The organism is Veillonella sp. 3310, from assembly GCF_003999875.1.
GTDB lineage: Bacteria > Bacillota > Negativicutes > Veillonellales > Veillonellaceae > F0422.
Genome location: NZ_RQVJ01000007.1, coordinates 57672 through 103589, shown reverse-complemented (window position 1 = coordinate 103589; position 45918 = coordinate 57672). Strand labels below are relative to the sequence as shown.

Sequence of the window (45918 nt, the reverse complement as noted above, 5' to 3'; positions counted from 1 at the left end):
ATACTGTAAGTGCAGATGGATCTGTAACATTAACAAAAGTTGATGGAGAAGAGACTGAAAAAGCTAATGAAGCAGTTATTATTAATGGTCTTGCAACAAAAGCATCCGTAGATAACTTGACTACAGAAGTAGGAAAAAAAGCAAATGTAGCTGATGTAACAGCAGAGTTAGCTAAAAAAGCAAATGCAGCAGATGTAACAGCAGATTTAGCTAAGAAAGCCAATACAACAGATGTAGAAGCGTTAACAACAGAAGTAGGGAAAAAAGCAAATGCAGCAGACGTAACAGCAGAAGTAGCTAAAAAAGCAAATGCAGCTGATTTACAAAATCTAACATCTAATAAAGTAGATAAAACAGCAGAACGTCATGTAAAACAAGGTACATATACTGTAAGTGCAGATGGATCTGTAACATTAACAAAAGTTGATGGAGAAGAGACTGAAAAAGCTAATGAAGCAGTTGTTATTAATGGTCTTGCAACAAAAGCATCTGTAGATAACTTGACTACAGAAGTAGGCAAAAAAGCAAACGCAGCTGACGTAACAGCAGAGTTAGCTAAAAAAGCCAATGCAACAGATGTAGAGGCATTAACTACTGAAGTAGGCAAAAAAGCAAATGCAGCAGATGTAACAGCAGAAATAGCTAAAAAAGCAAATGCAACTGATGTAGAGGCATTAACTACAGAAGTAGGCAAAAAAGCAAACGCAGCAGATGTAACAGCAGAATTAGCTAAAAAAGCCAATGCAGCTGATGTAACAGCAGAGCTAGCTAAAAAGGCAAATGCAACGGATGTAGAAGCGTTAACAACAGAAGTAGGAAAAAAAGCAAACGCAGCAGATGTAACAGCAGAATTAGCTAAAAAAGCAAATGCAACTGATGTAGAGGCATTAACTACTGAAGTAGGTAAAAAAGCAAATGCAGCAGACGTAACAGCAGAACTAGCTAAAAAAGCAAATGCAGCTGATGTAACAGCAGAGATAGCTAAAAATGCAAATGCAACTGATGTAGAAGCGTTAACAACAGAAGTAGGTAAAAAAGCAAACGCAGCAGATGTAACAGCAGAATTAGCTAAAAAAGCGAATGCGGCTGACGTAACAGCAGAACTAGCTAAAAAAGCAAATGCAGCTGATGTAACAGCAGAATTAGCTAAAAAAGCAAATGCAACAGATGTAGAGGCATTAACTACTGAAGTAGGAAAAAAAGCAAACGCAGCAGACGTAACAGCAGAACTAGCTAAAAAAGCGAATGCGGCTGACGTGACAGCAGAGTTAGCTAAAAAAGCCAATGCAACAGATGTAGAGGCATTAACTACGGAAGTAGGAAAAAAAGCAAATGCAGCAGATGTAACAGCAGAATTAGCTAAAAAAGCAAATGCAACGGATGTAGAAGCATTAACAACAGAAGTAGGTAAAAAAGCAAATGCAGCTGATGTAACAGCAGAGTTAGCTAAAAAAGCAAATGCAGCTGACGTAACAGCAGAGATAGCTAAAAAAGCAAACGCAGCAGATGTAACAGCAGAATTAGCTAAAAAAGCAAATGCAGCTGATGTAACTGCAGAGTTAGCTAAAAAAGCCAATGCAACAGATGTAGAGGCATTAACTACAGAAGTAGGTAAAAAAGCAAATGCAGCAGACGTAACAGCAGAATTAGCTAAAAAAGCGAATGCAACAGATGTAGAGGCATTAACTACAGAAGTAGGAAAAAAAGCAAATGCAGCAGAAGTAACAGCAGAATTAGCTAAGAAAGCGAATGCAACAGATGTAGAGGCATTAACTACAGAAGTAGGAAAAAAAGCAAATGCAGCAGACGTAACAGCAGAATTAGCTGAGAAAGCAAATGCATCTGATGTAGAGGCGTTGACTACAGAAGTGGGTAAAGCAAAAGAAACAGCAACAGAAGCTAAGAACACGGCTGAAGCAGCAAAAACAGCTGCAGGAGAAGCAAAATCAGTAGCAGATCAAGCTAACACAACAGCGGGCGAAGCAAAAACTTTAGCAGGTGAAGCTAAAACAGCTGCAGAAGAAGCTAATACATCAGCAGGAGAAGCTAAAACAGCTGCAGATCAAGCTAACACAACAGCGGGCGAAGCTAAAACAGCCGCAGAAGAAGCTAAGACTAAAGCTGGAGAGGCCAAAACAAAAGCAGAAGGAGCAGATGCAAAAGCAACAGAAGCTAAGACAACAGCAGGTGAAGCCAAAACAATAGCTGAAGCAGCAAAAACGGCAGCAGGTGAAGCTAAAACAGCAGCAGAAGAAGCTAAGACTACAGCTGGAGAGGCCAAAGCAAAAGCCGAAGGAGCAGAAGCAACAGCAACAGAAGCTAAGACAACCGCAGGCGAAGCAAAAACAGCAGCTGGAGAAGCTAAGACAACGGCAGAACAAGCTAACAAAACCGCAGGTGAAGCTAAAAACACAGCGGATACCGCAAAACAAACTGCCGATGCAGCAAAACAATCTGCTGATAAAGCCACTGAGCAGTTAAATGATATTTCCACTAAAGTAAACGCAGGTATCGATAAAGACCTAAAAGACCTATCCGATGCAGGTAAAAAAGTTATCACAGATCTAGTGAATGTAACAGGTGATAACAACATTTCAGTCACACCAAGTGTTGATGAAAAAACAAAAGTTAAAACTTTCACAGCGAAGTTGAATGACACCATCACACTAGGTACTGGTGATAATGCAATCACTGTTAATGGTACTAACGGTACAATCACAGCAGGTACAGGTGACAATGCAGTGACTATTAACGGTACGAACGGTACTATAACTGCTAACAACGTGAAAGCAAATGATGGAGTATTTGGTGTTCCAGCGGATGCAAAAGGTGTTCCAACTGCAGAAGGCAACACAACGACAATCAATAATAACGGTCTATCTGTTGTAAGCAAAGATGCAGCTGGTAATGTATCTACAATACAAATTAAAGATGGTAAAATTTCTGGCTTAACACCAGGTAAAGGAGACAATGATGCAGCCACAGTAGGTCAAGTGAATGACGCTATCGCACAAAGTGCTGGCAACATTGGTCGTGCCTTGGAAAAAACAGCTCAACGTGTTGATCAAGTGGGTGCTCATGCAGCGGCACTAGCAGCGATGAACCCATTGAGCTATGATCCATTACGCAAATCTCAAATCATGGCAGGTATCGGTACTTACTCTGGTAACCAGGCTTTAGCATTAGGTGTGGCACACTATGCGAACGAAAACTTCATGTTCAATGTAGGGGTTACAATGGGCGAAGGTAAAAGTATGGCAAATGTAGGTGCTACATACCGTTTCGGTACTGGCGATAACGACACAATTCCAGAACGTTACAAAGGTGGCCCAATCTCTTCTGTATACGTAATGCAAGATGAAATCTCCGCATTGAAAGCAGAAAATGCGCGTAAAGATGTAGAGTACGGTAACAAAATTGATATGTTGATGGAACGTATTGCTATGTTAGAAGCAAAATTAAAATAATATTGCATAGATGTTGATGCTCTAGTGAGACACCTAGAACAGAGACATACTATAGATGAAACAAATGGACACTGCACCGAAAGGCTCGGTGTCCATTTTGTCTTTTTATAAATTTATATTTTTGTGTTATTTTCATGAAGATAGTGAACAATAATTATATCTAACACAAATAAATATAAATGCATAAAATTAACAAAACGTGCTTTTTAAGAAAAAAATAATGGATTATAACTAACTTGCATAAACTTTTGAAAAAAAGGGTATGGAAAAATATTTATATTATGAGTATAATTTAAATGTATAAAACACATAGGGTATTATAAATTTGATTATTAAAGGTTTAAATGCGACTTTGATAGTATCATCAAAACGTGTAAGTTGTGGTAAAAACAGGGGGGGGGTAAATACTTTTCTCCCATATTTATCATAAAAAATGTATAAAATAATCGGATTTATCATTGATATTTTTCAATTTATTGGATATACTCTACTTAATATACTAAGATTGTGTATAATAAGAGGTAAACAATGATTTGCTTCATAATAAAACTTAATTTGAAATATGTAAATGTGATATGTATTGACTATGTAGTGATGTATAAGTTACATCGATAAATAGGGTAGTTTATATTTAATTAAATATAAATAATATATAGTTCAAGGTTTGATGACCAGAAAAAAGGGAGGATTATCACAATGAACAAATTATTCAAGGTTATTTGGAGCAAGTCTAAGCAATGCTACATTGTTGTATCTGAAGTAGCGAAAAATACCACAGGTAAAAAGAAAATTGCCGTAGCTAGTGTATTAGCAGCCTTGGCAGTGAGTGCACAAGTGGCAACTGTACAAGCGGCCATTCCTGAGGGGGAGGCGACTAATGGAGCGGCCCTAGCTATCGGTAATAATGTAAAGGTCAGCAATGATAGTTCCACCGGTCTTGGTAAAGATATTGAAGTGACGAGACGGTTCGCCGTAGCTGTTGGATTTGGCGTTAAGGCCAGTGCAGATAATGCTGTGGCAATTGGATCAGGTGCTCGATTTGGGACAATACAAGCCACTGGTAATGATAGTATTGCCGTAGGGACCCGTGCAGAAGCAGGCATGCAAAGTTCTATCGCCATTGGTCGTTTGAGTCGTGCTGTTACAGGTGAAAAAGGCGTGGCCATCGGTAATGAAGCGGTGACGACAGCGTTGTCTGCCATTGCGATTGGTAACAAAGTGAATGCTACGAAAGACACGGCCATTAGTATTGGTAACGAATCCAACGCCACTGGAACAGCAGCAGTGGCCTATGGTAACAAAGCACAAGCCACAGCAGATAGTACTGTAGCAGTAGGGGATCAATCGAAAGCTACAGCCACTAATGCTACAGCAGTTGGTACATCTAGTGAAGCCTCACAAGATAGTGCATTGGCAGCAGGTAATTCAGCATCTGCAACAGGAAATGCAGCCTTAGCTTTGGGTAAAAAAGCAAATGCTAGTGGCGCTCGTTCTGTTGCTATCGGTAATGCAGATGATGATGAAACAGCAACAATTGCCACAGCTACTCAGGCGATAGCAGTGGGTAATAAAGCACAGGCTAAATCTGAAAACTCCATAGCCGTAGGGACTAATACTGCAAGTAGTGCAGCGAATGCTATCTCTATCGGTACGAATGTAAGTAATAAAGGTGCAGCAGCTGTTGGTATTGGTGTAGGTATCACCGTAGAAGGTTATAAATCTACTGCTGTAGGGCATGATCTACAGATACGTAACACAGGAAGTACCAATATTGGTTATAAATCTGCTGTAGATGCCAATCAAGCTGTTAGCGTTGGTGCACGAAATAGTGTGGATGCAAACGCTCAATATGGTACAGCAGTAGGTTATTTCACACGTGTTACGGCTAAAAATGCTGTCGCTATTGGTTCCAGTAACGATAATAACGGTAACAGCGATGAAGGCAAAGTATTAGCGTCTGCTGAAAGTGCAGTAGCTATTGGTACATCTGCTCATGCAGAAGCAGCTAGCGCAGTAGCAATTGGTACAAAAGCTAAAGCACAATTGGCTCATTCCGTAGCATTAGGTGAAGGTTCCACAACAACAGCAGCTGATGGCAATGCTACAACTGGTTACTTAACAAATGATGCAGTGAATAACACTGGTAATGGTATCATCTCCGTAGGTAATGGCGGCACGATTCTTCGTCGTATCACAAGTGTTGCTAGTGGTACCAATGATAATGATGCGGTTAATGTAAAACAATTAAAAGCATTGCGCAATGATACAGTAAGTACAGTAAGTGTGGTGGATGGATCCACTACTACAGATTTAGTGCCTAAAACAACAGAAGGCGATGCAGAGGCTCATAAAGTAAAATTAGTAGCAGGTAATAATATTACCTTAACAGCGAATGGCAATGCTGTAACGATTGCATCTAAGAGCGAAGTGAATACTATTGAAAGTGGAAACAAGGATGCTATTTCTGTTACGAATACAAATGGTAAGGTTAGTGTAACACCTAATTTGGCATCCGATGTAAATGCAACTGACGATGCTAACAAATTGGTAACAGCTGGTAAAGTAAAAGAAGCCTTAGCTGACAAAGTAAGCACTGCAAAATTAAATGAAGAATTAGAGAAAAAAGCAAATGCTGCTGATGTAACTAATTTGACAAACAATAAACTAGATAAAACAGCTGAATTGCATGTTAACAAAGGATCTTATGCGGTAAATAGTGACGGTAGTGTTACATTAGATAAAGCAGATGGAACTGGTACTGTCAAAACAGAGGAAGCTGTAACAATCACTGGTATTGCAAGTAAAACTGCTTTAGAACATTTAAAAACAGAAGTAGATAAAAAAGCAAGTAAAGATGATTTAGATACGAAAATTGGTGAAGTCAATGCTGAATTAGCTACAAAAGTAAGTAATGATACTTTCAGAGATGAAATGGCTAAAAAGGCTGACTTAAAAGCCATTAACGACTTGAAAGATGTATTATCTGGCAAAGTAGATGGTGCAGCACTTGATAAAATGGTAGCTGCCTTAGGGAATAAAGTTGATGAATCTGAATTAAATGAACGTTTAAAAACAGAAAAAGCTGAAAATGCAGCAGCTCTTAAAAAGGCGGTAGATGAAGCAAAAGCAGCTGCTAATACTGGGGTCAATGATTTAAAAGAAGGCAAACTTGATAAATCTGCTGAATTACACGTTGTAAAAGGCGAATATGAAGTAGATAGTGATGGTACTGTGACATTGAAAAAAGCAAATGGTGAAAATACTGAAATTGCTGATGAAAATGTTACGATCAAAGGCGTTGCCTCTAAAGTAAAATTAGATGAAGTAGCTGGTAAAGTCACTGCAGCTGAAGGTGATATTACTAAACTAAAAGCTGGTGTGGAAGAGAATAAAAATGGCTTGGGAGATCTTAAAAATAAAGTAGATACAGTAGAAGGAACTGCTAATAAAGCAAAAGAGGATCTCGCGGGATTAACCACTAAAGTGGATGGTATCGATGGAAAAGTGACGGCACAAGGTGAAAAAATCGCTGCTGCTGATGAAAAAATTGCGGCTATTGAAAAAAATATTACTGATAACATAGTAACAAATGATTCTATGGCAGGTAAATTGGAGGCCTTAAAAACTGATTTAGGTGCTAATACAACATTGTCCTTCGCTGGCGATGCAACAATTGATGATAAAGGTACAGATGCAGCTGACGATGATGACAATAGTGCTACTAAATTATCCTTGAACTTAAAAGAGAAAACCTTAAAAGTAAAAGGTGCCACTGATGAAATCAAAACGGAAGCTAAAGGTGATACCATTACTGTCGGTTTATCTGATAAAGTAAAAAAAGAGTTAGCCAACATTTCTAAATTAGGAGACACAGCAGCTGATGGACGTGATGGTAAAGGTGCTACAGGTAAATCTGCAGATGATCCAGATGCTACGGCAGCTGATAAAGGATTAACTGGTCAAGATGGTTTGAATGGTAAATCCTTGACAGATAAAGTCAATGCATTACGTAATGGTGAAGCTGGGTCAGTTGTATACACTGATGCTGATGGTAAACGTTTAGTAAAAGCTAATGATGGTAAATACTACTTAGCTAAAGACGTAGGTGAAGATGGTAATAAAGTAGGTGCAGCTAAAGCTGTAGAAGGAGATAACCTAAAAGCTAGCGTTGTGAATCCAGATGGTAAAGGTGGCCCGACTACATTATCTAATTTGAAAGATGGTAAGATTGCTGAAAACTCTAAAGATGCGGTGACTGGAAATCAGTTGCATGCAGCAAAAGCTGAAGTTGCTAAATATCTTGGCGGTGGTGCGACTGTAGATGAAAATGGTAATGTAACAGAACCAACCTTTACAGTAAAAGATAAAGACGGTAAGAATGTTGATGCGCATAATGTAGGAGACGCATTGTCTACTATGAATGAACGCTTAAATAATTCTAACGCTGCAGCCGCGGCTGATATTAAGCAATTAAAAGATATGGAAGGCCTAAGCGATAAAGGTAAAAACGCTATTAAAGATCTAGCAAAAGATGCGATTGATATTAAAGGTGATAATCATATTACATTCACCTCTACTATTGAGGATGGCAAAAAGGTATTCCATGCGAAATTAGATGAGAAGATCACTCTTGGAGGCACAGGTGATGGCGATCATGGAGACGATCCAGGAGTAAAACTAGATGGCCATGAAGGTTATGTGTCAGCTGGTAAAGGGCCGAATGAAGTTAAAATGAATGGTGCTAACGGTACGATCACAGCTGGTACCGGTGCTAATGCAGTTTCTGTGAATGGTACAAAAGCACTTATCACAGCAGGTACAGGTGAAAACCAAGTTGGTATCAATGGTAAAGATGGTAGTGTAACAGCTAAAACGGTAAAAGCAAAAGATGGTGTTTTTGGTGCTCCAGCAGATGACAGTGGCGTTCCTACAGCAAATAAAGTGGCTACTACAACTATCAATGATAAAGGCTTATCTACAGTATACAAAGATGAAAATGGTAAAGAATCTAGAGTAGACATCAAAGATGGCCGTCTAACAGCGGGTGCTCCGGTAAATGAAAAAGGAGAGCCTAAGGAGGCAGGTACTGCAATGTCTATGGACAGAGATAACGGTTTCTCTGTAACATCTACAGATAAAGATGGCAATGTATCTAAAGTAACAATCAAAGATGGTAAGATTTCTGGCTTGAATGGTGCTGAATACAATAACTATGAAAAAGATAAAGACGGTAAAATTGTAACAGACAAAGACGGAAACCCTAAGGTAGCTAGCTCTGTAAAAATGGACGGTGCAGGTCTTACAATTGCTCCAAGCGCAGGGGACCCTACGAAATCTGTAAGCTTAACAAAAGACGGCTTAAACAATGGTGGTAACAAAATTACAAATGTCAAGGATGGTGCTATCGCAAAAGATTCTCATGACGTTGTGAATGGTAACCAAATCTTTAATGCGAATACATCTATAGCGAATGCTATTGGTGGTGGTGCTACAGTGAAAGAAGATGGTACGATTTCTGCGCCATCTTTCAATATCACTAAAGATAGTACAAACCCAGCTGAAAAAGAAGCAGTTCATTCTGTAGGGGCTGCTATTGAAGCATTAGATACACGCATCAACAATGCTAGAAACTTGGGAGATTTAACTCCCGCAGGTAAAAAAGTTATTACAGACCTAATTCATGTACAAGGTGAAGGTAATATTGATGTATCTGAAGCTAGAAGTAATGACAAGGGTGTAAAAACTTTCACAGTAAAATTAAAAGACACAGTAACACTTGGCGATGGTAACAATGGCAACCAAGTTAAACTTAACGGTCCAGAAGGTAGTGTAACAGCTAATATTGGTACATTCGGTGCTCCAGCAGATGATAAGGGTGTTCCGACAAAAGAAGGCGTTAATACTACCACTATCACTGATAAAGGATTGTCCGTAGTAAGCAAAAATGCGGATGGCACAGTATCTAAAGTAGAAATCAAAGACGGTAAAATCACTGGCTTAAATGGTTCTGAATACAACAATTACAAAAAAGATGAAAAGGGTAATGTTGTAAAAGGCAAAGATGGAAAACCTGTAGTAGATAGTTCTGTGAAAATGGACGGTGCAGGCCTTAGCATTGCTCCAAGTACAGGAGATCCTACGAAATCTGTAAGCTTAACAAAAGACGGCTTAAACAATGGTGGTAATCGTATTACCAACGTTGCTCCAGGTGTTGAAGATACAGATGCAGTGACTGTAGGTCAAATGAAAGAGGTTACTGGTAAAATTGGTAATGCTTTGGAAAAAACGGCTCAACGCGTTGATGAAGTAGGTGCACACTCCGCAGCTTTAGCAGCGTTGAACCCATTGAGCTATGACCCATTGAGAAAATCTCAAATCATGGCAGGTGTAGGTTCTTACTCTGGCAACCAAGCATTAGCATTAGGTCTTGCACATTATGCAAATGAAAACTTCATGGTAACTGCTGGATTTACAATGGGATCAGGTAAGACTATGGCAAATGTTGGAGCCACTTACCGCTTTGGTACTAGTGATGATAGCATCCCAGAACGTTATAAAGGTGGTCCAATCTCCTCTGTATATGTAATGCAAGATGAAATTGCTGCTTTAAAAGCAGAAAATGCTAAAAAAGATGCAGAAAATGCAGAAATGAAAGCACAAATTAAGATGCTTATGGAACGCATGGGTATGGCATAAAACTAAATAATAATAGTTAATACTGAATAACAATAGTTAAAAGGTAACTATGCATACCAAAAAGTGGGTACCAACGTCGAAAGACGTGGTACCCACTTTGCTTTGATACTTTGTATAACTTAACTTGAATAACTACTTAATATCCCATTTCTTAATAGCATCTTCAAATAGTAAAAGCTCCATAGAATCTTTTTCTTCTAAATATTCATTGATGATAGATACATCGTATTCATCTTCTATTTCTTCTAATAGCATTGCTTTTATATATTGAGAGTTCGTCAGCCCTTTATTTTCAATGTGCTGACGAACTAGATTGTATTCACTTTCAGTAAGATGTATAGATATATCAGTCATAAATATCACTCCTTTTCTTATAGTTATTGTAAAATAGAGCGGTGCATTGTCAAGACTATAAAATTCAACAGGATTGAATTTATGTGGCTGAATGTCTATAATGGATTGTAGATGGAACGTATACGTTGATACTTTCATAGAGAGATAGGGAACAAAACTATGGTAGATGAAATTTCAGAAATATTTAAAAAGTTTACTGATGAGGATAATGAGATTGTTCGTAGATTTATAGAGATGGATCCTGATAGTGATGATAGGGAAGTTCATTGTCAATTACTTGCAAAAATTAAAGAGCGCTATGATGAACCTGTTTGTCGAGATTATGTAGAGAATAGTGATACCATTAGGTTGATTTCTTTAGAGAAAGCAATGAAATATTGGGGATTTACTGAATCTTTAAGCGAGCTATTTCCTAATGGTGATAGGGGCTATTCTCGTCGAAAAATTTTAATTACTGATGTATTACTTGAAAAAGTGAAAGAAATGGGAAAGAGTATACAGAAATTTTTTGCTTTTGTAGCCTATGAAAAGTTAAGAAAAATTGGCTCCCCTATGATAATTAATTGGATTTACCAAACTAGTTATGATTTTTATGTTTATCGATATGGTGGTCGATTTATTTTTGATGATGTAGATATGGGATTTTATAGGCGAGAAAGTAATGAAATGAGCTATTATATTATCATTGATTTTGATGAAAATGCAGTACAAAATATCCATACGTGTTTATCTCTGAGAGCGAAATATCAACAAGAAAAAATAGAAAATATCCCTCAAAAGTGCTAGAATGTAAGCAAATGATATTCTGTGGTAAGCATAGATTGGAAAGGAGTTTTTATGGCAATCGAGATTGGACAAGTTGGTATGGCTACGGTGGTAGTGGAAGCTAATAATACAGCGGAGTATATAGGGAGTGGTACGTTACCTGTGTTTGCTACACCTGCGATGGTGGCATTGATGGAAAAAGCAGCCTATACTGGGATTCAAGGTGATTTAGGAGATGGCGAAGGATCCGTTGGCATTCGCATGGAAACTAGCCATGAAGCAGCGAGCCCTTTGGGTGCAACAATTACTGCGATGGCAACGGTAGTCGCCGTTGACGGAAGAAAAGTAACCTTTGAAGTAGTAGCAAAAGAAGATGAAAAAATTATTGGCCGTGGCACACATGAACGTTTTATTATCAATAATGAAAAGTTCATGAGTAAAATTGTCGCTAATTAAGTTATGTAGCCTGTAGCTTTTGTAATTGAATCATATAAAGGGAAGAGCAGTGCATATTCCTTCACAAACGGTATTTCATAATGTTTGCTCAGGAACACGCACTGCTCTTCTTGTAGTAGTATGATTTAGGTAGTAAGAAATGCCACAAGGCTGCTACACATAACGGCACTCCTCAGTGTTTTGATTGTGTGTATTGAATATATAAAAAAGCCTAACGAATGAGGTCTTGCACACCTCAACACGTTAGGCTATTTCAATTCTCTAGTATCTTGAGATGAGCCTAACGCCTTCGATACGTTGTTGGCTCTCTTTTATTATGTCTAGTATACCATACTTTCAACGGTATGCCAAATTATTTGCGAGGGATGCGACGCAAGATCGGGATTAATAGCAAGGCTACTAAGATGCCGATGCCGCTGGTTAGGAAGGAGGCTGGTAGTCTTGTTACGGCAGCCATGTAGCTGTCTAGTACGACCCACCATGCCACGAAGTACCCTGCCGCTGTCCAGATAGCACCTACGATCATGGCAAAGAGTAAACGCAAGGTAGATACGGAACGAACTGGCACAGTTGGTCTCCAACCTACTGTTAACAAGCCTACGATTACGCCGGCTAAGCCTTTGATAACAATGGAGAATACCGTGTATTGGGAATGCCCCATGATGAGGTCAAAGATACCAGAACCGATGGCTCCAGCAAGGCCTGCATAGAACCCGCCGAACACGGATGCCATTGAGAATAGGGCGGCAGAACCAAGGTGCACCATAGCGCCTGTTGGCAACGGCACTTTTATGATCGTAAATACAATGCATAAAGCGGATAATAATCCAATATAGATAATGTCTTTAATGCTTAAGTTCATAGGACCTCCTTATTGTAGATTAGGTATGGAAATTAAACGATCTAATAATAGTTCAAGGGCTAAGCCGTCACGCAAGGAGCCGATTTCTTCGTGTGTGAACTTCACTGCCTCTGTGGTAAATTCACCGGCAATGCGAGATGCTTCTTCTGGAGTGTACCCACGTAATACGAGGGATGTTAGAATTGCTGTGAAAGTATCCCCTGTTCCGTGTGCTTTCACTTGCACTAATGGATTGGATATCCAGGTGATGGTGTCAGTGCTGCCACGATAGACGGCAATGAGAGCGGAGTCCTCCGATGGCAAGCTAGATAAGACCACATACTCGGGTCCTTGGGCATGCAAACGGCGGCACATGTCGTAGATGACCTCTTCTGATTGTGGTGTAGGATCATAAGGCATGTCCAATAGGAAACAAGCCTCTGTGTAGTTCGGCTTGATAATGAAAGCTTTCGTAATGAGCTTACGCATTTCTTTTACCATTTCATCGTTGTAGATGGAATATAGTTTGCCATCATCAGCCATAGCGGGGTCTACCACAACTAATTTATCTTTGCCGAATCGTTCGATGGCATCTTCTACGAGACGAATTTGCTCTGGCGATGCTAAGAAACCACTTTGAATAGCATCGAAGGTGATGTCATTTTTGTTCCAACAGTTGTAGAAGCTTTCAAGGTGATCAGTAATGTCCACCAATTCAAAGTTAGGATATTCTAAATGATTGCAAAGCACCGCTGTTGGTAATGGGATGGGTTGGCATCGTAAGGCACTCACTAAAGGGATGAATACGGTTAACGAGCAACGGCCGACCGAGCTCATATCTTGTATGGATAATATAGTAGGTACATGATTCATAGGACACTCTCCTTTTGTTTGTAATAGATACCTTCACATAACAACGCCACTATAATGCTTGTAATATATGCGTTCCTATTCTTATAGTTATGGATAACATCTTGGGTCTTGTTATCTGGTAAACAAAACCTGTATAGGCGCACTATATGTGAAGAAGGATATTCTAAGAATGCTATTAGTATACACTTTCATAGTGTCATACGTAAATACACAGAAAATATAAAAATAACAGGACAGATATGTAAAAACTAGAAATTATTGTCATGTTAACGTATAATAAAGAGATACATAACAATAGTTTGGAGAATGAGTATGAGTGTTTTAACTGTAACCAATGTAACCCATGGATTTGGGGCAAGACAAATATTAGATGATGCATCCTTCCGTTTGCTAAAAGGCGAACACGTGGGTCTCATCGGCGCCAATGGAGAAGGAAAGTCAACCTTTTTAAATATCATTACGGGCCACTTGATGCCTGATGAAGGTAAAGTGGAATGGTCTAATCAAGTGACGGTAGGCTATTTGGATCAGCATAGTGTCCTAGAAAAAGGAATGACCATTCGTGACGTGTTACGAGGGGCCTTTGATTCTCTCTATGGCATTGAACAACAATTGCAAGATGCTTATTTAGAAATGGGCGATTGTTCTGAGGATAGAATGAATGCGCTCATGGAGCTTACCGGCGAATGGCAAGAAATGTTAGAGCAACGTGGTTTCTATGAAATCGACGCTACCATTGAACGGACAGCGCAAGGCTTAGGCTTAATGGATATTGGTCTTGATCGTGATGTGATGGATTTGAGTGGTGGTCAACGGACGAAGGTATTGCTTACAAAATTGTTGTTAGAGCAACCTACAATTTTGCTATTGGACGAACCGACGAACTATTTGGACGTGGACCATATTAAATGGTTGCAAAACTATTTGCAAAATTATGAAAATGCCTTTATCTTGATTTCTCATGATGTGGAGTTCTTAAATTCCGTGGTGAATGTCATTTACCACATTGAGCAAGCGCAGCTCACAAGATATACTGGCGATTATTACCAATTCTTAGCGGCCTACGAAGTGAAAAAGCAACAAGCTTTGCGTGCTTACGAGCGGCAACAGCAAGAAGTGGCAGATATGAAAGATTTTATTCAGCGCAACAAGGCCCGTGTAGCCACCCGTGGTATGGCGAACTCTAGAGCGAAGCGTTTAGAAAAAATGGAAATCTTAGAGAAACCACAAGAAAAGATAAAACCATCCTTTGGATTTAAAGAGGGACGTACGCCGAGTCGTTTTATCGTGGATGCGAAGGACCTCGTTTTAGGCTATGATGAACCGTTGACACGACCTGTGGAAGTGGTTATCGAACGAGGTAAGAAAATCGCTATACAAGGCGTGAATGGCTTAGGGAAAACGACCTTATTAAAAACATTATTAGGCATGATTCCTGCTCTATCTGGACAGATAGAAAAAGGGGAGTTTTTACAAATTGGCTACTTTGCTCAAGAAGATAGCCGAGATAATTCTAAAACGGCATTGGATTACATTTGGGATGCGTACCCGTCATTGACGAATTCCGAGGTACGTGCAGCCCTCGCTCGTTGTGGTTTGACGAATGAGCATATTACGAGTCAAATGCGCGTCTTGTCTGGTGGAGAAAATGCCAAAGTTCGTCTCTGTAAATTGATGCAAGAATCCTATAATGTACTTGTATTAGATGAACCGACGAACCATTTAGATGTGGATGCGAAGGCAGAATTGGCACGGGCGTTGCAGGCTTTCAAAGGGACTATCGTCCTCGTCTGCCATGAACCGGAATTTTACGAATCTTGGGTGACTGATATTTGGACTATCGAAGATTGGACGACAAAGATTATTTAGGAGATGATTATGAAAGAACAAGCTCTAGACGGTGTGCGCCAATTATTAGAAGGCCTTGGTATCGATCTTGAAGCGCAGGGAATGACAGATACGCCGAAGCGTGTGGCCGCGTTATTTGAAAGCTTGTTTTCTGGACGTGATAGCACGGGTAAAGAGGCGCTCGGCGATGTATACCCGACAGAACATACGGGTCTAGTATCGGTGAATCATATTCCGTTCTATTCCATATGCGAACATCATTTGATGCCCTTCTATGGAAAGGTGCACATTGTGTATCAACCACGGGACGGTAAAGTATTTGGTTTAGGTCGTTTGAAAGCATTGGTAGATGTCTTTGCGAAACGACCGCAATTACAAGAGCGATTCACCCATGATATTGCTACATCTTTAGTGGAAGATGGCGATGTGTTGGGCGCTATGGTGATGGTAGAAGCCACTCATTTATGTATGCTCATGAAAGGCGAAGTATCACAAAAAACGGTGGCGAAAACCATAGTAGCTACAGGTGTGTTAGAGCCTATGGGGGTATTACGAGAGGAAGCGTTGGTGTTATTAGGAGGTAACGATCATGTTTAAGTACCGTAAGTATAATTGGCAAGATGGTAAACAATTAGAACTAAAAGATCGCACATTAATTATGGGGATTTTAAATGGCACTCCTGATTCCTTTTCAGATGGAGGGCGCTACAATACATCTGATACAGCCGTAGCTCATGCAAAACAAATGATTGAGCATGGCGCAGATATTATCGATGTAGGTGTAGAATCCACCCGTCCAGGGCATACACAAATTTCTGTGGCTGACGAAATCGGACGGATGAAAGAAATTTTGCTGCCTGTATTAGAGGTCTCTACGGTGCCTGTATCTGTAGATACATATAGGGCAGAAACGGCTGAGTTTGCCTTATCCCATGGAGCTCATATTTTGAATGATATTTGGGGCTTAAAATATGATAAAGATATGGCGGCAGTAGCGGCGAAATACGATGTGCCTGTGATTATTATGCATAATCAGAATCATACAAATTATGATGATATCATCGACGATATGAAAGCATTCTTTTTCTCCTCCGTAGATTTAGCTTTAAAAGAAGGGGTAAAACCTCAGAATATTTGGCTCGACCCAGGTATTGGTATTGGTTTTGGTAAAGATTATGCCCAAAACGTGGAAGTGATCCAACGTTTAGGAGAAATTACAGTCTATGAATATCCTGTGTTATTAGCGCCGAGTCGTAAGGGGTTTATCGGTACCATATTAAATGAATTACCAGCGGAAGAGCGTGATGAAGGAACGGTAGCGACTTGCATTACAGGTATGATTCAAGGTGTAGATATGGTGCGTGTGCATAATGTGAAAATGCATAAACGGGCTATTACGGTGGCAGATGTACTATTACGAGGTGAGTAATGGACAAAATTAACTTGCGAAATATGGCATTCTATGGATACCATGGCAATTTAGCTAGCGAAAATGAATTAGGTCAACGTTTTTTTGTAGATATTTCCATTGGTGTAGATTTGACGAAACCAGGACAATCTGACAGCATTGAAGATTCTATTAATTATGCAGATGTGTACGAACGAACAAAAGCTATCGTGGAAGGGCCCCCACAACGATTGATTGAACGGGTAGGAACACTTATTGCAGATGATTTGTGGAATACGTATAAGGGAATTGTGGGACTTTCAGTGACGGTGCGTAAACCAGAGGCGCCTATCCCAGGAGTGTTGGACTATGTAGAAGTTGTGATTACACGAGGTCAACTATAATGTATACCTATTATATGGGCATCGGATCTAATCTCGGCGACCGAGAAGGGTATTTGGCCTTCGCAGTAGACCAATTATGTGGTGTACAGGGCGTGGCTAATGTAGAGCACTCTAGTTGGATAGAAACACCGCCATGGGGTCCTGTGGAACAAGGGCCATTTTTAAACGGCATATTGAAAGTTCAATCCAGTCTAGAACCACTGATTATGTTAGAAACCGTATTGCATGTTGAACGGTTGGCAGGTAGACAACGAGATATTCACTGGGGACCTAGAACGTTAGATTTAGACATTGTATGGATAGAAGATGGAGCGGGTCAATGCGTTGAAGTACATACCCCAAATTTAGTGGTCCCGCATCCTTATTTTTGGGAACGACAATTTGTGTTGGAGCCCTTACAAGAGGTGTATCCTACTTTCTCCTATGAAGGAGAATCTATAGGTGCTCGCCTAGAAACATTACGAGTATTAGAATCTTAACAGAAATTAAAGGAGCGTACTATATGGGTTCTTTTTTTAGAAAAGGATGGGTAAAGTTTATCCTTCTCATGTTTATATTTACGGCTATTACATCACCTATCGTGGTGCTATTTGGGCCTTTTGATAACATTAAACGTACCGTAGTGGGCGCTATTTTACGATCTCGTCACCCGCAATATATTACATGGCTCTATACGCCTGAAGAATTGCAAAAAATTGTAGGCACTGTAGGTACAGGTGAAAACCAAGAATTATTTAAATTCGATGTGAAAGAAGATACATCCTTGAATTTGCGTAAAATTGAGTCTAAGCGGTATACAGGGTTTATATTGGAAATTCCAGATCCTCGTCGCATTCAGGTGGCTACAGCGCCGCAGTTGAATGAAAAAGGGGAAACTACTAGTAATATTGCGCGCCTTAACGGAGCAGTAGCTGCTATTAATGGCGGTGGTTTCCACGATCCAAACGGAACGGGTACAGGTCGTTCTCCTTATGGATTTATTTTGCATGATGGAGAATATGTTATCGGTAAAGACGTAGGGCCTGATGAAGAGGTAGATTTTATCGGATTTACAAAATCTGGTAACTTAATTGCTGGTACCTATAACAAACGGGAATTAAAAGAAATGGGTGCCAAAGAAGGCTTAACCTTTGGGCCACCTCTTATCGTGAATGGCAAAAAGATGATTACCGATGGTGATGGTGGTTGGGGCATCGGTCCTAGAACTGCCATTGCCCAAAAGAAAGATGGTACGGTTCTATTCTTAGTCATCGATGGTCGTCAAGCCTATTCTGCTGGGGCTACTTTGCGTGATGTGCAAGATATCCTATTCCAAGAAGGGGCTGTGATAGCAGCCAACTTAGATGGAGGTTCTAGTACAACATTGTATTATAATGGTAAAACTGTGAATAAACCTGCAGATTTGTTAGGGGAACGTATGATTCCTACTGTATTTATCGTAAAATAGGAGAGTCTATGAATACCTTTGGAAAAGTAACCACAGCCTTTTTGCTGGGCTTAGTATTACAAGGTGGGGTCTATTATTATTTAGATCAAGTATACTTAGCGCCTACCACGAACTTTCAGGTCACCAATGGGGAAGAAGTAGATAAAAACTTTCCTGATGTAAAAGAAGGGACTCGCTATTATTCCCATGACCATAAATACATGGCAGTAGTGGAACAGAATCGGGTAGATATTTACACCGCTGGCAAAGAAGCACCAGTAACGCTAGATTTAAAAGAACGAGAAGTATCTTATTTTGAATGGATGTCAGATCGCAATTTAGCCATCGTTGGTTTATTTGGTGGTAAACACAATGATGTGGTCTTAGCCCGCATTGATCCAGAAGCACCAGATCATGAAATTGATACTACCATTAATTCTGTACCGAATGGGGCACGGATTACGGATGTAGCATATTCCGCTGCAACGAATGTGGTGTATATGAAAGTCCGTGTAGGCGATGGGGCATACCGTGTGTATCGTACGGATGCAAACTATGATACCCGTCGTGTGTATATGCAAGCCTCGGATATTGGACGTATTGGTATGTTCTACAATGAAGATCGGTTCTTCTATGACAATGCACGTACTGGCGATGTATTCATGTTCAATGGGACGGAAGGTGGCTGGCGTGCCATCAATCCTCCAGGAAAATTCCGCTTAATTGGTGTGACCCAAGGACAATTGATTTACATTGTAAAAGTAGATGAAAAAAATCGTGCTTTAGAGGCTTATGAAGGAAAATTAGGTGTAGGATTTAATAAAATTTATACCTATGATAACCCAACAGAATTAACGGAAATCACGGTGGATTCTATTTTGAAAGACAAAGAATCTGCTAAAGATAGTACTTCTACCGAGAAAAAGAAGTAAAAAGATAGAAATATTTCGTAACTTTCAGTAACAAAATTCACTATATTTCGTAGATAGCTATAACAATTAGTCATAATAGAAACGAAAATGTGGAAGATTAGGAAAGGAGAAATTAAAAAATGGCAAAATTTAAAATCCAAAAAGGATTAAGTGATGCAGATATGATGAAAGGCTTTGTTGAAACGGAAACGTTTGAGACTGCAGTATTGAAAGATGATGCCAAAGCTGGTAACAAAGCAGTAACAAAAATATCTCATCAAAAAACAGAAGATGATTTCTACCAAGAGTTTTTAACGGAGCGGATAAAAACAGAAATCGGCAAGTTATTGTTAGCAATAAAAATGGATTATTTTAAAGAAGATGTAAAAGATTTCTCCATTCAAGTCAAACGAAATGGAAACAATATCCTGTTAGAAACGGCACCAAAAAAAGTAAAATAAAGATAACAGGTTTACAATAAATATCGAAAAGTATCTAATAAAATCCCTCTATATTAGTATAAAAACATGGAAGTACATCGATAAAATTCATATGACTAAAAAGCATGTGTTTAGGTTGACAAAGAAAGCGTTTAGTAGTCTAATATAGGTATGTACAATGTACATGAGATAACAGTAACTCATGTATTTAATAATTCCCCTTCTATCAGGTGGTAGAGTCTTGATAGGGAGGGTCAATGTGAAGGAGAAGGATTATGAGTGCAAAAAGAGTAAGATTAGTAGAAACAGTTCTTCGTGATGGTCATCAATCTATCTTGGCTACACGTATGCGCATGAAACACATGCTTCCAGCATTACAACAATTGGATGAAATTGGTTATGATGCATTGGAATGTTGGGGTGGTGCTACATTTGATAGCTGTATCCGTTTCTTGGATGAAAACCCATGGGAACGTCTTCGTACATTAAAAGCAAACTTAAAAAACACACCATTGCAAATGTTACTTCGTGGCCAAAACTTATTGGGTTACAAACATTATGCTGATGATGTGGTAGAAGCATTCGTTCGTAAAGCAAAAGAAAACGGTATGGACCGCATCCGTATTTTCGACGCATTGAACGACCCTCGCAACATGCGTGCTGCTATCGAAGCAGGTAATAAAGCTGGCGTTCATGTACAAGGTACTATGGTTTATACAATCAGCCCTGTACACACTAATGAAAGCTTCGTAAAAGTAGCTAAAGAATTGAAAGAAATGGGTATCGATTCCCTTTGTATCAAAGATATGTCCGGCTTGTTAGCTCCATACGATGCAGAATCCTTAGTAAAAGACTTACGTAAAGAGTTTGGCGAAAAATTTGATATTGATTTACACAGCCATTTCACTTGCGGTTTAGCATCTGCTACATACTTAAAAGCAGTAGAAGCTGGTGTTGACATCATCGACACTGCATTGAGCCCATTCGGTCATGCAACTAGCCAACCTGCTACTGAATCTATCGTTGAAATCTTCAAAAACACTCCATACGATACTGGTTTAGATCTTGCTAAAATGCGTGAATTAGCTACATACTTCCGTGGCGTTCGTAAAGAAATCGCTGATGAATTCGGCTTGACTCCAGCTCATGAAGTATTGCCAGAAGTTCGTCACTACCAAATCCCTGGCGGTATGTTGTCCAATACTCAAAACCAATTGAAAGAAATGGGTATGGCTGATAAATTCTTCGACGTAATGGATGAAATGCCTCGTGTTCGTGAAGATCTTGGCTTCCCTCCATTGGTAACTCCAACATCTCAAATCGTTGGTACAATGGCTATGATGAACGTGTTGTTCCAATCCCAAGGATTGCCTCGTTACAACACTACACCAGCTGAAGTAAAAGACTTAGTTCGTGGTAAATACGGTCAACTTCCAGCAGCTGTAAAACCAGAAATCAAAGAATTAATCATTGGTGATGAAACTCCTATCACTCATCGTCCAGCTGATGACGTAGCTCCAGAAATGGAAAAAATGCGTGCTGATCTTGAAGCTAAAGGCTTCACTGGCGTAACAGAAGAAGACGTATTAACATACGCTATGTTCCCAGAAGTAGCACTTCAATACTTCGAAAAACATGCAACACCTGTAACTCAAAAAGTATTGAACTACAAAGGTGAATAGTTAATCCTTACATTCACATATAAAAAGCGACCTCTTTATGGGGTCGCTTTTTATTGTAATTACATAGTGATTATGTAGGGAGTTATGGCTCTTTGACAAAAAATGGCTCTATGTCAATTTTGGGGGACAGCAATTAAGCTGTTCAGTTTCTTTCACATAAGAACTGTATAAAAATATAAATATAAGGAAATACAAAGAAACATAAGTGAGATACAATGGATGTAACTAATTTTAGGTATCACAAAGTAGCCCCACTTATGTTTTTTTGTAGGGAGACTACTATCATATAATATAGTTAACAGTCTATGCAGCGACAGGTACAGGTGTATCAGGCTTGTTGTATATACTAGGCAAGATCATCAGTAATCTAGCTCTAAAACGACCAAAATGACGAACGCCATAGCTATTGCGTTTCAATACCTTAGTTTTGTTGTTACAACCCTCTGTAAAACCGTTAGAGTATGGTAATAGAAAAGCATTAACTACTTCGTCATGCCAACTTGTGAACGAGCGTAAGAGGTTGTTAAATTCATTAAGATTTGCTACTTTCACAAGAGCCAGAAAGTTAGATAATGTATCTTCAATAGCTGTTCGACCCTTTGAAGTAAAGAGGTGCTCGAAATAATGCTTCAATGCATAGGCTTGTCTTAAGTCATCAGACTTTCGTAGAACTTCAAATAAGCGAACACGTTCACCCTCAGAGAGTGTGCGGAATGCCTTACGACATAGTTTGCGAGATCGTTTAATGTAAGATCCTGAGTTCTTTAAACGCTTCTGCTCACGTTTTCTAACATTCTCAAATCCCCAACCTACCAGTCGCACTAGATGAAATCGATCGGCAATAATAGTAGCATGAGGAAACAGTTTTCTCATCTTAGAACGGAAAAACTCCGACATATCCATGACTAGATAACGCACCTTAGAGCGTTCCTGTAAACTAAACTGTGTAAAGTAGCTATATAAAACTACTTCACTTCTTTCAGGCAAAATATCTAATACCCGTTTACCTTTTGGGTCTGTGACGATGACCTGAAACTTTTGCCCACCAGCGTTTCCTCTGAACTCATCAATAGCTAGTGTCGTTGGTAAAGAAACTGGTATCCCAAAGTGAAAGGTCTTGGTAAACATGCGGATGACAGTGGTCGTAGATACATCTAGCTCTTTAGCAATATCTGTATAGGTATGAGTACCTTGTAGCCTGTACATCATCGTGGCTATTACAGCTTTACTCATCTGCAAATACTTACTTATGAAAGGATTTTTTTCATTGAAAGTTTTACCGCAGGAGGTGCAACGATATCTCCGTTGCGTATACTTCCCAACTTTTTTGCAATGACTATATTGTGCACTTACTTCTGTACCTAGTTTAATAGTACGTGTGTAATACCCTTTTACCTCTGTGTGTACAGATCCACATATAGGACATGTATGAGTGGCTCTAGGCAACTTAATATAGTAGATAACAGCCTTACTTTCCTCATCAAATACGACATCATGAATAAAATTTGCTTTAATATTTGTAAAAAGTTCAGTATAATCTAATGTAGGCATATGCTTCAGTCCTTTCTTATTTGTGTGGTTACTTATATTGTAAAGTAAACTGAATGATATGCCTATTTTTTTGCATAAAAAATATACCTTGGGGGGATGGCTTTTGCTGTCTCCCCAAGATATATTATAGAACCCAAAAAATTGGAATTTGTTTAACAACTCATTTTCTCCTATAACACCATTTTGACTTATAATCCAGAGATTACTCTTGTATGAGTAGCAGCAACATGTAGTATGGAGACTTAATTATTGTGAATGAAGTTTACACGGAGCTGTGGAGATATGCTATAATACAACTATATATAAAACTATACAGCATCCTATACAAAAGATATAGGCAAAATAGGTAACATCGAATCAATAGAAATTGGGAGTGAAGACCATGGAAAATGGTAATAGAAGGCCGCGACGTCCTGTTAGGGCAAAAGCAAGTGGTACATGGAAGAAGATACGCTACGCTGTATTCGTCTTGTTTGCAATCGTATTAGTGCAACAAGTGTATACGATTTATAGCTTGCATCAAGAAAAACAACAGTTGGAGCAACAATTACAGGAATTAAAACAAGAAAATGAAAGTTTATCAGAGCAAAAGAAATTGTTAGAAGACGATAAACATATCGAAGGTGTAGCGAGGGAAGAATTGGGCCTAGTGAAACCTGGGGAAGTTCCCTATGTTCGATAAGGGAAAGTGATACATAGGTATCACTTTTTTTGTGTATACTATGGATAGGCTGTAAATATGGATGTAAATCACAAGAGATAGAAAGTTGAGTGATATAAATGGAACAATATACAGTGCAACAAGGTAGTCGGATCGGAATTGTAGATTTAGGGTCCAACTCGTTTCGAGTATTATTGGGTACCTATGATGGAGCGCAGTGGCAAAATGAACCGAAGCAAATATGGACTACACAATTAGGTAAGCGTAGTACTGATGGATTATTAACAAAAGAAGCTATGGAACGTGGCCTACAAGCACTCAAAGAAATCTATGCGGTCTTAGATGATTATGGCGCCACTATCCGTATTGGTCTTGCTACGAGTGCCATTCGGGAATCAGGGAATGGTCAGGACTTCTTGGAACAAGCCAAGGAAGCGTGTCCTATGGAATACCGTGTGCTAAGCGGTGATGAAGAGGCTACTTATGGATTTAAGGGAGCTACGGTTTATGAAAATCCAGACTTTCACTATGCTACGATTGATGTAGGGGGAGGAAGTACGGAAATTGCCTTGGGTAATGCACAACATGTATATTTTACGAAATCCTATCCTGCTGGGGCGGTGCGTATGCAAGAGATGTCCGCAGAGGGGCCGCAACGTGTATGGGAAGAAACGGTACGCATGTGGGATGAATTACCTATCGAAGGCACCTTTGGTGAGTTTATTGGCATTGGCGGTACTGTTACATCGCTAGCAGCTATCGATTTGCAAATGGAAACGTACGATCCAAAACAAATACAGGGGCATCGCATGGACCGTGGTACTATCGAAGCTATGATATTACAACTTCGCTATATGAGCCGTGAGGAACGATTGCAAGTGAAAGGCTTACAACCAGGTCGTGTAGATATCATTGTGCCAGGGGCTGAGATTATTACATCACTGATGGATACGTATCAAATTGGATCTATTGTGATTAGTGAAGCCGATGGCTTAGAAGGGTGGCAATCACAATATGGTGGAAGATAAAGAAAGCTATTATTTTTGGGAAACCTTGGTGGATAGTTTATTAGATGCCTATGAAAGCCAAGGGGACTTTCACACCGTTATTGAAGTGGAAAAAGCGAATGAGACACGAAAACATGTGGAGATGGTGGTGCCTTTACTGACAATGGAGGAACTGGCAGACCAAGTGGACCACAGTCGCAATGTGTTGAATACATTCTATGGAGAGGATTGTATTAATCAGTACCATACCTATCGGCACCGCATGTTTCACTGTACTAGGCCGATGAATCGTAGCCAAGAAAAAACGTTGTATGGAGATATGTGGGCTACTCTGTTGCGGCTGCGACAAGCTGTTAAGGAATCCATGGGCGATGTGATGACAAAGGATACACCTGTATTACTAGCTTGTTCCGGTGGGGTAGATTCCATTGCTTTGTTGCATTATCTGTACGTAGAAGGTTTCACCAATGTAGGTGTATTTACCATGGACCATGGTCTAAGACCAGAAGCATCGGAAGAAGTTACCTTGGTAGAATGGTATGCTCTACAATTTGGGATGCCGTGCTATACGGTGAAAGAAGATGTCATGGAAAAGGCCAAAGAAGCAGGAGTGTCCTTTGAGATGATGGGACGTCAACTGCGGTATGAACATATGCGAGATATTGCAGAAGATAAGGGGTATGAATATATTGTGACTGCCCACCACTTAGACGATCAAGGGGAAACCATTTTAGCGCATGTATTACGTGGATCTGGGCTAGAGGGATTGCAAGGTATGAAGGCCATAACGGAAGATGTGTGGCGACCTTGCTTAACAGTGTCCAAGCAGGTATTACAAGACTATGCAAAGTGGCTACATTGTTTTCATGGAGAAGATGCATCAAATCTAGATACGACCTATGATAGAAACTGGATTCGCCAAGTGTTACTACCTACTTGTGCAGAGCGGTATCCGCAAACGGTACAGGCTCTGTGCCGCTTAGGAGCGTTGGCACAATGTGATGTCTCCTATTTCGAGCAAGCGGTGACACGGTTAGAAACGGACTATGTCAGTCATACTGGTGATAGCATAGTGTTGGATAAACGAGGTTTGATGGGCGAGCATGATGCTTTAGTGAGTCGGTTGTGGAAACGAATATTAAGTCCCTATGTACGACCAGAACAGTTGAGTCAAACGGTGATGGATAGCTTGCTTTCACTGGTAAAAGGGCCAAAAGGAAAAGAATTTAGGTTTCGTCAGGTGCAAGTTTTGACGTCATATGATACAATTAAGATTGTTCTATGTACTGACATAGAAAAGAAATAGACCTAACTAATAAGGAGTTACTATGATACCAGAAGTGAAAGAATTATTACTTTCAGAAGAACAAATTCAAAAACGAGTGGCAGAATTAGGCCGTCAAATTACAGAAGATTATAAAGGTAAAGAAATTGTCCTTGTAGGCGTATTAAAAGGGGCCATTGTATTCTTTACAGATTTAGCACGTCATATTGAAGGCGATGTAAAAATGGATTTTATTTCTTGCTCTAGCTATGGTAGTAGCACGGTGAGCAGTGGCGTTGTGCGCATTCTAAAGGATTTAGACCGTCCTGTAGAAGGAAAACACGTCATTGTAGTAGAAGATATTGTAGATACAGGTACTACTTTGTCTTATTTACTAGAAAACTTACAATCTCGTAAGGCAGCAAGCGTTCGTCTTTGTTCCTTATTGAATAAACCAGATCGTCGTAAAGTAGATGTCCATGTAGACTATGAAGGATTTGTTATCCCTGATGAGTTTGTGATTGGTTATGGTTTAGATTACGATGAAAAATATCGTCAATTGCCTTATATAGGCATTTTGAAAGAAGAAGTCTATCAATAATCGTTGATATATTCGACAAAATTTGATATGATAAATAAGTATCAATTTAGATTATAGATGAGAAAGGAGAAAAATTTGAAGCGAGGCTTAAAAAATGTACTCCTCTATTTGTTGATAATTGTGGCCGCAGTGGCAGCAATTAACTCTTTTTCTGAAGGTACTAAAAATAAATCAGAAATTACATATACATCGTTCCTACAAGAGGTACAACGAAAAAATGTAGAGAGTGTCACAATTACAGGGGATCATTCGATTACAGGTAAATTAAAATCCGGTACAGAATTTGCAACCTATGCACCGAGTGATGCAGGTATTTTTGCAAAATTGTCCGAAGGTGGTGTAGATGTGACGGCGCAACCTCCTGAGCAACCTGCTTGGTGGGTTAGTTTATTAACATCTGCCTTACCAATTGTATTGATTATTGGATTCTGGTTCTTTATGATGCAATCTACGCAAGGTGGATCTGGTCGTGTCATGAACTTTGGTAAATCCCGTGCTAAAATGCAAGGAGAAGGCAAAGTAAATGTGACCTTTAAGGATGTGGCTGGCGCAGATGAGGCGAAACAAGAATTAGAAGAAGTCGTTGAATTCTTGCGTAATCCTGGCAAATTCAATGCGATTGGCGCTAAAATTCCGAAAGGGGTCTTATTATTTGGCCCTCCAGGTACAGGTAAAACATTATTAGCTCGTGCGGTAGCAGGGGAAGCAGGAGTTCCATTTTTTACAATCAGTGGTTCCGACTTTGTAGAAATGTTCGTCGGTGTCGGTGCTTCTCGTGTGCGTGACTTATTTAGTCAAGCTAAGAAAAATGCACCATGCATTATTTTCATCGATGAAATTGATGCGGTAGGTCGTCAACGTGGTGCCGGTCTAGGTGGCGGTCATGATGAACGTGAACAAACATTGAACCAATTATTGGTAGAAATGGATGGGTTCGGTGCTAACGAAGGCATTATTACCATTGCTGCTACGAACCGCCCAGATATTTTAGACCCAGCATTATTGCGCCCAGGTCGTTTTGACCGTCAAGTGACAGTAGGTCGTCCAGATCTTCGTGGTCGTGAAGCGATTTTACAAGTTCATGCTCGTAATAAACCGCTGGATCCAGATGTAGATTTAAAAACCATTGCAAAAAAAGTGCCTGGCTTTACTGGTGCTGATTTGAGCAATTTATTAAATGAAGCAGCTTTATTGGCAGCTCGTCAAGATCGTAAAACGATTTCCATGCATGACTTAGAAGAGGCTAGTGAGAAAGTAAGCTACGGACCTGAGCGTAGAAGTCATGTGGTAAGTGAAAAAGAACGTGAATTGACAGCCTACCATGAATCTGGTCATGCCATAGTGGCTCACTTATGGCCGAATGCAGATCCAGTGCATAAGGTAACAATCATTCCTCGTGGTAGCGCAGGTGGTTACACTATGATGCTTCCACAAGAAGAGAAAAACTATATGACTCGTTCCCAATTGTTGGCGCAAATTCGCGTGGCTTTGGGTGGCCGCTGTGCAGAGGCTATAGTGCTGAAAGAAATCAGTAGCGGCGCCTCTGGGGATTTGCAAATGGTGACGAACATTGCTCGTGAAATGATTACTCGTTTAGGTATGAGCGATGAGTTAGGACCATTGGTATTTGGTGAACACCAAGAGCAAGTCTTCTTAGGTAAAAGCTTAGGCTCTGAACGCAATTATGGCGAAGCAGTGGCTGAAAAAATTGACAACGAAATGCATCGTATCGTAGCAGAAGCATACGGAGATGTGATGAACTTGTTAACAGAAAATATTGATTTCTTGCATAATATGGCAAAAGCTTTATTGGAAGAAGAAACCATTGATGCTAAGCAAGTGGAAAACTTGTATCGCTATGGCACTTTACTAAGTCCAGAAGAGGTACAAGAAAAAGTAGAAGAGGAAGAAAAAGGCAAGAAAACTCCTCTAGAAGCAGCTGGTATCGTGATGCCAGAAAAAATTGATACATCAAAAGAATAATCTAAGATGCTATAGCCAAGGTATCTTCCCTACGGGGAAGGTACCTTTTGTGCATGTTAGGAGGAATTCAATAGTGTGTGTATAGTGAATCTTGTTTAGTTGTACCAAATTCGCATAGCTATGAACAGTGAATTACTTAGAAAAGACTTGCTTTTTATGTGGTACCTCTGTACAATCGTATTGTAAACCTCGCTACAGGTAAGGAGGCGACAAGCCGTGAGAGATGAAATACTAGACTTTTTAAAAGAAAACAGAGATCAATTTGTATCAGGACAAGCTATGTCAGAGGCTTGCCATGTGTCGCGCACAGCGATTTGGAAGCATATAGAAGTGCTACGCAAGCGTGGCTATGTCATCGAATCCTTCACAAAGAAGGGATATCGATTGCTAGAGGAGCCAAATTTGATTAGCCCTGAAGAGATGGAAGGGGTACTGCAAACACAATCCTTTGGACGCTATTATGTGTACGAAGAACGATTAGAATCTACGAATAGCATTGCTAAGGCCTTAGCCATGGATGGAGTTCCAGAGGGAACTGTGGTGTGTGCAGAAGAACAATCTTCCGGTCGTGGTCGCTTATCTAGAGGTTGGTATTCACCATATGGAAAAGGGCTTTGGTTTAGCTTAATTCTTAGACCCAAATTTTTGCCTATGGAAGCCTCAAAATGTACTTTGATGGCAGGTGTTGCCTTGGTAAAAGCATTCCGTGAGTTGGGACTTTCAGAGGCGGGCATTAAATGGCCTAACGATATATTGGTAGGAGCTCGTAAAATGGTGGGCATTCTAACAGAAATGAATGGCACCATGGAAGAGATTAACTATATTGTGTTAGGGATTGGGATCAACACACATACGACCATTGAGGAAGTTAGTGAGGAGTTGAAGGATAAGGTTATGTCCTTTGCCATAGCAGGTATAGAGGTGGATCGTAAAGAAGCCTTTGCTGTGATTTTAAAAGCTTTAGAAGAGCAGTATGAAAAGGTATGTAATGAAGGTTTTGATTCTACTTTAGAAGAATGGAAACAGTATAGCGTAACTTTATATAAAGAGGTGTTGGTAAAAGCGCCAGACAAAGATTATATAGGGTACGCTAAAGATTTAGATAGAGATGGAAATCTAATCGTTCAATTAGAGGATGGACGTGAGGAACGTATCATAGCAGGGGATGTGTCTATACGCTCCACTGGAGGAGGATATTAAGATGTTATTAGTTGTAGACGTAGGGAATACGAATATCGTATTAGGCGTATATGAGGGAAAAGAAATCATGGCTCATTGGCGCATTTCTACCGATCGTGGGAGAACTACCGATGAATATGGCATGCTGTTGAGCAATTTATTTCTTCATGACCCAAAGGTGAATAAAGAGGATGTAGAGGCAGTGATTATTTCCTCTGTAGTACCTCCTTTGAACCCTACGTTAGAGCGCGTATGCTTGCGCTATTTTCATAAGAAACCATTATTTGTAGGACCTGGTATTAAAACAGGGATTTCTATTAAATATGAAAACCCACGTGAACTAGGAGCGGATTTAATTGTAGATGCAGTGGCTGCTTATGAAAAATATGGCGGCAACTTAATTATCATTGATTTTGGTACAGCTACGACATATTCTGCTGTATTAGATGGTGGTGTGTACTTGGGCGGCGCTATTTCTCCTGGTATTGGTATCTCTGCAGAAGCCTTATTTGGTCGCACAGCTAAGTTACCAAGAATTGAAATTAAAAATCCTGGTCCTGTCATTGGTCGCAACACAGTTGGCGCCATGCAGGCAGGTGTATTATTTGGATATGTTGGACAAGTGGAAGGCATTGTGGCTCGTATGAAACGAGAAATGCCAGAAGGTACAAAAGTTGTAGCTACAGGCGGTTTAGCACCTCTTATTAGTGCAGAAACAGATGTAATTGATCACATTGATCCAATGATGACATTAGAAGGATTACGACTTATTTATGAAAGAAATCAATAATGAATCCTGGCACATAGGACATGTCACAATTCCTGGCCGTATTGGGTTAGCGCCCATGGCTGGATTTAGCGATGTGTCCTATCGCTTATTAGCAAAAGAAATGGGGGCCTCTTTCGTATGTACGGAAATGGTCAGTGCCATGGGGATTAAATATAATAATGAACATACAAAAGAATTACTCTATATGGAAGCAGTAGAACAGCCTGTGTCTATGCAAATTTTTGGGTCAGACCCAGAAGCCATTGCCATTGGTGCAAAAGTGGTAGAGGCAGTGGGGGCACCGATAGTAGATATTAATATGGGTTGTCCTGTGAAGAAAGTTGTATCTTCGGGTGATGGCTCGGCGCTTATGAAGACTCCAGAGTTAGCCATGAAGGTGGCAGAATTAGCTGTAAAAGCGGTGCAAATTCCAGTAACGGTCAAGTTGCGCCTAGGCTGGGATGACGCATCTATCAACGTAGTAGATATGGCACAACGTATGGAATCCGTAGGGGTCGCTGCCGTAGCCGTGCATGGTCGTACTCGTGAACAGATGTATAGCGGCAAGGCTAATTGGGATTACATTAAAGCGGTGAAATCAGCCTTAACAATCCCCGTCATCGGCAATGGTGACGTCAATTCTCCTGAAAGTGCAAAAGCCTTGCTAGAGTATACTGGTTGTGATGCGATGCTCATAGGCCGTGCAGCACAAGGAAATCCTTGGTTATTTCAACAGATTAATGAATATCTAGAAACGGGACACTATCGTCCACATCCAACGGGTGTGGAACGCATTGCTATGCTGTTACGTCATTATGATTTGCTATGTCACTATAAAGGTGTGGATTTGGCTACACGAGAAATTCGGACTCATGCTAGTTTCTATATTAAAGGTTTACCAGAAGCAGCACGTTGGAGGAATGCTTTGAATGTAGCCATGGGGCGAGAATCGTTTATTTCTGTAGTAGAAGAGTACAAACAATTTTTGGATGACTATACTAGAAGAACGATATAATGGGTTCTGTCTATTATATATGGATATGAAATATTGTAATATTGAGAATGAAGAGTGTTCATATCTTTGAAAACCCTTGAAAATTCAGGGTTGTACAAAGTAAGTATGTCACTTGTTATGAGAAATAGTAAATTGACATTGATGAAAAGTGTACTATAATTAAATTAGAAATACCAATTTACTTTTTTGCATAGATCATAGGGTGATGTCATGAGATGCATAGGTATGTTTTGCGTGACTCATCTAACATTTAGGGGGTGTATGTATGGTCATGAATGGTATTTATTTAGTTATTGCCTCAGCGTGTATCTTGATGTTAGGGTATCGTTTTTACGGGGCATTCATAGCGGCTAAAGTGTTGACACTTGATCAATATCGAATGACGCCAGCTATGGTACACAATGATGGACACGATTATGTGCCTACGAACAAATGGGTTACATTCGGTCATCACTTTGCGGCGATTGCAGGGGCAGGTCCTTTGGTAGGTCCGGTTATTGCAGCGCAGTTCGGGTACTTACCAGGTACTCTGTGGATTTTAATCGGCTCCGTATTTGCCGGTGCAGTCCACGACATGGTTATTCTTTTCGCATCAATTCGGTATGATGGTAAATCCATTGCTGATATTACACGTGAAGAGATCAGCAAAATTGCTGGTTTAGGAGCTATGTTAGCCACATTGTTCTTACTTGTTATTACATTAGCAGGTATGGCGGTAGTAGTAGCCAATGCACTTCATAATTCAGCTTGGGCATTTTTCTCAGTATTTGCAACGATTCCTATTGCTATTTTTATCGGTATTTATCTACAATGGTTGCGCCCTGGAAAAATTCAAGAAGCTACAATTATTGGGGTGGCACTCATCTTTGCAGCCATTATTTATGGACCTAATATTGCGGCTAGTGAATATGCATCTTGGTTTATTTATGATTTAAAAACCATCGAAATTATGTTAGCTGTGTATGGTTTCTTTGCAGCAGCTTTGCCAGTTTGGTTGTTATTAGCGCCTCGTGATTATCTATCCACATACCTTAAAATCGGTACTATTGGCGCATTGGCATTGGGTATTATCATTGTAATGCCAGAAATTCAAATGCCAGCGGTAACAGATTATATTTGGGGTGGCGGTCCTGTATTAAAAGGGTCTGTATTCCCATATATCTTCATTACTATTGCGTGTGGTGCCTTATCTGGTTTCCATACGGTTATCGCTACAGGTACTACACCTAAAATGTTAACGAATGAAAGAGAAGTATTACCGATCGGTTATGGTGGTATGTTAACAGAATCTTTCATCTCTATGATGGCTATGATTGCGGCTACTGCATTACATCCAGATGATTATTTTGCGATTAACTCTACAGCAGAATCTTTCAGAGCTTTGGGACTTCAAGTGCATGAATTACCAGTCTTATCGGCCCTAGTAGGAGAAGACTTGATGCATCGTCCTGGTGGCGCCGTATCCTTAGCGGTAGGTATGGCACATATCTTCTCTCGTCTTCCTAATATGGACCACTTATTAGGATATTGGTATCACTTCTGTATTATGTTTGAAGCTTTATTCATCATGACATTGATTGATGCAGGTACTCGTGTAGGTCGTTATTTATTACAAGAATTGCTTGGCTTATACTGGCCTAAATTCAATGATCAACATTGGGCTCCTGGCGTATATGGTTGTGCTGCATTGATTTGTATTATGTGGGGCTATCTCGTATTACAAGGTAACATCGGTACAATTTGGCCATTATTCGGTGTATCTAACCAATTATTAGGCACCATGACATTGGCTGTAAGTACGACGATTATCATGCGTTTAGGTAAAAAACGATATGCATGGGTAACTGGAGTACCGACCATACTCATGGCGATAGTGGCTGTTGCGGCTGACTATGAAAACGTATTCTATAACTATGTGCCAGCTGGTAAATGGATTTTAGTAGCTTTCTCTGTGGCAATGTTCATTATGATTCTAGTGGTATTAGTAGAAGCTATTCGTAGCTGGATTCGTTTATCCACATTACCACAAGACTATAGAACACAAAAAGAAGTAGAAGCGGAAAGTTATGCTAAATTAACAAAACAAGCAGAAGCGTAATTTAAGGTATACGAGTCCTATTATAATGAGGTAGACATAGCTCCTTTGGAGTCGTGTCTATTTTCATGTTTTCCTTGCAATTCTAGGTGGAATAGTGTAAAATAATAAAGCTTATTGATGGTAAGCATCTTCCTACCCCTATGTGAGATAGGGGCGTTAGTCCGAAAGAGGAGGTGATTTTGTATGAACAAATACGAAGTCATGGTGATTGTGAAACCGGCTGATGAAGAGACAAACAAAGCTACTTTTGACAAAATTGAAGCTTTAATTGCTCGTGTTGGCGGTACAGTTGAGAAAGTTGACGTTTGGGGTAAACGCCGTTTAGCTTATGCAGTAAACAAACATACTGATGGCGTATACGTATTGATTAACTTTGAAGCAGCTCCTGGCGAAATCAAAGAAATCGACCGCGTACTTAAAATCGACGATAACGTTCTTAGACACCTGATTGTAAAACACGAACAATAATAGCCTAAGGAGGTTAAGAATATGAATTCTGTACAACTTTTAGGAAATTTAGCTCGTGACCCTGAGGTGCGTTACACAAAAACTGGTCGAGCTGTTGCTACTTTTACAGTGGCTGCATCCAATACTTATGTGGATCAAAACGGTGAGACTAAGGAACAAACTGCGTTTGTAAACTGTGTAGCTTGGGGAAAATTAGGAGAAGCTGCGGGTAACTTGCGTAAAGGTAGCCGTTGTTTTGTAGAAGGTCGTATTGCGACTCGTTCTTACGAAGCACAAGATGGCACAAAACGATATGTAACAGAAGTGGTTGCTAATTTCGTGGGCCAAGCCTTGGATACGCAAACATTTGATGCCTTTGACGGTAGTGCATCCAATTTTGATGATTTTGGTGCAGGTTCCGGTGCAGGCGCAGGTGAAGAAATTCCGTTCTAAGCTAAGAACTCTACAACTATATCAAAGGAGGTTTCTCAATGAGAAGAGATAGAGGCAGAAAACCAAGAAGAAAAGTATGCAACTTCTGTGTTGACCATGCTGATCAAATCGACTATAAAGATATTGCTAAACTTCGTCGTTTTACGACTGAACGTGGCAAAATTCTTCCACGTCGTATTTCTGGTGTTTGTGCTAAACATCAACGTAAATTAACACTTGCAATTAAACGTGCTCGTGCAATCGCGTTGTTGCCATTCACAGCAGAATAATTCAATACAAAATGAAAACCCAGTAACTAGCCTAGTTACTGGGTTTCTTGTTTTCTAAAAGGGAGTTAAAAGGATATACATTGAAATCGTTGCTACCCGGTTGCAACCACTTTTTCATATGAGGAGATGAAAATTAGCTATCATAGTTGTGTAGTTACTTTTAATACAGGCATATGCTGAATATGTAATATTCCTATATAGTCTATAGAAATATGCCAAAATGATAAAAAATAATGGGTTCTATGAGTTTAAGTTATTTAGTCGGATATACAAGGTAGCATTATTCGTAACTAGAAAGTATATCTCTATTATGTATACAAGATACATGATATAATACAGGTATATCATATAAACAAAACTTATACAGTAGGTGCCTATGCATCTGATGTTGTATGAAAAGAGGTATACTATGAGAAAAGAACATGATTTTCTAGGTGAATTGGAATTAGCTGATGAGTTGTACTATGGTGTACAAACATTACGTGGTATTGAAAACTTTTTTATTACAGGTAAACAAATTGACTTAGACTTTGTAAAAGCTATGGCTATGGTTAAAAAAGCATGTGCCTTAGCAAATATGAGTACAGGTCGTTTAGATGAAAAAATTGGGCAAGCTATCAGTCGTGCTGCAGATGAGGTAGTACGTGGTAACTTCAATGATCAATTCCCAGTGGACCCTATTCAAGGTGGAGCAGGTACTTCTTTCAATATGAATATGAATGAAGTATTAGCAAATCGTGCCTTGGAAATTTTAGGCTATGAAAAAGGTCAATACGATATCGTATCCCCTAATAACCATGTGAATATGGCGCAATCTACGAATGATACGTTCCCTACGGCGATTAAAGTATGTGCCATCATGAAAAGTAAACCTCTATTAATGGCACTTCGCCGTTTAGCGGATGAACTAGATAAAAAAGCAGAAGAATATAAAGAAATCTTAAAAATGGGTCGTACTCACTTGCAAGATGCTGTGCCAATTACATTAGGTCAAGAAATGGGGGCTTATGCATCTGGCGTGCGTCGTGGTATTCGTCGTATTAAATCCGCTATGTTAGAAGCACATACCGTTAATATGGGTGCTACTGCTGTTGGTACTGGCTTAAATGCAGAACCTACATATATCAAAGCTGTCGTAGATGAGTTATCTCGTGTTGTAGGTGAACCGTTCATTACGGCGGATAACTTAATTGATGCGACCAATAATACAGACGTGTTTGCAGATATTTCCTCTGGCTTGAAAGTAACAGCTCTAGTATTGATTAAAATGGCTAATGATTTCCGTTTAATGGCATCTGGCCCTCGTTGCGGTATTGGTGAGTTAAGATTACCTCCACGTCAACCAGGCTCTTCTATCATGCCAGGTAAAGTAAACCCAGTTATCGCAGAAGTATTGAATCAAACTTGTTATCAAGTCATCGGTAATGATTTAACAATTTCCCTTGGCGTGGAAAATGGACAGTTTGAATTGAACGTAATGGAGCCAGTCATTGCGTATAACTTGTTCAACTCCATGTGCTACTTAAAAAATGCGGTGAACACATTTGTAGATAAATTGTTGATTGATCTTGAAGTAGATAAAGAACAATGCGAATACTGGCTAGAACGTTCTGTTGGCATTGTAACAGCCTTGTTGCCACATATCGGTTATGAAAATGCCTCTGCATTAGCGAAAGAAGCTTTGGAAACTGATCGTAGTGTAAAAGAAATTATTCTAGAACAAGGATTATTAACGAAAGAAGAAATGGATTATATCCTGTCTCCAAAAGAAATGACACGCCCTGGTATTGCGGGTCAAGATTTAGTAAAACATCCTGGTAACTAAATATGAACAAGAAGAACTGCCTAGACATAGGCAGTTCTTTTTTTGATGTATAAGAGCTCTTTGTCAAATTTGGGGGACAGCATTAATTTGTCCAGTTTTTATATTATAGAACCTGTATAAGAGTAGTTGAACTAGGGCGTTTGTGTAGTTGCACTCGGGCATGGCTTGTATAAATAAGTTTTCTGTAATGAGTAAAAAGGTATACTAGCATAAGTATGCTTGAGGTTACTATGTGGATCAACTTATACTCTGTGATAGAGGCAATGCATATAAGGTTAGAATAGTATAAATTGGATTCTTCAATACATACCTTACTAACTGCGAGATATGTAATATATAAAAGGTCGGTATCATATATAATAAAAAATGTAGTAAGCACTTGCGATATAATGTAGAACTATAACATCTTATATATAAATCGAGAGAGAAAATCTCACACTTTAGTATATAATCATACTTAATGTGGTGTATAATAAAGGCATAAAGGAGTTTGATTATGAATGTATATATAGCAGTGGCTATTGGTGGAGCGATTGGCGCCTTATCGAGATATGGCATCGGGCAGTACATGGTCACGAAAGGTGCGCTGTATCCTTGGGGGACAGTAATAGTAAATATAATAGGTTCCATGTTAATCGGCTTAGGTATGGCATACATTGAAGGGCATCCCAATCTATCACCTTGGGTTAAACTGTTATGTATTACAGGTTTTTTAGGTGGGCTAACAACATTTTCTACCTTTATCTTTGAAGGGTATATGCTACAAGAAAAAGGCTTGTGGTATATGCTATCCTACATGGGTGGACAGGTATTAATTGGATATGGCCTATGCGGGCTGGCTTTCACCATTGGTAAACGAATGTGGGGATAATAGGATGAAAGAAATACATGTAAAAGATGCAGTGGGGCAAGCACTTTGCCACGATATTGTGCGCATCGTTATTGGAGAAGTGAAAGATACACCGTTTAAACGAGGGCACGTGATTCGAGAAGAAGATGTGGCTTTACTATTGCAATTAGGAAAAGAGCATATTTATGTGATGGAAGAAAGCGATTATAACTTAGTTCACGAGGAGCAAGTGGCGGAAGCATTATATCGTTTTTGTGAACATCCATCTATCAGCCCTACCCCAGTGCAACAGGGGAAGATTGAGGCGTTGGCGAATCACGATGGTGTATTGACTGTGGATGTAGAAGGACTTCACAAGGTTAATAGTATTGGAGAATTAACGATCGTTACACGCCTACATGGTACACCTGTGAAAGCAGGTCAAGCGGTAGCGGGCATGCGATGTATTCCGCTGTTATTAGAAGCATGGCAGTTAGAGGAAGCAAAACGATTATGTGAAGGCAAGGAGCCTTTCTTACAGGTACATCCATTTGTGCGTAAGAAAATGGGCATTGTTACTACGGGTAGTGAAGTTTTTGCTGGTCGTATTGAGGATGCTTTCACCGCGGTTATCCAAGAGCGTGTATCAGACTATGGTGTGGAACTAGTAGCGCATGAAATTGTGCCAGATGATACAGATCAAATTGTAGAGGCTATGGACAAAGTAAAAGCTCAAGGGGCAGAGATTATATTCTGCACTGGCGGCATGAGTGTAGATCCTGATGACTTAACACCAGGTGCTATTGCGCGTCGTGCAAAAGAAGTGGTGACCTATGGATTGCCAGTGTTGCCGGGGTCTATGGTGTGCATTGCTTATTTAGAAGATGGTACGCCAGTATTAGGGGTACCAGGCGGTGTACTATACAATAATCCGAGTGCTTTTGATGTGATTACGCCACGGTTATTAGCAGATGTGCAGATTACAAAAGAAGATTGTATCCGTATGGGTCATGGTGGCTTCCAATCAAAATAATTGAAATTTTGAGAAAAATTTGGTTGACAAAATCAAATCCCATCTATACAATAGGAATAAATTTAAGTGTTTTATATATGAAGTCTAAGTAGAGGAGAATTATTATGGCTGTTGTAAAAAATGCAATCGACTTAATTGGAAACACACCAATATATCGAATTCCAGATACTAATGTATATGTAAAATTAGAAAAGTATAATGCTGGCGGCAGTGTAAAAGACCGTGCTGTTCTTGGTATGTTACAAGACGCGAAAGAAAAAGGCTTAATTAAAAATGATACGATCATCGTAGAAGCCACTAGCGGCAACACTGGTATTGCGTTGGCTATGCTAGGAGCTATGTTATCCATTAAAACAATCATCATTATGCCTGAAAGTATGAGTAAAGAACGCCGCGAATTAATCAAAGCGTACGGTGCTCAATTAATTTTGACTCCAAAAGAGTTGGGTATGAAAGGTGCTCTTGGAAAAGCGCAAGAAATTCTAGATAACTATCCAAATGCGGTGACACTAGGTCAATTTGTGAACCCAGCAAATCCAACAGCTCATTATGAAACTACGGCAAAAGAAATTTTACGGGATGTACCGAATGTAGGCATTTTCGTAGCTGGTATTGGTACAGGTGGTACTTTCACTGGTGTTACAAAAGCTTTGAAAGAGCAACATCCGTATATTAAAGCGGTAGCTGTAGAGCCAGAAGGATCTCCAGTAATTTCTCGTGGTACTGGCGGCGTTCATAAAATCCAAGGCCTTGGGGCTGGATTCATTCCAGAAAACTTCGACTCTTCTTTGATGGACGAAGTACAAACAGTCACTGATGAAGATGCCATTGAAGAAGTAGGTAACTTCATGCGAGAAACTGGTATTGGTATTGGTATTTCCTCTGCAGCGGCTATCTTGGTGGCTCGTCAATACGGTCGCAAATTCCCAGATGTGGACGTTGTCGTAGTAGCTCCAGACGGAGTAGAAAAATATCTATCTATGATTCAATTTGAAAGTGTAGATTGGATTCATTCTTAATCGATTGTGATACGAAAGATAGCATGGTCTAGGCCATGCTATCTCTGTATAGGGAGGTATTTATGAGAGAGGTATGGAATTCCATTCGATATAACATACAGCGCGTATTACAATCTGATCCAGCGGCTACCTCTTGGTTCATGGTAGTTTGGACATATCCTCATATAACAGCCTTGTTTTGGCACTTTTTTGCGCATCGCCTGTACCGAAAAGGTTGGTTTACCTTGGCGCGAAGAGTGGCGTTACACTCACGGCGAGTAACAGGGATAGAAATTCACCCAGGAGCGCAAATTGGCAAAGGTTTGTTCATTGACCATGGGATGGGAGTTGTCATCGGTGAAACAGCTATCGTTGGAGATAATGTGACCCTCTTTCACGGTGTGACCCTTGGTGGGATGGATTCGCGCAAGATAAAACGTCATCCTACGGTGGAAGATGATGTGCTTATTGGTGCTGGTACCAAAGTATTAGGGGATATAACGGTAGGAACAGGTTCAAAGATAGGTTGTAACTTAGTCATCAAACGAGATGTTCCTAGAAATGTAATCATCTTTGAAACGGAACCAGATCACATCATTTATCGGCGTCCTAAGGTAGATCGATTTGACAAAGGATCTTATGTACCACGGCGCCATGCATTGCCATTAGAACCGAACGAGTTTACGGACCATATGGCGTGGCATATCTAGGAGGAACTATGAAAGAGTTGCGATTAGGCATTGTTCAATTAGATACAGAGATTGGGCAAGTGGATAGAAATTTTAATATCCTAGCAGAAAAGGTGCGAGCCTTGACAAAGCAAAGTGTGGATGTAGTTGTATTGCCAGAAACTTGGAATACAGGATTCATGACGGGCCCAGAATTACATACATTGGCAGATGAAGATGGTCAACGGTCACAATCTTTGCTACAGGAATTGGCGCGATCAGAACATGTGAATATCTTTGGTGGATCTGTGGCTGTCAAAGAAGGCGGCTCTATCTACAATAGAACCTATGTGTACAACCGAGAAGGGGAATTGCTCTCTACCTATGATAAGATGCATGGCTTTAGCCCTGCCAAAGAAGATCAATTCTTTACTGGTGGTAATGGGATTCATCAATTTGAACTAGATGGAGTACTTTGTTCTAGTGCCACTTGCTATGATATTCGTTTTCCTGAGCTAATTCGTAAATCTGCCTTGCAAGGGATAGAGCTATTCTTTTTACCAGCTCAATGGCCGATGTTACGCTTACATCATTGGCGTATATTGAATCAAGCGAGAGCTATAGAAAATCAAATGTATTTCTGTAGTGCCAATGGTTGTGGAATGATTGGTAAATTGCCGATGGCAGGGCATTCCATGGTGGTAGATCCGTGGGGTGAAGTGCTGCTAGAATGTGATGAAACACCACAAATACAAACAGTCACTATCGACGTAGATACAGTGAAAGATATTCGGTCTAAAATCAATGTGTTCCGGGATCGGAAACCCAATTGCTATTAAAAGAATATCTATGCATTTTAGGAATATATAAAATTGTCCATAGGTATTGCCAAGATGTAATACCTATGGTATAGTATATGAGTACTCAGTACACGGCCCCGTGGTGTAGCGGTTAACATGTCGCCCTGTCACGGCGAAGATCGTCGGTTCAAATCCGATCGGGGTCGCCATTTTTTTTACCTTTTTTTAGGTACATTCATATATTTATATATTTGCCTCGGTAGCTCAGTCGGTAGAGCAACGGACTGAAAATCCGTGTGTCGGCAGTTCGATTCTGCCCTGAGGCACCATATACATATCCTCATGCGGATGTGGTGGAATGGCAGACACGCCATCTTGAGGGGGTGGTGAGCGTACGCTCGTATGGGTTCAAGTCCCATCATCCGCACCAAACGAGGGCCTATAGCTCAGGGGTAGAGCAACCGGCTCATAACCGGTCGGTCCCTGGTTCAAATCCAGGTGGGCCCACCATAAGGAAACCATCTCACTTTGTGAGATGGTTTTTTTGTTATCTATAGAGGTTCATTGTATAATGAAAGAGAAGTTTACAAGGGATAACAATTAATAGTGAGTATATAAGAGTAATTGTCAGTTTTTGATGGTATATGAAATATGTATAGGAATGTATATGCCAGTAAGAGATATATTAGAAATGTGAGATAGACTATGGCACTTTCAAAACGATTAGAACAAATATTGCATATGATTCCACAGTGTCAAACGGTGGCAGATGTGGGTACAGATCATGGGTATTTAGCGGTGGCTTGTATAGAATCAGGCGTGGCTAAAGAGGTGATTGCCATTGATGTCAATCAAGGACCGTTAGAGTCTGCCAAAGGATTTGTGAAAGAACGAAAGTTAGAACAATCTATTGAATGTCGACTAGGAGATGGATTGGCAGCCACAAAACAGGGAGAAGTAGATTGTGCAGTCATTTGTGGCATGGGTGGAGAGTTGATGCAACACATCATCTCCGTAGGACCCGAGCTATTGGACACTTATGTATTGCAACCACAAAGCCATCGGCGAGAGTTGAAACAATTTTTAGTAGATCAAGGGTATGGCATTGTTCAAGAAGCGTGCTTAGTAGAGGGTAACCAATATTATGATATGTGGCTAGTACAACGAGGCGCTACTTCCGTATATAATAAGCTACCTAGAGATTCGATGTTATGGGAATATGGTGCTTTGTTACAACAAGAACAATCTGAAGTTTGGACACAGCACATACAGCGTAGAATTGAAACTTTGCAATCCATATTACAACACATGCGTGATGCTGCGAAGTCTAGTGATGCAGCTCAGGTGATGGAACAAGAATTACAAGCCTTACAAGGCATTTTACAATAGGTATAGGTGAAACTTTCACAAAAGATGTCTAACCATTGATGAGTATAGAATGTTACAGTATGCCTTGAAATGGTGGATAGGAGGTATATATGGTTACTATGAAAGATATTGCTCAAGCAATTGAGCGCCGAGCGCCATTGCAGTTGCAAGAGTCTTGGGATAATTGCGGATTACAAGTGGGATCTTTGAGTTCCCCAGTACAACGAGTATTAACAGCCCTAGATGTAACGCCAGAAGTAGTGTCAGAAGCGATAGAGCGGCACGTGGATACCATCGTGACACATCATCCGATGATCTTCAAAGGTATTAAATCTATTAATACGGATACGATGCAAGGAACGATGATTAAAGATCTATTATGCCATGCCATTAATGTGTATAGTGCGCATACGAACTTAGATGTCACAGAGGGTGGTCTCAATGATGAAGTCGCTAGACGACTGGGGTTACAAGATATACAAGGGCTAGAAGAAACAGGACGAGACGTAGCTTATAAAGTGGCTGTCTATGTGCCGGTTACGCATAGTGAACAACTTCGCCAAGCTATGGGCGATGCAGGGGCAGGTCATATTGGTGCCTACAGTCATTGCAGTTTTTCTGTTGGTGGAGAAGGGAGATTCTTGCCCTTAGAAGGGACAAATCCTTTTATCGGACAGGCGGGAATGATGGAAGCTGTACAGGAAGAACGAGTGGAAACGGTAGTTCCTGCAAAGCTATTAGGTCAGGTTTTAGCTTCTATGGAAAAAGTTCATCCTTATGAAGAGATTGCCTATGATGTAGTAGCATTAGAGAATGCCTATGATGCACATTATATTGGGCGTATTGGCAATGTATCGCAGCCACTATCGATAGAGGAGTTCAAAGAACTATTACAATCTGTATTCCCTCACAGTGAATTGCGTTGGGGTGGGGCTAAGAAAGCAGAAGTTCAGCGCATTGGTCTATGCACGGGTAGTGGAGCAGAGTTCATCAAGATAGCAGCCAAGCAAAAAGCGGATGTCTATATCACTGGGGATGTAAAATACCATGATATGCAACTGGCAAAAGAATTAGGCATCACCGTTGTGGATGCGGGCCATTATGGTACAGAATACATGAGCCAAACCTTGTTGAAACGAATGATAGAAAATACGTTTACTAATGGAGAAGTAGAAGTCATAGAAAGTAAGGTACAAAGAGATTTTTTCTTTGAAGTCTAGGCAGTTTAGGTTATAATATATAAGAGAGGTATTGACCCTCTTGGTGGTCTATGCTAGACTTAAACAGTAAGTATGAAAGGCGATTGCAAGTCTACTTGACTTGAGGAAAGTCCGAGCTCCATAGGGCAGGATGCCGGCTAACGGCCGGCGTGGGTGACCATAGGGAATAGTGCCACAGAAAAGTAAACCGCCACCTTCGGGTGGTAAGGGTGGAACGGTCGCGGTAAGAGCGCACCAGATACATGGTAACATGTATGCTCGGTAAACCCCATCCGGAGCAAGGCCGAATAGGAAAGGGTTAAGGGTTGCCCGCCTACCTTTCGGGTTGTGCCGCTTGAGCGTATAGGCAACTATGCGCCTAGAAAGATAATCGCCACTGCGAAAGCAGGACAGAACTCGGCTTATTGATTGCTTGCTCAAAACCGCTCTTCGGAGCGGTTTTGTTATTGTAGGAGGTATCGTTATGAAATTAGAATCCATTAAAACCTATGAAGAGTTTAAATCCATTGTCAAAGGGGATGACGAAATCGTACTAGCTTGTTTTACTGCAGAATGGTGTGATCCATGCAAGTTGATGAAAGAAGAATTAGATGTGTTGCACGATGAATTGCAAGGTGTGGCACGCATGATTGCCATCGATATTGATGAATCGAAAGAGATTGTCTTAAAAGAAGATGTACAAGGGGTACCGACGATTATTTGCTATAAAAAAGGAAAACAAAAAGATCGTATCGGTGGCTATAAAAAAGCGGCCTCCGTACGTAAGTTATTAAAACTATAAATTAGGGGTATAAAATTATTTTTATAAAATAGTGATTTATATTCTATAGAGTACAAGTGTTTCGTGGTATACTATGTGTATTACGTTAATTTGTATAGACGCTATAAAGTTATTGCAAGAAAGGGGCTTTTTTGTGAAAGAATCATTGAATAGTCTTTGGAATTTATTCCAAGAACGTAAATTAAGCCGACGTACGTTTATGAAATCCTGCGTAGCGTTAACCGCTATTTTAGGGTTGCCACCAGCATTGACAAATAAAGTCGTAGCAGCGGCAGAAACAAAAGAATTACCTACGGTGATTTGGTTGCATGGTCATGAATGTACAGGATGTGACGAATCTTTCATTCGTTCCACATCGCCTTTCGCATCTGATGTGATTTTAAATATGATTGCCTTAGAGTATGATGACACCTTGGCTGCCGCATCAGGGGAACCATTTGAACATCATTTACATCACTTGTTAGAAAGTAAAAAAGGTAAGTATGTATTGGCCGTTGAAGGTGGCGTTCCATTGGATGAAAATGGCTCGTACTGCCAAGTTGGTGGACGTCCATTTGTAGATGTATTGAAAGAATGCGCTGAGGGTGCTGCTTTCATCATCGAATATGGCTCTTGTGCAGCTTGGGGTGGTATTCAAGCAGCAAAACCAAACCCAACGAATACAGTATCTGTTTCTTCTATCGTAAAAGGCAAAAAGATCATTAAAGTACCAGGATGCCCTCCGATTCCAGAAGTGATGACTGGTGTGATTATGCATTATGCTTTATTTGGTGAGATTCCACCTCTTGACGTAGAAGGAAGACCAAAACAATTCTATGGAAATCGTATCCATGATACTTGCTACCGCCGTCCTTTCTTTGATTCTGGATTGTTTGTGGAACACTTCGATGATGATGCATCTAAAGCTGGCTGGTGTTTATATAAAGTAGGTTGCCGTGGACCAGAAACATATAACTCTTGTGGCAATTTGCGTTGGTGGAATGGTTTGTCCTATCCAATTCAATCTGGACATGGTTGTATTGGTTGCTCTGAAAAGGGATTTTGGGACAATGACAACTTTTACCAACGATTACCTCATATTCATACACCAAATACCATCACTGATGTGGATACATTAGGAACCGTAGCAGGATTTGGCGCCTTTGGTGCAGTTATCGCTCACGGTGGTATTACGTTAGCGAAACATAAATATGATTCCATCCAAGAAGAGAAAAAATATTTAGCAGAACAAGAAGCGAAACAAAAAGAAGCGGAACAGAAAGGTAGTGACCAATAATGAAACGAGTTGTAGTTGATCCAGTGACCCGTATTGAAGGTCACTTACGTGTAGAAGTCAGTGTTGACGAGTCCACAGGTAAGGTTCAAGACGCCCTATCCAGTGGTACAGCTTGGCGTGGTATTGAATTAGTAGCAAAAAATCGTGACCCTCGTGATGTGTGGGCTTTTGTGCAACGTATTTGTGGCGTATGTACTTCTACGCATGCTTTGGCCGCTCTTCGCGCTGTGGAAGATGCATTGGGTATCCAAATCCCTAAAAATGCTAACTATA

At 40.1% G+C, this 45918-nt stretch carries 40 protein-coding genes, 4 tRNA genes and 1 other RNA gene (1 of these 45 cut by a window edge); 41 read left to right on the top strand and 4 right to left on the bottom strand.

Annotated elements, in window-relative coordinates:
• Both EO127_RS08325 and EO127_RS08320 read left to right on the top strand, forming a co-directional pair.
• On the top strand, positions 1-3467 hold a 3467-nt coding region (locus EO127_RS08325; protein WP_164742325.1), incomplete at its 5' end, for a YadA-like family protein.
• Positions 3468-4163: 696 nt separating this feature from the next.
• Positions 4164-10163 carry a YadA-like family protein gene (locus EO127_RS08320; RefSeq protein WP_127448903.1) on the top strand — a complete coding sequence of 2000 codons (6000 nt, stop codon included), beginning with the start codon at positions 4164-4166 and terminating at the stop codon, positions 10161-10163.
• A 132-nt stretch (positions 10164-10295) separates the two neighbouring features.
• Here the strand turns inward: EO127_RS08320 and EO127_RS08315 are convergent, their stop codons facing one another.
• Positions 10296-10517, bottom strand: a complete 222-nt coding sequence (locus EO127_RS08315; protein ID WP_127448902.1) for a DUF6290 family protein — start codon at positions 10515-10517, stop codon at positions 10296-10298.
• A 159-nt stretch (positions 10518-10676) separates the two neighbouring features.
• Between EO127_RS08315 and EO127_RS08310 the strand changes: the two genes are divergently transcribed.
• Both EO127_RS08310 and EO127_RS08305 read left to right on the top strand, forming a co-directional pair.
• On the top strand, positions 10677-11303 hold the full coding sequence (locus EO127_RS08310; protein ID WP_127448901.1) for a hypothetical protein: 627 nt from the start codon (positions 10677-10679) through the stop codon (positions 11301-11303).
• A 51-nt stretch (positions 11304-11354) separates the two neighbouring features.
• On the top strand, positions 11355-11738 hold the full coding sequence (locus tag EO127_RS08305) for a thioesterase family protein (protein ID WP_127448900.1): 384 nt from the start codon (positions 11355-11357) through the stop codon (positions 11736-11738).
• Positions 11739-12090: 352 nt separating this feature from the next.
• Here the strand turns inward: EO127_RS08305 and EO127_RS08300 are convergent, their stop codons facing one another.
• The gene (locus EO127_RS08300; protein ID WP_127448899.1) at positions 12091-12600 is read right to left on the bottom strand and encodes an ECF transporter S component; all 510 of its coding nucleotides are present in this window, start codon (positions 12598-12600) and stop codon (positions 12091-12093) included.
• A 9-nt stretch (positions 12601-12609) separates the two neighbouring features.
• Entirely contained in the window at positions 12610-13452 is an 843-nt protein-coding gene (locus EO127_RS08295; protein ID WP_127448898.1) for a pyridoxamine kinase, read from the bottom strand.
• A gap of 312 nt (positions 13453-13764) precedes the next feature.
• Between EO127_RS08295 and EO127_RS08290 the strand changes: the two genes are divergently transcribed.
• The 9 genes from EO127_RS08290 to EO127_RS08250 all read left to right on the top strand — a co-directional run bounded on the left by EO127_RS08290 (position 13765) and on the right by EO127_RS08250 (position 21550).
• Positions 13765-15321 (top strand): ABC-F family ATP-binding cassette domain-containing protein, encoded by a 1557-nt coding sequence (locus tag EO127_RS08290; protein WP_127448897.1) that lies wholly within the window; start codon positions 13765-13767, stop codon positions 15319-15321.
• 9 nt (positions 15322-15330) lie between these two features.
• Positions 15331-15897, top strand: coding sequence for a GTP cyclohydrolase I (gene folE, locus EO127_RS08285; RefSeq protein ID WP_127448896.1), 567 nt, complete (start codon positions 15331-15333; stop codon positions 15895-15897).
• Entirely contained in the window at positions 15890-16729 is an 840-nt protein-coding gene (gene folP, locus EO127_RS08280) for a dihydropteroate synthase (protein ID WP_127448895.1), read from the top strand. Before folE ends, folP begins: the two co-directional genes overlap by 8 nt.
• A complete protein-coding gene (gene folB, locus EO127_RS08275; protein ID WP_127068278.1) occupies positions 16729-17091 on the top strand; it encodes a dihydroneopterin aldolase in 363 nt (120 codons plus the stop codon). Before folP ends, folB begins: the two co-directional genes overlap by 1 nt.
• Entirely contained in the window at positions 17091-17570 is a 480-nt protein-coding gene (gene folK, locus EO127_RS08270) for a 2-amino-4-hydroxy-6-hydroxymethyldihydropteridine diphosphokinase (protein ID WP_127448894.1), read from the top strand. Before folB ends, folK begins: the two co-directional genes overlap by 1 nt.
• A gap of 23 nt (positions 17571-17593) precedes the next feature.
• Positions 17594-18538: a phosphodiester glycosidase family protein gene (locus tag EO127_RS08265; protein ID WP_127068276.1), complete on the top strand. Its 945-nt coding sequence runs from the start codon at positions 17594-17596 to the stop codon at positions 18536-18538.
• 8 nt (positions 18539-18546) lie between these two features.
• Complete coding sequence (locus EO127_RS08260) at positions 18547-19449, top strand: hypothetical protein (RefSeq protein ID WP_127068275.1); 903 nt, start codon at positions 18547-18549, stop codon at positions 19447-19449.
• 119 nt (positions 19450-19568) lie between these two features.
• Positions 19569-19889 (top strand): hypothetical protein, encoded by a 321-nt coding sequence (locus tag EO127_RS08255; protein WP_127448893.1) that lies wholly within the window; start codon positions 19569-19571, stop codon positions 19887-19889.
• Positions 19890-20143: 254 nt separating this feature from the next.
• On the top strand, positions 20144-21550 hold the full coding sequence (locus EO127_RS08250) for a pyruvate carboxylase subunit B (RefSeq protein ID WP_127068273.1): 1407 nt from the start codon (positions 20144-20146) through the stop codon (positions 21548-21550).
• A 303-nt stretch (positions 21551-21853) separates the two neighbouring features.
• Here the strand turns inward: EO127_RS08250 and EO127_RS08245 are convergent, their stop codons facing one another.
• Positions 21854-23101 (bottom strand): ISL3 family transposase, encoded by a 1248-nt coding sequence (locus tag EO127_RS08245; protein ID WP_127448892.1) that lies wholly within the window; start codon positions 23099-23101, stop codon positions 21854-21856.
• 382 nt (positions 23102-23483) lie between these two features.
• Here EO127_RS08245 and EO127_RS08240 point away from each other — a divergent pair, with 382 nt between their 5' ends.
• The 28 genes from EO127_RS08240 to EO127_RS08105 all read left to right on the top strand — a co-directional run.
• Complete coding sequence (locus EO127_RS08240) at positions 23484-23783, top strand: septum formation initiator family protein (RefSeq protein ID WP_127068272.1); 300 nt, start codon at positions 23484-23486, stop codon at positions 23781-23783.
• A 98-nt stretch (positions 23784-23881) separates the two neighbouring features.
• On the top strand, positions 23882-24790 hold the full coding sequence (locus tag EO127_RS08235) for a phosphatase (RefSeq protein ID WP_127448891.1): 909 nt from the start codon (positions 23882-23884) through the stop codon (positions 24788-24790).
• Positions 24777-26075 (top strand): tRNA lysidine(34) synthetase TilS, encoded by a 1299-nt coding sequence (gene tilS, locus EO127_RS08230; protein ID WP_127448890.1) that lies wholly within the window; start codon positions 24777-24779, stop codon positions 26073-26075. Before EO127_RS08235 ends, tilS begins: the two co-directional genes overlap by 14 nt.
• 22 nt (positions 26076-26097) lie before the next feature.
• On the top strand, positions 26098-26634 hold the full coding sequence (hpt, locus tag EO127_RS08225) for a hypoxanthine phosphoribosyltransferase (protein WP_127448889.1): 537 nt from the start codon (positions 26098-26100) through the stop codon (positions 26632-26634).
• 75 nt (positions 26635-26709) lie between these two features.
• Positions 26710-28617, top strand: coding sequence for an ATP-dependent zinc metalloprotease FtsH (gene ftsH / locus EO127_RS08220; RefSeq protein ID WP_256359604.1), 1908 nt, complete (start codon positions 26710-26712; stop codon positions 28615-28617).
• Positions 28618-28833: 216 nt separating this feature from the next.
• Complete coding sequence (locus EO127_RS08215) at positions 28834-29817, top strand: biotin--[acetyl-CoA-carboxylase] ligase (protein ID WP_127448887.1); 984 nt, start codon at positions 28834-28836, stop codon at positions 29815-29817.
• A 1-nt stretch (position 29818) separates the two neighbouring features.
• A complete protein-coding gene (locus tag EO127_RS08210; RefSeq protein ID WP_127448886.1) occupies positions 29819-30586 on the top strand; it encodes a type III pantothenate kinase in 768 nt (255 codons plus the stop codon).
• Positions 30570-31580 carry a tRNA dihydrouridine synthase DusB gene (gene dusB, locus EO127_RS08205; RefSeq protein ID WP_127448885.1) on the top strand — a complete coding sequence of 337 codons (1011 nt, stop codon included), beginning with the start codon at positions 30570-30572 and terminating at the stop codon, positions 31578-31580. Before EO127_RS08210 ends, dusB begins: the two co-directional genes overlap by 17 nt.
• Positions 31581-31845: 265 nt before the next feature.
• A complete protein-coding gene (locus EO127_RS08200; RefSeq protein ID WP_127448884.1) occupies positions 31846-33678 on the top strand; it encodes a carbon starvation protein A in 1833 nt (610 codons plus the stop codon).
• A 183-nt stretch (positions 33679-33861) separates the two neighbouring features.
• Positions 33862-34146 carry a 30S ribosomal protein S6 gene (rpsF, locus tag EO127_RS08195; RefSeq protein WP_126938917.1) on the top strand — a complete coding sequence of 95 codons (285 nt, stop codon included), beginning with the start codon at positions 33862-33864 and terminating at the stop codon, positions 34144-34146.
• Between the two features lie 21 nt (positions 34147-34167).
• Positions 34168-34578, top strand: coding sequence for a single-stranded DNA-binding protein (locus EO127_RS08190; RefSeq protein ID WP_127448883.1), 411 nt, complete (start codon positions 34168-34170; stop codon positions 34576-34578).
• A gap of 38 nt (positions 34579-34616) precedes the next feature.
• A complete protein-coding gene (rpsR, locus tag EO127_RS08185) occupies positions 34617-34847 on the top strand; it encodes a 30S ribosomal protein S18 (RefSeq protein ID WP_009353119.1) in 231 nt (76 codons plus the stop codon).
• 409 nt (positions 34848-35256) lie between these two features.
• Positions 35257-36672 carry an aspartate ammonia-lyase gene (locus tag EO127_RS08180; protein ID WP_127448882.1) on the top strand — a complete coding sequence of 472 codons (1416 nt, stop codon included), beginning with the start codon at positions 35257-35259 and terminating at the stop codon, positions 36670-36672.
• 496 nt (positions 36673-37168) lie between these two features.
• On the top strand, positions 37169-37543 hold the full coding sequence (locus EO127_RS08175; RefSeq protein WP_127448881.1) for a CrcB family protein: 375 nt from the start codon (positions 37169-37171) through the stop codon (positions 37541-37543).
• A gap of 4 nt (positions 37544-37547) precedes the next feature.
• On the top strand, positions 37548-38534 hold the full coding sequence (locus tag EO127_RS08170) for a molybdopterin-binding protein (protein WP_127448880.1): 987 nt from the start codon (positions 37548-37550) through the stop codon (positions 38532-38534).
• A gap of 104 nt (positions 38535-38638) precedes the next feature.
• Positions 38639-39553, top strand: a complete 915-nt coding sequence (locus EO127_RS08165) for a PLP-dependent cysteine synthase family protein (protein WP_127448879.1) — start codon at positions 38639-38641, stop codon at positions 39551-39553.
• Between the two features lie 62 nt (positions 39554-39615).
• Complete coding sequence (gene epsC / locus EO127_RS08160; RefSeq protein WP_127448878.1) at positions 39616-40242, top strand: serine O-acetyltransferase EpsC; 627 nt, start codon at positions 39616-39618, stop codon at positions 40240-40242.
• An 8-nt stretch (positions 40243-40250) separates the two neighbouring features.
• Complete coding sequence (locus EO127_RS08155) at positions 40251-41039, top strand: carbon-nitrogen family hydrolase (protein WP_127448877.1); 789 nt, start codon at positions 40251-40253, stop codon at positions 41037-41039.
• A 94-nt stretch (positions 41040-41133) separates the two neighbouring features.
• Positions 41134-41209: transfer RNA gene (locus tag EO127_RS08150), tRNA-Asp, on the top strand.
• Positions 41210-41253: 44 nt separating this feature from the next.
• A tRNA-Phe gene (locus tag EO127_RS08145) sits at positions 41254-41329 on the top strand.
• A gap of 15 nt (positions 41330-41344) precedes the next feature.
• A tRNA-Leu gene (locus EO127_RS08140) sits at positions 41345-41430 on the top strand.
• A gap of 5 nt (positions 41431-41435) precedes the next feature.
• Positions 41436-41510, top strand: a tRNA-Ile gene (locus EO127_RS08135).
• A 195-nt stretch (positions 41511-41705) separates the two neighbouring features.
• The gene (locus EO127_RS08130) at positions 41706-42389 is read left to right on the top strand and encodes a class I SAM-dependent methyltransferase (RefSeq protein WP_127448876.1); all 684 of its coding nucleotides are present in this window, start codon (positions 41706-41708) and stop codon (positions 42387-42389) included.
• A gap of 89 nt (positions 42390-42478) precedes the next feature.
• On the top strand, positions 42479-43588 hold the full coding sequence (locus EO127_RS08125; protein WP_127448875.1) for a Nif3-like dinuclear metal center hexameric protein: 1110 nt from the start codon (positions 42479-42481) through the stop codon (positions 43586-43588).
• A 66-nt stretch (positions 43589-43654) separates the two neighbouring features.
• Positions 43655-44008: RNase P RNA component class A (rnpB, locus tag EO127_RS08120), an RNA gene on the top strand.
• A gap of 43 nt (positions 44009-44051) precedes the next feature.
• Entirely contained in the window at positions 44052-44369 is a 318-nt protein-coding gene (locus EO127_RS08115; RefSeq protein ID WP_127160943.1) for a co-chaperone YbbN, read from the top strand.
• A 133-nt stretch (positions 44370-44502) separates the two neighbouring features.
• Complete coding sequence (locus tag EO127_RS08110) at positions 44503-45645, top strand: hydrogenase small subunit (RefSeq protein WP_127448874.1); 1143 nt, start codon at positions 44503-44505, stop codon at positions 45643-45645.
• Positions 45645-45918, top strand: partial view of a nickel-dependent hydrogenase large subunit gene (locus tag EO127_RS08105; RefSeq protein ID WP_127448873.1) — the 5' portion only. 1628 nt of this gene lie beyond the right edge of the window; the window shows 274 of its 1902 coding nt (coding positions 1-274); its start codon is at positions 45645-45647; the stop codon falls past the right edge of the window. The genes EO127_RS08110 and EO127_RS08105 overlap by 1 nt, the downstream gene beginning before the upstream one ends.

What these genes read in the sequence shown, in the direction of transcription:
- EO127_RS08115 (WP_127160943.1), top strand. Translation starts at nt 44,052, where the DNA reads ATGAAATTAGAATCCATTAAAACCTATGAAGAGTTTAAATCCATTGTC.
- folB (WP_127068278.1), top strand. Translation starts at nt 16,729, where the DNA reads ATGGACAAAATTAACTTGCGAAATATGGCATTCTATGGATACCATGGC.
- EO127_RS08245 (WP_127448892.1), bottom strand. Translation starts at nt 23,101, where the DNA reads ATGCCTACATTAGATTATACTGAACTTTTTACAAATATTAAAGCAAAT.
- EO127_RS08170 (WP_127448880.1), top strand. Translation starts at nt 37,548, where the DNA reads ATGAAAGAAATACATGTAAAAGATGCAGTGGGGCAAGCACTTTGCCAC.
- EO127_RS08125 (WP_127448875.1), top strand. Translation starts at nt 42,479, where the DNA reads ATGGTTACTATGAAAGATATTGCTCAAGCAATTGAGCGCCGAGCGCCA.
- EO127_RS08290 (WP_127448897.1), top strand. Translation starts at nt 13,765, where the DNA reads ATGAGTGTTTTAACTGTAACCAATGTAACCCATGGATTTGGGGCAAGA.
- EO127_RS08305 (WP_127448900.1), top strand. Translation starts at nt 11,355, where the DNA reads ATGGCAATCGAGATTGGACAAGTTGGTATGGCTACGGTGGTAGTGGAA.
- folK (WP_127448894.1), top strand. Translation starts at nt 17,091, where the DNA reads ATGTATACCTATTATATGGGCATCGGATCTAATCTCGGCGACCGAGAA.
- EO127_RS08250 (WP_127068273.1), top strand. Translation starts at nt 20,144, where the DNA reads ATGAGTGCAAAAAGAGTAAGATTAGTAGAAACAGTTCTTCGTGATGGT.
- EO127_RS08310 (WP_127448901.1), top strand. Translation starts at nt 10,677, where the DNA reads ATGGTAGATGAAATTTCAGAAATATTTAAAAAGTTTACTGATGAGGAT.
- dusB (WP_127448885.1), top strand. Translation starts at nt 30,570, where the DNA reads ATGAAAGAAATCAATAATGAATCCTGGCACATAGGACATGTCACAATT.
- EO127_RS08200 (WP_127448884.1), top strand. Translation starts at nt 31,846, where the DNA reads ATGGTCATGAATGGTATTTATTTAGTTATTGCCTCAGCGTGTATCTTG.
- EO127_RS08190 (WP_127448883.1), top strand. Translation starts at nt 34,168, where the DNA reads ATGAATTCTGTACAACTTTTAGGAAATTTAGCTCGTGACCCTGAGGTG.
- tilS (WP_127448890.1), top strand. Translation starts at nt 24,777, where the DNA reads ATGGTGGAAGATAAAGAAAGCTATTATTTTTGGGAAACCTTGGTGGAT.
- epsC (WP_127448878.1), top strand. Translation starts at nt 39,616, where the DNA reads ATGAGAGAGGTATGGAATTCCATTCGATATAACATACAGCGCGTATTA.
- EO127_RS08300 (WP_127448899.1), bottom strand. Translation starts at nt 12,600, where the DNA reads ATGAACTTAAGCATTAAAGACATTATCTATATTGGATTATTATCCGCT.
- EO127_RS08240 (WP_127068272.1), top strand. Translation starts at nt 23,484, where the DNA reads ATGGAAAATGGTAATAGAAGGCCGCGACGTCCTGTTAGGGCAAAAGCA.
- EO127_RS08320 (WP_127448903.1), top strand. Translation starts at nt 4,164, where the DNA reads ATGAACAAATTATTCAAGGTTATTTGGAGCAAGTCTAAGCAATGCTAC.
- EO127_RS08295 (WP_127448898.1), bottom strand. Translation starts at nt 13,452, where the DNA reads ATGAATCATGTACCTACTATATTATCCATACAAGATATGAGCTCGGTC.
- EO127_RS08260 (WP_127068275.1), top strand. Translation starts at nt 18,547, where the DNA reads ATGAATACCTTTGGAAAAGTAACCACAGCCTTTTTGCTGGGCTTAGTA.
- hpt (WP_127448889.1), top strand. Translation starts at nt 26,098, where the DNA reads ATGATACCAGAAGTGAAAGAATTATTACTTTCAGAAGAACAAATTCAA.
- EO127_RS08180 (WP_127448882.1), top strand. Translation starts at nt 35,257, where the DNA reads ATGAGAAAAGAACATGATTTTCTAGGTGAATTGGAATTAGCTGATGAG.
- folE (WP_127448896.1), top strand. Translation starts at nt 15,331, where the DNA reads ATGAAAGAACAAGCTCTAGACGGTGTGCGCCAATTATTAGAAGGCCTT.
- EO127_RS08315 (WP_127448902.1), bottom strand. Translation starts at nt 10,517, where the DNA reads ATGACTGATATATCTATACATCTTACTGAAAGTGAATACAATCTAGTT.
- EO127_RS08155 (WP_127448877.1), top strand. Translation starts at nt 40,251, where the DNA reads ATGAAAGAGTTGCGATTAGGCATTGTTCAATTAGATACAGAGATTGGG.
- rpsR (WP_009353119.1), top strand. Translation starts at nt 34,617, where the DNA reads ATGAGAAGAGATAGAGGCAGAAAACCAAGAAGAAAAGTATGCAACTTC.
- EO127_RS08210 (WP_127448886.1), top strand. Translation starts at nt 29,819, where the DNA reads ATGTTATTAGTTGTAGACGTAGGGAATACGAATATCGTATTAGGCGTA.
- EO127_RS08175 (WP_127448881.1), top strand. Translation starts at nt 37,169, where the DNA reads ATGAATGTATATATAGCAGTGGCTATTGGTGGAGCGATTGGCGCCTTA.
- EO127_RS08235 (WP_127448891.1), top strand. Translation starts at nt 23,882, where the DNA reads ATGGAACAATATACAGTGCAACAAGGTAGTCGGATCGGAATTGTAGAT.
- EO127_RS08265 (WP_127068276.1), top strand. Translation starts at nt 17,594, where the DNA reads ATGGGTTCTTTTTTTAGAAAAGGATGGGTAAAGTTTATCCTTCTCATG.
- EO127_RS08165 (WP_127448879.1), top strand. Translation starts at nt 38,639, where the DNA reads ATGGCTGTTGTAAAAAATGCAATCGACTTAATTGGAAACACACCAATA.
- folP (WP_127448895.1), top strand. Translation starts at nt 15,890, where the DNA reads ATGTTTAAGTACCGTAAGTATAATTGGCAAGATGGTAAACAATTAGAA.
- EO127_RS08130 (WP_127448876.1), top strand. Translation starts at nt 41,706, where the DNA reads ATGGCACTTTCAAAACGATTAGAACAAATATTGCATATGATTCCACAG.
- rpsF (WP_126938917.1), top strand. Translation starts at nt 33,862, where the DNA reads ATGAACAAATACGAAGTCATGGTGATTGTGAAACCGGCTGATGAAGAG.
- EO127_RS08255 (WP_127448893.1), top strand. Translation starts at nt 19,569, where the DNA reads ATGGCAAAATTTAAAATCCAAAAAGGATTAAGTGATGCAGATATGATG.